This is a genomic window from Delftia acidovorans SPH-1, assembly GCF_000018665.1.
Lineage (GTDB): Bacteria > Pseudomonadota > Gammaproteobacteria > Burkholderiales > Burkholderiaceae_C > Comamonas > Comamonas acidovorans.
The window spans coordinates 4299812-4356193 of sequence record NC_010002.1 but is presented as its reverse complement, the minus strand read 5'-3'; the positions used below and the strand labels follow the sequence as shown (position 1 = coordinate 4356193).

At 64.8% G+C, this 56382-nt stretch carries 53 protein-coding genes (1 of these 53 running past the window's edge); 27 read left to right on the top strand and 26 right to left on the bottom strand.

Features of this window, described 5'->3' with window-relative positions; translation table 11 throughout:
- The 3 genes in view from DACI_RS19825 to DACI_RS19815 are tightly spaced (at most 2 nt apart) and all read right to left on the bottom strand, a layout consistent with a single transcriptional unit that may run on beyond the window.
- On the bottom strand, positions 1 to 1943 hold the 5' portion of the coding sequence (locus tag DACI_RS19825; protein ID WP_012205780.1) for an efflux RND transporter permease subunit. 1285 nt of this gene lie to the left of the window's left edge; the window shows 1943 of its 3228 coding nt (coding positions 1-1943); the start codon lies at positions 1941 to 1943; its stop codon lies beyond the left edge, outside the window.
- A gap of 2 nt (positions 1944 to 1945) precedes the next feature.
- Positions 1946 to 3187, bottom strand: a complete 1242-nt coding sequence (locus DACI_RS19820; RefSeq protein ID WP_012205779.1) for an efflux RND transporter periplasmic adaptor subunit — start codon at positions 3185 to 3187, stop codon at positions 1946 to 1948.
- Positions 3184 to 3882: a TetR/AcrR family transcriptional regulator gene (locus DACI_RS19815; RefSeq protein ID WP_012205778.1), complete on the bottom strand. Its 699-nt coding sequence runs from the start codon at positions 3880 to 3882 to the stop codon at positions 3184 to 3186. The genes DACI_RS19820 and DACI_RS19815 overlap by 4 nt, the downstream gene beginning before the upstream one ends.
- A gap of 146 nt (positions 3883 to 4028) precedes the next feature.
- On the opposite strand from DACI_RS19815, the gene msrA reads away from it, so the two are divergent.
- The 5 genes from msrA (at position 4029) to DACI_RS19790 (ending at position 8548) form a co-directional block, all read left to right on the top strand.
- On the top strand, positions 4029 to 4565 hold the full coding sequence (gene msrA, locus DACI_RS19810; RefSeq protein WP_012205777.1) for a peptide-methionine (S)-S-oxide reductase MsrA: 537 nt from the start codon (positions 4029 to 4031) through the stop codon (positions 4563 to 4565).
- Positions 4566 to 4679: 114 nt separating this feature from the next.
- Positions 4680 to 5177, top strand: a complete 498-nt coding sequence (locus tag DACI_RS19805) for a Fur family transcriptional regulator (RefSeq protein ID WP_012205776.1) — start codon at positions 4680 to 4682, stop codon at positions 5175 to 5177.
- Positions 5178 to 5228: 51 nt separating this feature from the next.
- Positions 5229 to 5537, top strand: a complete 309-nt coding sequence (locus DACI_RS19800; RefSeq protein WP_012205775.1) for a hypothetical protein — start codon at positions 5229 to 5231, stop codon at positions 5535 to 5537.
- A 122-nt stretch (positions 5538 to 5659) separates the two neighbouring features.
- The gene (locus tag DACI_RS19795; RefSeq protein ID WP_012205774.1) at positions 5660 to 6115 is read left to right on the top strand and encodes a hypothetical protein; all 456 of its coding nucleotides are present in this window, start codon (positions 5660 to 5662) and stop codon (positions 6113 to 6115) included.
- A 240-nt stretch (positions 6116 to 6355) separates the two neighbouring features.
- Positions 6356 to 8548 carry a TonB-dependent receptor domain-containing protein gene (locus DACI_RS19790; RefSeq protein WP_012205773.1) on the top strand — a complete coding sequence of 731 codons (2193 nt, stop codon included), beginning with the start codon at positions 6356 to 6358 and terminating at the stop codon, positions 8546 to 8548.
- Positions 8549 to 8582: 34 nt separating this feature from the next.
- On the opposite strand, the gene DACI_RS19785 is transcribed toward DACI_RS19790, so the two are convergent.
- Entirely contained in the window at positions 8583 to 9644 is a 1062-nt protein-coding gene (locus tag DACI_RS19785) for a tyrosine-type recombinase/integrase (RefSeq protein ID WP_012205772.1), read from the bottom strand.
- A gap of 282 nt (positions 9645 to 9926) precedes the next feature.
- Positions 9927 to 10796 (bottom strand): pirin family protein, encoded by an 870-nt coding sequence (locus tag DACI_RS19780; RefSeq protein WP_043782042.1) that lies wholly within the window; start codon positions 10794 to 10796, stop codon positions 9927 to 9929.
- Between the two features lie 283 nt (positions 10797 to 11079).
- On the opposite strand from DACI_RS19780, the gene DACI_RS19775 reads away from it, so the two are divergent.
- The gene (locus tag DACI_RS19775) at positions 11080 to 12033 is read left to right on the top strand and encodes an AEC family transporter (protein WP_043783543.1); all 954 of its coding nucleotides are present in this window, start codon (positions 11080 to 11082) and stop codon (positions 12031 to 12033) included.
- Positions 12034 to 12070: 37 nt separating this feature from the next.
- Here DACI_RS19775 and pdxH read toward each other — a convergent pair whose 3' ends face one another.
- Positions 12071 to 12718, bottom strand: coding sequence for a pyridoxamine 5'-phosphate oxidase (gene pdxH / locus DACI_RS19770; RefSeq protein ID WP_012205769.1), 648 nt, complete (start codon positions 12716 to 12718; stop codon positions 12071 to 12073).
- Positions 12719 to 12770: 52 nt separating this feature from the next.
- Between pdxH and DACI_RS19765 the strand changes: the two genes are divergently transcribed.
- Entirely contained in the window at positions 12771 to 13343 is a 573-nt protein-coding gene (locus DACI_RS19765) for a nucleotidyltransferase family protein (protein WP_012205768.1), read from the top strand.
- Between the two features lie 11 nt (positions 13344 to 13354).
- Here the strand turns inward: DACI_RS19765 and DACI_RS19760 are convergent, their stop codons facing one another.
- On the bottom strand, positions 13355 to 13993 hold the full coding sequence (locus tag DACI_RS19760) for a superoxide dismutase family protein (protein ID WP_012205767.1): 639 nt from the start codon (positions 13991 to 13993) through the stop codon (positions 13355 to 13357).
- 135 nt (positions 13994 to 14128) lie between these two features.
- Positions 14129 to 14755 (bottom strand): gamma-glutamylcyclotransferase, encoded by a 627-nt coding sequence (locus tag DACI_RS19755; protein ID WP_012205766.1) that lies wholly within the window; start codon positions 14753 to 14755, stop codon positions 14129 to 14131.
- Positions 14756 to 14994: 239 nt separating this feature from the next.
- Here DACI_RS19755 and DACI_RS19750 point away from each other — a divergent pair, with 239 nt between their 5' ends.
- Entirely contained in the window at positions 14995 to 15519 is a 525-nt protein-coding gene (locus DACI_RS19750; protein WP_012205765.1) for an OmpA family protein, read from the top strand.
- Between the two features lie 87 nt (positions 15520 to 15606).
- On the opposite strand, the gene gloA is transcribed toward DACI_RS19750, so the two are convergent.
- On the bottom strand, positions 15607 to 16056 hold the full coding sequence (gene gloA / locus DACI_RS19745; protein ID WP_043782039.1) for a lactoylglutathione lyase: 450 nt from the start codon (positions 16054 to 16056) through the stop codon (positions 15607 to 15609).
- Positions 16057 to 16389: 333 nt separating this feature from the next.
- Between gloA and DACI_RS19740 the strand changes: the two genes are divergently transcribed.
- The 3 genes from DACI_RS19740 to DACI_RS19730 all read left to right on the top strand — a co-directional run bounded on the left by DACI_RS19740 (position 16390) and on the right by DACI_RS19730 (position 20868).
- Entirely contained in the window at positions 16390 to 17046 is a 657-nt protein-coding gene (locus DACI_RS19740) for a response regulator transcription factor (RefSeq protein WP_012205763.1), read from the top strand.
- 132 nt (positions 17047 to 17178) lie between these two features.
- Positions 17179 to 20109 carry a sensor histidine kinase gene (locus DACI_RS19735; protein WP_012205762.1) on the top strand — a complete coding sequence of 977 codons (2931 nt, stop codon included), beginning with the start codon at positions 17179 to 17181 and terminating at the stop codon, positions 20107 to 20109.
- A 63-nt stretch (positions 20110 to 20172) separates the two neighbouring features.
- On the top strand, positions 20173 to 20868 hold the full coding sequence (locus DACI_RS19730) for a response regulator (protein ID WP_012205761.1): 696 nt from the start codon (positions 20173 to 20175) through the stop codon (positions 20866 to 20868).
- Between the two features lie 11 nt (positions 20869 to 20879).
- On the opposite strand, the gene DACI_RS19725 is transcribed toward DACI_RS19730, so the two are convergent.
- Complete coding sequence (locus tag DACI_RS19725; RefSeq protein WP_225970969.1) at positions 20880 to 21668, bottom strand: Hpt domain-containing protein; 789 nt, start codon at positions 21666 to 21668, stop codon at positions 20880 to 20882.
- A 259-nt stretch (positions 21669 to 21927) separates the two neighbouring features.
- The gene (locus DACI_RS19720; protein WP_012205759.1) at positions 21928 to 22203 is read right to left on the bottom strand and encodes an H-NS histone family protein; all 276 of its coding nucleotides are present in this window, start codon (positions 22201 to 22203) and stop codon (positions 21928 to 21930) included.
- 615 nt (positions 22204 to 22818) lie between these two features.
- On the opposite strand from DACI_RS19720, the gene DACI_RS32605 reads away from it, so the two are divergent.
- The 6 genes from DACI_RS32605 to DACI_RS19695 all read left to right on the top strand — a co-directional run bounded on the left by DACI_RS32605 (position 22819) and on the right by DACI_RS19695 (position 29054).
- Entirely contained in the window at positions 22819 to 22995 is a 177-nt protein-coding gene (locus tag DACI_RS32605) for a hypothetical protein (protein ID WP_225970968.1), read from the top strand.
- A 237-nt stretch (positions 22996 to 23232) separates the two neighbouring features.
- The gene (locus DACI_RS32175; RefSeq protein WP_157059687.1) at positions 23233 to 23442 is read left to right on the top strand and encodes a hypothetical protein; all 210 of its coding nucleotides are present in this window, start codon (positions 23233 to 23235) and stop codon (positions 23440 to 23442) included.
- A 180-nt stretch (positions 23443 to 23622) separates the two neighbouring features.
- A complete protein-coding gene (locus tag DACI_RS19710; protein ID WP_012205756.1) occupies positions 23623 to 24210 on the top strand; it encodes a (2Fe-2S)-binding protein in 588 nt (195 codons plus the stop codon).
- A complete protein-coding gene (locus DACI_RS19705) occupies positions 24207 to 26507 on the top strand; it encodes a xanthine dehydrogenase family protein molybdopterin-binding subunit (protein ID WP_012205755.1) in 2301 nt (766 codons plus the stop codon). The genes DACI_RS19710 and DACI_RS19705 overlap by 4 nt, the downstream gene beginning before the upstream one ends.
- 17 nt (positions 26508 to 26524) lie before the next feature.
- Positions 26525 to 27856, top strand: coding sequence for a c-type cytochrome (locus DACI_RS19700; RefSeq protein WP_012205754.1), 1332 nt, complete (start codon positions 26525 to 26527; stop codon positions 27854 to 27856).
- A gap of 82 nt (positions 27857 to 27938) precedes the next feature.
- Positions 27939 to 29054 (top strand): acyl-CoA dehydrogenase family protein, encoded by a 1116-nt coding sequence (locus tag DACI_RS19695; RefSeq protein WP_050771861.1) that lies wholly within the window; start codon positions 27939 to 27941, stop codon positions 29052 to 29054.
- 4 nt (positions 29055 to 29058) lie between these two features.
- Here DACI_RS19695 and DACI_RS19690 read toward each other — a convergent pair whose 3' ends face one another.
- The gene (locus DACI_RS19690) at positions 29059 to 29685 is read right to left on the bottom strand and encodes a TetR/AcrR family transcriptional regulator (RefSeq protein ID WP_012205752.1); all 627 of its coding nucleotides are present in this window, start codon (positions 29683 to 29685) and stop codon (positions 29059 to 29061) included.
- A 142-nt stretch (positions 29686 to 29827) separates the two neighbouring features.
- Here DACI_RS19690 and DACI_RS19685 point away from each other — a divergent pair, with 142 nt between their 5' ends.
- From DACI_RS19685 to DACI_RS19675, 3 genes are read left to right on the top strand one after another with little or no spacing between them, the layout of a single operon-like run.
- The gene (locus DACI_RS19685; RefSeq protein ID WP_012205751.1) at positions 29828 to 30883 is read left to right on the top strand and encodes a sugar phosphate isomerase/epimerase family protein; all 1056 of its coding nucleotides are present in this window, start codon (positions 29828 to 29830) and stop codon (positions 30881 to 30883) included.
- 39 nt (positions 30884 to 30922) lie between these two features.
- A complete protein-coding gene (locus DACI_RS19680; RefSeq protein ID WP_012205750.1) occupies positions 30923 to 31819 on the top strand; it encodes an alpha/beta fold hydrolase in 897 nt (298 codons plus the stop codon).
- A gap of 2 nt (positions 31820 to 31821) precedes the next feature.
- Positions 31822 to 32802, top strand: a complete 981-nt coding sequence (locus DACI_RS19675; protein ID WP_012205749.1) for an alpha/beta hydrolase — start codon at positions 31822 to 31824, stop codon at positions 32800 to 32802.
- A 17-nt stretch (positions 32803 to 32819) separates the two neighbouring features.
- Here the strand turns inward: DACI_RS19675 and DACI_RS19670 are convergent, their stop codons facing one another.
- From DACI_RS19670 to DACI_RS31555, 3 genes are all read right to left on the bottom strand, one after another.
- Positions 32820 to 33029, bottom strand: coding sequence for a DUF4287 domain-containing protein (locus DACI_RS19670; protein ID WP_012205748.1), 210 nt, complete (start codon positions 33027 to 33029; stop codon positions 32820 to 32822).
- 71 nt (positions 33030 to 33100) lie between these two features.
- Positions 33101 to 34012 carry a bestrophin family protein gene (locus DACI_RS19665; protein WP_012205747.1) on the bottom strand — a complete coding sequence of 304 codons (912 nt, stop codon included), beginning with the start codon at positions 34010 to 34012 and terminating at the stop codon, positions 33101 to 33103.
- A 152-nt stretch (positions 34013 to 34164) separates the two neighbouring features.
- Complete coding sequence (locus tag DACI_RS31555) at positions 34165 to 35067, bottom strand: nitroreductase (protein ID WP_012205746.1); 903 nt, start codon at positions 35065 to 35067, stop codon at positions 34165 to 34167.
- Positions 35068 to 35342: 275 nt separating this feature from the next.
- On the opposite strand from DACI_RS31555, the gene DACI_RS19655 reads away from it, so the two are divergent.
- The 4 genes from DACI_RS19655 to DACI_RS19640 all read left to right on the top strand — a co-directional run bounded on the left by DACI_RS19655 (position 35343) and on the right by DACI_RS19640 (position 41466).
- Positions 35343 to 35759, top strand: coding sequence for a hypothetical protein (locus DACI_RS19655; protein WP_012205745.1), 417 nt, complete (start codon positions 35343 to 35345; stop codon positions 35757 to 35759).
- Between the two features lie 102 nt (positions 35760 to 35861).
- Positions 35862 to 36983 carry an efflux RND transporter periplasmic adaptor subunit gene (locus DACI_RS19650; protein ID WP_012205744.1) on the top strand — a complete coding sequence of 374 codons (1122 nt, stop codon included), beginning with the start codon at positions 35862 to 35864 and terminating at the stop codon, positions 36981 to 36983.
- Positions 36983 to 40099, top strand: coding sequence for an efflux RND transporter permease subunit (locus tag DACI_RS19645; RefSeq protein ID WP_012205743.1), 3117 nt, complete (start codon positions 36983 to 36985; stop codon positions 40097 to 40099). The genes DACI_RS19650 and DACI_RS19645 overlap by 1 nt, the downstream gene beginning before the upstream one ends.
- Positions 40100 to 40188: 89 nt before the next feature.
- The gene (locus tag DACI_RS19640) at positions 40189 to 41466 is read left to right on the top strand and encodes a TolC family protein (RefSeq protein WP_043782024.1); all 1278 of its coding nucleotides are present in this window, start codon (positions 40189 to 40191) and stop codon (positions 41464 to 41466) included.
- Positions 41467 to 41495: 29 nt separating this feature from the next.
- On the opposite strand, the gene DACI_RS19635 is transcribed toward DACI_RS19640, so the two are convergent.
- Positions 41496 to 42398 (bottom strand): LysR family transcriptional regulator, encoded by a 903-nt coding sequence (locus DACI_RS19635; protein WP_012205741.1) that lies wholly within the window; start codon positions 42396 to 42398, stop codon positions 41496 to 41498.
- Between the two features lie 75 nt (positions 42399 to 42473).
- Between DACI_RS19635 and DACI_RS19630 the strand changes: the two genes are divergently transcribed.
- Positions 42474 to 43424, top strand: coding sequence for a DMT family transporter (locus DACI_RS19630; RefSeq protein ID WP_012205740.1), 951 nt, complete (start codon positions 42474 to 42476; stop codon positions 43422 to 43424).
- Positions 43425 to 43465: 41 nt separating this feature from the next.
- On the opposite strand, the gene DACI_RS19625 is transcribed toward DACI_RS19630, so the two are convergent.
- The 7 genes from DACI_RS19625 to DACI_RS19600 all read right to left on the bottom strand — a co-directional run bounded on the left by DACI_RS19625 (position 43466) and on the right by DACI_RS19600 (position 51252).
- Positions 43466 to 45061: a bifunctional aspartate transaminase/aspartate 4-decarboxylase gene (locus DACI_RS19625; protein WP_012205739.1), complete on the bottom strand. Its 1596-nt coding sequence runs from the start codon at positions 45059 to 45061 to the stop codon at positions 43466 to 43468.
- Between the two features lie 64 nt (positions 45062 to 45125).
- On the bottom strand, positions 45126 to 46817 hold the full coding sequence (aspT, locus tag DACI_RS19620) for an aspartate-alanine antiporter (RefSeq protein WP_192812294.1): 1692 nt from the start codon (positions 46815 to 46817) through the stop codon (positions 45126 to 45128).
- Between the two features lie 366 nt (positions 46818 to 47183).
- The gene (locus tag DACI_RS32600; protein ID WP_225970967.1) at positions 47184 to 47384 is read right to left on the bottom strand and encodes a hypothetical protein; all 201 of its coding nucleotides are present in this window, start codon (positions 47382 to 47384) and stop codon (positions 47184 to 47186) included.
- Between the two features lie 18 nt (positions 47385 to 47402).
- Entirely contained in the window at positions 47403 to 47567 is a 165-nt protein-coding gene (locus DACI_RS32595; protein ID WP_225970966.1) for a hypothetical protein, read from the bottom strand.
- An 84-nt stretch (positions 47568 to 47651) separates the two neighbouring features.
- The gene (gene araD, locus DACI_RS19610) at positions 47652 to 49379 is read right to left on the bottom strand and encodes an L-arabinonate dehydratase (RefSeq protein ID WP_012205737.1); all 1728 of its coding nucleotides are present in this window, start codon (positions 49377 to 49379) and stop codon (positions 47652 to 47654) included.
- On the bottom strand, positions 49376 to 50233 hold the full coding sequence (locus DACI_RS19605) for an HpcH/HpaI aldolase family protein (RefSeq protein ID WP_043782019.1): 858 nt from the start codon (positions 50231 to 50233) through the stop codon (positions 49376 to 49378). Before DACI_RS19605 ends, araD begins: the two co-directional genes overlap by 4 nt.
- Positions 50234 to 50253: 20 nt before the next feature.
- Positions 50254 to 51252, bottom strand: a complete 999-nt coding sequence (locus tag DACI_RS19600) for a Bug family tripartite tricarboxylate transporter substrate binding protein (RefSeq protein ID WP_012205735.1) — start codon at positions 51250 to 51252, stop codon at positions 50254 to 50256.
- A 169-nt stretch (positions 51253 to 51421) separates the two neighbouring features.
- Here DACI_RS19600 and DACI_RS19595 point away from each other — a divergent pair, with 169 nt between their 5' ends.
- A complete protein-coding gene (locus DACI_RS19595; protein WP_012205734.1) occupies positions 51422 to 52456 on the top strand; it encodes a LacI family DNA-binding transcriptional regulator in 1035 nt (344 codons plus the stop codon).
- 317 nt (positions 52457 to 52773) lie between these two features.
- Positions 52774 to 54216 carry an iron-containing redox enzyme family protein gene (locus DACI_RS19590; RefSeq protein WP_043782015.1) on the top strand — a complete coding sequence of 481 codons (1443 nt, stop codon included), beginning with the start codon at positions 52774 to 52776 and terminating at the stop codon, positions 54214 to 54216.
- Between the two features lie 41 nt (positions 54217 to 54257).
- On the opposite strand, the gene DACI_RS32170 is transcribed toward DACI_RS19590, so the two are convergent.
- The 3 genes from DACI_RS32170 to DACI_RS32590 all read right to left on the bottom strand — a co-directional run bounded on the left by DACI_RS32170 (position 54258) and on the right by DACI_RS32590 (position 56216).
- Positions 54258 to 54746, bottom strand: a complete 489-nt coding sequence (locus DACI_RS32170; RefSeq protein WP_157059686.1) for a hypothetical protein — start codon at positions 54744 to 54746, stop codon at positions 54258 to 54260.
- A gap of 133 nt (positions 54747 to 54879) precedes the next feature.
- Positions 54880 to 55371, bottom strand: a complete 492-nt coding sequence (locus DACI_RS32165; RefSeq protein WP_157059685.1) for a hypothetical protein — start codon at positions 55369 to 55371, stop codon at positions 54880 to 54882.
- 323 nt (positions 55372 to 55694) lie between these two features.
- Positions 55695 to 56216 carry a hypothetical protein gene (locus tag DACI_RS32590; RefSeq protein ID WP_225970965.1) on the bottom strand — a complete coding sequence of 174 codons (522 nt, stop codon included), beginning with the start codon at positions 56214 to 56216 and terminating at the stop codon, positions 55695 to 55697.
- Between the last annotated feature and the right edge of the window lie 166 nt (positions 56217 to 56382).

The following is a 56382-nucleotide window of genomic DNA, read 5'->3' as shown; positions in this document are numbered from 1 at the left end:
GACAGTTCATCGCCGCTGCGCTGGCGCAGGTGGCGGTCCAGCAGGCGGATGTAGATGCTGGCGTATATCTTGCCCTGGGCCGTGCCGGTGTTGATGGTGGCCAGCGTGTAGCGGACCTCGGGCAGGGCGCGGATGATGGCATCGACCTGGCGGGCCTTGGCCTCCGTGGCCTCGATGGACGAGCCCACGGGCGTGTTGAAGCTCACCGTGGTTTCCGAGAAGTCGGCCTTGGGCACGAATTCCGTGCCCAGCAGCGGCACCAGGAAGATGCTGGCCACGAAGATGGCCAGCGCCGCCGCCAGCGTGGTGATCTTGTGGCGCAGCGCCCAGCCCAGCACGTCCTGGTAGAAGTGGGACAGCGAGTCGGTGGCGCGCTCGAACCAGGCCGTGACCCGGCCCAGCGTGCGGTCGTAGAGGCTGCGGCCGCGCTGCTCGCCATGGGCGTGGATGGTCGGGTCATGCCAGACGCTGGAGAGCATGGGGTCCAGCGTGAAGCTCACGAACATGGAGATCATCACGGCCGCCACGATCGTGATGCCGAATTCGTGGAAGAACTTGCCGATGATGCCGCCCATGAAGCCGATGGGCAGGAACACCGCCACGATGGACAGCGTGGTGGCCAGCACGGCCAGGCCGATCTCCTGCGTGCCGTCCAGCGCGGCGGCATGCGCGTCCTTGCCCATCTGCACATGGCGCACGATGTTCTCGCGCACCACGATGGCGTCGTCGATCAGCAGGCCCACGCACAGCGACAGCGCCATCAGCGTGATCATGTTGATCGAGAAGCCGAACCAATACATGAACAAAAAGGTGCCGATCAGCGCAATCGGCAGCGTCAGCCCCGTGATCACCGTGGAGCGCCAGGAGTTCAGGAACAGGAAGACGATGAGCACCGTCAGTGCCGCGCCCTCGATCAGCGTCTGGCGCACGTTGTTGACGGCCACGCGGATGGGGCGGGCGCTGTCGGCAATCGGCTCCAGCCGCACGCCGGCCGGCACTTCGGCGGCGATCTCGCGCAGCGTGGCGTTCAGGCCGTCCACGACTTCGATGGTGTTCTCGTCCTGGGCCTTTTGCACGGACAGCAGCAGGGTGCGGCTGCTGTTGTACAGGGCCACGGTTTCCAGTTCGCCCGCGCCGTCCTGCACGCGCGCCAGCTGGCCCAGCCGCACGGGAGCGCCGCCGCGCTGGGCGACGATGATGCGCTCGAAGTCCTGCGGGCGCTTCATGCGTGCGTCGATCTGCACCACGCGCTCCTGCTCGCGCGAGCGGATGGCGCCCAGCGGCAGGTCCTGGTTCTCGCTGCGCACGGCGTTCACGATCTGGTCGGGCGTGATGGCATAGGCTTCCAGCGCCTCGGGCTGCAGGTAGATGTTGATCTCGCGCGGCGTGGCGCCCACCAGGTTGACGGCGCCCACGCCGCGCACATTCTCCAGCCGTTTCTTGAGGACCTGGTCGGCCCAGCTGGTCAGCGCGACGGCATCGGGCGCCTTGGCGCCGGCATCGGCCTGGGGCAGCACGGCCACGGACCAGATGGGCGAGCTGGCCGGATCGAAGCGCAGCACGCGCGGCTCCTTGACCTCGTCGCGCAGGGTGGGGCGCACCGAGGCCACCTTCTCGCGCACGTCTTCGGCAGCGCGGCGGCCATCGACATGCAATTGGAATTCGATGATGACGACGCTGGTGCTCTCATAGCTGCGCGAGGTCAGTGCGTTGATGCCGGCAATGGAGTTGACGCCTTCCTCGATCTTCTTGGTGACCTCGGACTCCACGATCTCGGGCGAGGCGCCCGGATAGTCCACCGTGACCACGACCACGGGGAAGTCCACATTCGGGAACTGGTCCACCTTGAGTCGCTGGTAGGAAAACACACCCAGCACCATGAGGGCCAGCATGAGCATGGTGGCGAACACAGGGTTGGCCAGGCTGACGCGCGTGAACCACATGGTCAGCGGGCTCCGGGGGCTGGCGCAGCCAGGGACTGCGGGGCCTGCTGCATTTGCTGCATCTGCACCGCCGTGCCTGCGCGCAGGCCGCCCACACTGCCGGCCAGCACCCGGTCACCGGCCTGCAGGCCGGTGGATACGGCAATCCAGGTGGCGCCATCCTGCGCGCTCTGGCTGCCCAGCGTGACCGGGCGGTGCTGCACGCGCAGCAGGCTCTTGTCCGCATCGGACTCGCCCGCAGGCTGCAGCAGCTGTACATAGGGCTGGGGCTGGTCGGTGCGCACGGCGGTCAGGGGCACGGCCAACTGTTCGGTCTGCCCCGTGACAATGCTGCCCTGCAGGTACAGGCCCGGGCGCACGATGGGGATGGATCTGCCGGCGGCGCCTGCGTTGACCGGTGCAGCCTGCACACGCAGATAGACGGCCACGCTGCGCGAACCTGCCTGGGCGCTGGGGTTGATGCGCACCACGCGCGCGGGCACGGCGGCCACATCGTCGCCCGCACCCTGAACCTGCAACAGTGCCTGCTGGCCGACCTGCACGCGCACCGAATCGGCGGGCGCCAGCTGGGCCACGACTTCGAGGTCGGACGGATCGACGATCTCCAGCACCCGCGTTTCCACGCCCACGCGCTCGCCGTCCTGCACCAGGCGCTGCGCGACCTGCCCGTCCATGGGACTGCGCAGCACGCTGTCGGTCACGCTCTTGCGGGCCACATCGGCGGCGGCCTGGGCAGCGGCCAGGTTGGCGCGTGCGGCATCGAGGTTGGATTGGGAGGTGGCCAGCGCCGTGGTCGAAATGAAGCCTTGCGTGACCAGGGCCTGGTTGTTGTCGTGCTGGCGCTGGGATAGCTGCAGCTGCGCCTGGGCCGCGTCGGCCTGCTGGCGGGTCTGGCGCCAGCGGGCCTCGACCTCGGTGGCGTCCACGCGGGCCAGTTCCTGGCCCTTGCGCACGCTGTCGCCCTCGCGCACCTGCAGGCCGCGCAGCTCGCCGGCCACATAGGCCTTGACCACGGCGCTGCGCACGGCCTGCACCACGCCGCTGACTGGCACGGTCAATTGCAGCTGGCGCGGCTGCAACTGCACCACTTCCTGCGGACCCACGCGCACCGGCATCTCGCGCGGCTGGGTGGCTGCGGCGATGGCGCTTTGCTTGCTGTGCCGGGTGGATGCGGCGCGCCATACGCTGGCGCCGATGGCGATCAATAAGGCCAGGCAGATCAGCCAGCCGGTGCGACGCTTCATGGTGTGGGCGGGGAGGAGGGTGGCGTGGTGGCTGCAAGGGGCTGGCACATGCCATGCAGCAGGTAGTCGATCTGGGATTCCAGAAACAGCTCGGGATCGAAGTCGCCATGGGGCAGGCAGCCGCCCAGCGAATGCTTCCAGATCATCAGAAACATCATCGGGGCGACCACGCAGTGCACGGACAGGTCCAGTTCCATGGGCCGGAACTCGCCGCGCTCGACGCCGCGCTGCAGGATGCGCCGGATCAGCTCATGGCCTGGAAGAACCACTTCCTGGTGGTAGAACTGAGACAGCTCGGGAAAATTGCCCGCCTCGCTGAGCATGAGCTTGGTGATGCCCGACGCCTTGGTGCTGCCGATGCGTTCCCACCAGGACTTGAAGCAGTAGCGCAGCAGATCGGTTGAAGGTGCGCAGTAGTTGTCGAGCTCTTCGCTCCACTCGCCGAAGCGGCCCGCGATGCTGTGGCGCACCACGGCCTTGAAAAGCTCCTGCTTGCTCGCGAAATAGAGGAACAGCGTGCCCTTGGAGACCCCGGCGCGGGCGGCGACTTCTTCGACGCGGGTGGCGGCGTAGCCCTTTTCCACGAAGAGGTCGAGTGCCGCTTCCAGCAACTCGCCGGGACGCTCCTGCTTGCGGCGGCTGCGCTTTCCGGAAGGCTCGGCGGGGGCGGGTGAAGAGGCGGGGGAGTCGGTCACGGAAAATTAATGACTGATGGGTTAGTTATCGTAACCGCAGAACCGTTCGTCGTCACCTGGCTTGTGCATGGGCTAACCTGTAGGTGCAACGGCCCGCATGCATTGCGTGTGGTCATTTTTTCGATTTCTTCACAGAAAAGGCGCATATGGCGACTGAAACCATTTATCTGGGCGGCGGCTGTTTCTGGTGCACCGAAGCCGTTTTCGACCGCGTGCGCGGCGTGAGCGACGTGCAAAGCGGCTACGCCAATGGCGATCTGGACGATCCCAGCTACGAAGACATATGCACCGGGCAGACCGGCCATGCCGAGGTCATCCGCGTGCAGTTCGATCCTGCCGTGATCCCGCTGCGCGACCTGCTCACCGTGTTCTTCGGCACGCACGACCCGACCACGCTCAACCGCCAGGGCAATGATGTGGGCACGCAGTATCGCAGCGGCATCTACACCACGAATGAGCAACAGGCCGAAGTGGCGCGCACGCTGATCTCCGAACTCACCCAGGCCGGTGCCTACGACGCGCCCATCGTCACCGAGGTGCAGCCCCTGGCGAGCTACTGGCCGGCAGAGGACTATCACCAGGACTACTTCCTCAACCATCCCAACCAGGGCTACTGCGCCTTTGTCGTGGGGCCCAAGGTGCAGAAGTTCCGGGGCGCCTTTGCGCGCTGGGTCAAGCCCTGAGCGGGTGGCGGCGCGTGATGTAAGCGGTTGTGATTCGCAGGCATAATGCAACCCGGTTGCGATAATGCCGCCTGGCTGCCCTGCCGTGTTCAGCGGCCTGACCTTTGATCACCCATGTCCTTGCCGACCCCCACTTCCCTGCCCATACCTGCCGGCATGCGTTCGACGCGTGCCACGCGGGCCGTGCTGGCGATGTGGGAGTCGCGGGCCGACGCACTCCTGAGCGAAGCCGATGTGGAAGCGGCCCTGCACGCCCAGGGCGTGGAGGTCAACCGCGTCACCGTCTACCGGCTGCTGGACCGCCTGGCGGCAGCCGGTGTGTTGCGCCGCAGCGTGGATGCTGCCCGCGTGGCCCGCTACGGCCGGTCCGTGCCGGGCGCAGGCAGGCAGGCCGATGCCGCTGCGCATTTCGAATGCGCGGACTGCCACAGCGCTTTTCGGCTGGGCGGCGAGGGCGGTGGGGGCGGCGAGCCGCTGCAGGCCGCTTTGCTGCAGCTGCACCAGGCGCTGGCCGCCAGTGGCCTGCAGGGCCGGGCCATCGATGTGGCGGTGACAGGGCTGTGCCAGGACTGCAGCAGTGCAGGGCCATCCCGAAATACCCCGTCCGCCTGAAGTGATCGCCTTGGCCCCTTTCTTCTCTTGCATAGTTCTTCAGGATTTCGCATGACCCTTGCACCGTTGCGCTCCGTTTCCTTGATCCTGGCCGCTGTCTTCCTGGCCGCAGCAGCCCAGGCACATGACCACGACCACGCGAAAGCCCAGCCCGACGCCAAGGCACAGGGCGCCTCGGCGCCGCTCGATGCCCATGCCCGGGCCGATATGGAACGCCATCGCGCCATGGCCAAGGCCCACGAAGCCGCCGCGCAGTGCCTGGCCGCCGGCCGCGACCATGAACAATGCCAAAAGCAACTGCAGGCCGATTGCAAGGGCCTGGCGCTGGGCAAGTTCTGCGGCATGCGCCATGCGCATTGAGTGTGGTCCTGCCCGCCGTGTGGCGCCGTGAGCAATCGCCAGTCTTTGTGACGGGATGGTGAAGCCTGCCCCGCAAATTGGCGCATACACTCTGCGCTGCCCATCCAGCCCCTGATCCCTCCATGCCCTTGCATTCCCCGGAACGTCACTTGCCAGCGCAGGCCTCAAGGCTTGCGTTGCGCGGCGCCGTGCCGGGTCGGGCCTGGCTGGTGGCCTGGCTGCTGGTCTGCTCCATTGCCCTGGCGCCGTTGCTGGGCCAGATGCACCGCGTGGTACACGCGGGCGGCCTGGCCGCAGCCACGCTCCATGTCCCGGTGGAGGTGGTTGCCACTTCCTGCAATGCATCCGTCGATTGGGTCCATGCGCTGTTCTCGAGCCACGGCCCGGCGGATTGCCAACTGCTGGACCAGTTGCACGAAGGCATGGCGGGGCCGCCATCCGCCGTGGTTTTGCCGCCTTTCTGGGGCGAGCAGGCCGAACCCGTCCAGCCGGTCATCGTGCGCGATGGCCGCATGCTGGCGGCCTTCTTCGATGCGCGGGGTCCCCCGCATTCCATCACTGTCTACCTGGCGGCTTGAATCTCCGGGACTGGCGCTGCATGCGCCTGCCCTGCACAGCCGTTTGGCCGCGCCTTGCTGCATTGATCGCAACAAGGCGCCGCGCCCAGGTCCGGCAGTTCCTTGAATGCATATCCGATCGGATGGCCGCATGCGCCTGCAGGGCGCGCCGTGGCCGTCCGCTTCCGACGCCATTTTTTGCAGCGCCCGGATTTCCACGCCCCGCAGGGACGTGGCCGGCCGCTGCCGGGAAGACCAGTGATGAGAGTGACAACAAAGCAATACCACCAGGACGCCAAGGCGCAGGGGGAGAGGACGAAACTGCGCCCGCTGCTGCAGCAACTGCTGCTGGCAGGCGTGCTGGGCCCGGCGACGGGCGGCCTGGCCATGGCGGCAGAGCCTGCCGACCCCGTACCCTCTGCAGGACCCGCAGCCGCAGCTAACGCTGGGGCGGGCGCGCCGCGCAGTGATGCCCCCGTGCTCAATGAGGTGACGGTCAAGGCCAGCGGCCTGGGCCTGACCTCGGCCGACATGTCCACGCCGGCCACGGTGCTGGAAGGCGACGTGCTCACGCTGCGCCAGGCCGCCACGCTGGGCGAGACGCTGGACGGCGAGCCCGGCATCCATGCCAGCCATTTCGGCGCAGGCGCAAGCCGGCCCATCATCCGCGGCATGGACGGCCCGCGCGTGCAAATCCTCAGCGATGGCTCCGAGCTGCACGATGCCTCCACCATCAGCCCTGACCATGCCGTGGCCAGCGAGCCCATGCTGGCCACGCAGATCGAGGTGCTGCGCGGCCCCTCTGCGCTGATCTACGGCGGCGGTGGCGCCATGGGCGGCGTGGTCAACATTCTGGACGACAAGATTCCCACGTCCATTCCCAGGAACGGCATCACGGGCTCGGCCCAGCTGCGCGGCAGCACGGGCGCGGGCGAGACGGCGGGCGCTTTCTCGCTGACGGGCGGCGCCGGCCAGCTGGCCATCCACGCCGAGGGCATGGCGCGCGATGCCGGCGACTACCGCGTGGGCAGCGGCTGGGCGCCCAACGGCCAGTCCCAGGGGCGCGTGGCGGGCAGCTTCAACCGCACGGACACGGGCAGCCTGGGCCTGTCCTGGATCGGCACGCAAGGCTACCTGGGCCTGGCCTACACGCGCCAGACCGCGCGCTATGGCCTGCCGGGCCACAACCACAGCTTCGAGGGCTGCCACACCCATGGCGACCATCTGCACTGCGGCGGACATGACCACGGCGACGAGGATGGACATGACCACGGCGGCGATGACCACGACCATGGCAGCGTGCCGGTGGTCGATCTCACCAGCGAGCGCTGGGATCTGCGCGGCGAATGGCGCAATCCGACGGCTGGCATCGCGGCGCTGCGCGTGCGCGGTGGCTGGACCGACTATCGCCATGATGAGATCGAAGGCGGCCAGGTCTCGACCACGTTCAAGAACCGCGCCCATGACCTGCGCGTGGAGGCAGACCTGGAGCCCATCGCCGGCTGGCGCGGCGTCATCGGCCTGCAGACCGTGCAGCGCAAGTTCAGCGCCGAGGGTGAGGAGGCCTATGTGCAGCCCACCGAAACCCGCCGCAACAGCATCTACCTGCTGGAGGAATACCGCTGGCAGGACTGGCGCTGGCAGGCTGCGCTGCGCCACGAGCGCCAGACCGTGGACGCCCAGCAAAGCGGCATCTCGCGCAGCCACAGCGGCACATCGTTCTCGCTGGGCTCGGTGTGGAAGTTCACCCCGGGCTACAGCCTCTCGGCTTCGCTGACGCAGGGCAACCGCCTGCCCACGGCCGAGGAGCTGTACGCCAACGGCCTGCACATGGCGACTTCCACCTACGAGCGCGGCAATGCCGACCTCAAGCGCGAACGCTCGCAGGCGCTGGACATCGGCCTGCGCAAGACGGCAGGCGACACCACGTTCAGCGTCAATGCCTTCCACCATCGCGTCAAGGGCTACATCTACGGCGCCACGCTGGACGAGCATGACGGCCTGCAACTGCTGCAGTACACCCAGGCCGATGCGCGCTTCACCGGCGTGGAGGGCCAGGTGCGCCAGAAGCTGTCGCGCCAGTGGGGCGTGACCCTGTTCGGTGACGCCGTGCGTGCGCGGCTGGAAGACGGCTCCGCCTTGCCGCGCATCCCCGCGGCGCGCGTGGGCCTGCGCGTGGACACCTTCTACAAGGGCTGGGATGCCCAGGCCGAATGGGTGCAGGTGCTGCGCCAGAACCGTGTCACCGCCTATGAGACCGAGACGGACGGCTACGGCATGCTCAACGTCTCTGCCAGCTACACGCTGCGCACCTCGGGTGGCATGCCCTGGCAGTTCTTCATCAAGGGCAACAACCTGACCAACCGCCTGGCCTTCGCCCACACATCGTTCATCAAGAACGCTGCGCCGCTGATGGGGCGCAACATCACGGTGGGCGTCAAGGTGTCGTTCTAAGGCGGATTGCCCGCTGCGCTCCCCGCGCCGTCTGCTACAGGTAATGCTGCAGATGGCGCAGGGCGCGCGCGCTGTCAACGCCTATCCACTGCACGACTTCGGTCTCGGCACGGCCCGCGCGCAGCCACTGCACGATGGCCGTGTTGCGCAGCACCTGCGGGCCGACGCGGTGCAGCGGCGCCTGCTGCGCCGAGGCAGGCTGCGCGGCATGGGCACGCTGTATCAGCTGTGAAGCCACATGGAACAGCACGCGCACCGACAGCGGCTGCCCTTCACGCGAATAAAAGACCGTGGCATCGGGTTGAACGGCCTGCGGCCCGCGCTGGCCGGCGCTGAAACCTTTCCAGTCCTGCAGCGCCTTCACCACCGTTTCCGACAGATCCAGCGTGCGCTGCTGCGCGGCGCGTGCGCCATCGATATGCAATTGACAGGGGAGGCCATCGCCTGGTCCTGCGCATTGCACATCGCGCCAGCACAGGCCGCGCACCTCCTCGGGCGCCAGCGCCAGTTCGTACAGCAGCAGCAAGATGGCGCGGTCGCGCGCCGACTGAAAGCCGTCGGCCATCGGTATGTGGCGGGGCAGGGCATTCCACAGCGGCGCGGGAAGGCAATGGCCCTGGCCGTCTTCGGCAGGTGGGCGTTCCTGCGGCGCCAGCCCTGCGGCGGGATTGGCGCTGACCCAGCCGTGGTCCAGCGCATGGTCGTAAATGCGTTCCAGCAATCGCCAGTAGCGCCTGCGCGTGACCTCGCTGATGCGGCGGCCGGGCTGGTGGCCCGACAACTGGCCTTCGCGCGGGCGCAGGAAATTCTGGACATCAACGGCGGTGGCCTGTTGCCAGGCGCGGGCCTTCGCCTTGACTTTGCCTTTCGGGGGGGCGGGGGAGGGGGGATCTTCTTTGGCTGACATGCCGACATCGCCCAGGCTGCGCAGCCAGGCACGCCATACCTTTTCGTAGCCGCTGTCGGGTGCCGTGTCCAGGGCATCCCAGCCCTTGGCGCCCTCGGTTTCCAGCCAATGCCGGAACAGGGCCAGTCCGTCGGGGACAGTGGACGGCGACTTGCCGGCAGCGGGTGCCTGAGATGGTGATGAGGTCATGGGCGTTGAGAACAAAACAAGTCAACCAATGGGGTTGTTTAATGTAACTTACATGAAGTCAAGCGGCAACCTTGTTATCGACTGATGAACACCAGTGGCGACAAGTCGCCAGAAAAAGGGCCGTTCGGCTTGGATTCGAGTCCTTGGCACGTCTCTAGAGTGTGTTGTGCACTTTCAAGCACCCGCGCCGGCTCTGCGCGCTGGTGATCGCAAGCGCTGGTCCAGGGGAAGCAAGGGGAGGGCAGAAGGCGGCCCCTGTCTTCAGGACAGGGGCCGCAGCGGTCAAGCTGCCATGCGCCCGAATCGGCCAGCGTTGAAGTCGGCAATGGCCTCGCGGATCTCGGCCTCGCTGTTCATCACGAACGGGCCGTGGCCCACCACGGGCTCCTCGATGGGCTCGCCCTCGAGCCACAGCACGGTGGCGTCGTTGTTGGCCTCCAGGCGCACCATGTCAGCCTCGCGATCGAAGTGCACCAGCTGGCCTTCGCGAACAACCTCGTCGTCGTTGACCAGCACCGTGCCATGCAGCACGACCAGGGCCAGCGTATGTCCAGGCTTGGCGCACAGTTCGGTGCTGCTGCCGGCTTTCAGGCGCAGGTCCCAGACATTGATGGGCGTGAAGGTGCGCGCCGGCCCCTGGCTGTTGCCAAAGGCTCCGGCAATCACCCGCACCCGGCCTGAGCCGCCTGGCAGTTCCACGGACGGGATCTGTCCATCCACCAGGGTCTGGTAGCCAGGCGCAACCGACTTGTCCCTGGCGGGCAGGTTCACCCACAGCTGCACCATCTCCAGCCGCCCGCCGCGTTCGGTGAACGCATGGGAATGGAATTCCTCATGCAGGATGCCCGCGCCAGCCGTCATCCACTGCACGTCGCCAGGGCCGATCAGCCCGCCAGCACCGGTCGAGTCCCGGTGCTCGACTTCGCCCTCATAGACGATGGTCACGGTCTCGAAGCCGCGGTGCGGATGCACGCCCACGCCGCGAGGCTGGGCAGCCGGCTCGAAGCTGGCGGGGCCTGCGTGGTCCAGCAGCAGAAAGGGGCTCAGAGCCGCACCATGGTTGCCATAGCTGAACAGCGAGCGCACGGGAAAGCCGTCGCCCACCCAATGGGCACGGGGAGCGCTGTAGACGCCGAGCATCTTCTTGAGCATTTGCTTCTCCTTGGGAATCGTGGCTGCCGCAGCGTTAGCGCCAGCCATTTTTTGCACATGGGAGAATCTTAGGATTTGAACGATGAATGCGGTAGATAGCAAAATTTGCCTTCATCGTCCTGAATAAAGAACAATGACCATGCTGCGTGTGCTGGCCGAAAGGGCGCAGTGCCTGGTTGCCAGCCCCGCGTTGCTGCAGGCGAATGAGGCAGGGCCTGGCCTGCGGCGCATAATCTGCGCGCGCCGCCAGCCTGCGCAGGCGCAGCTTCCCGATCCCGCTTCAGTGAACTCTCCCGTCTTTGCCTCCCTCATCCCCGTCATTCTTTGCATTGGCGCAGGCTTTCTCGCCGCCCGCCTGGGCTGGGTGCGGGCCGCCGCCATCAAGGATTTGTCCAACCTCGTTTTCCTGGTGCTCACGCCGGCGCTGCTGTTCCGCACCATGGGCGCGGTGCGCATGCAGGAGCTGGACTTTCAGCCCGTGGCGCTGTATTTCCTGGCGACTGCACTGATCTTCGGGGTGTCCATGGTCCTGGGCGGTTTTTCCACGCGTTCGGCCGCGCGGGGGCTGGCCAATATGTTCAGCAACACCGTCATGATCGGCGTGCCGCTGGTGGGGCTGGTCTACGGGGAGGGCGGTCTGGTGACGCTGTTCACCCTCGTTTCGCTGCACGCGCTGATTCTGCTCACGGCGGCCACCATCGTGTTCGAGCTGGCCGAGGCCCGCGAGCACCAGCGGTCGGGCCAGAGCGCGCCGCGCCCCATGTGGCGCACGGTGCTGCAGGCCGTGCGCAACGGCATCGTCCATCCTGTGCCGCTGCCCATACTCGCCGGCCTGCTGTTCGCACAGACCGGGCTGGCTCTTCCTGGGGTGGTGGATCGCTCCCTGCAGGTCTTGGGCCAGGCACTGGGACCCATGGCGCTGCTGCTGGTGGGGGTGACCCTGGCCTATACCAAGGTGGGCCAGAACCTGCGCGAGGCCGTGGGCATCGCGCTGGTCAAGAACCTGGTGCATCCGCTGCTGCTGCTTGCGCTGGCCTGGACCTTCGGCCTGGGCAGCCTGCCGGTGGCCGTGATGTTCACGGCGGCGGCACTGCCCGTGGGGGCCAACGTGTTCCTGTTCACACAGCGCTATGGCGTGATGCAGGAGGAGGTGTCCGCCAGCATTGCGGTATCCACGGCGCTGGCCCTGCTTACCGTGCCGCTGATGCTGTGGCTGGCCCAGCGTTTGCTGGGCTGACGGCTTTCAGCAGGAGCAGCGCCAGCAATCCAGGGGATCAGGGCGCCAGGCGCTGGCGCAGCCAGGTTCCAGCTTCCAGCTGGTAGCAAAGGCGGTCGTGCAGCCGGCTCTTGCGGCCTTGCCAGAATTCCCAGCGTTCGGGCACCAGCCTGAATCCACCCCAGTGCGGAGGGCGCGGCGGGTTCAGCAGGAATTGCGCGCCGTACTTGGCCGCATTGGCCACCAGGACGCTGCGGCCGCTGATGACCTGGCTTTGCGGACTGGCCCAGGCACCGATGCGCGAGTCCAGCGGGCGGCTGTTGAAGTAGGCGTCGCTCTCGGCATCGCTGACCTTTTCCACGCGGCCCTCGATGCGCACCACGCGCTCAAGCTCCACCCAGTGGAACTGCAGCGCTGCAAACGGATTGCCCGCCAGTTGCTGGCCCTTGCGGCTGTCGTAGTTGGTGTACCAGACCAGGCCGCGCTCGTCATAGCCCTTGATGAGCACGATGCGCGTGCTGGGCCGCAGGTCGCCGCCCACGGTGGCCAGCGTCATGGCATTGGGCTCGGGCACCTGGGCGCTCAGGGCTTCCTGCAGCCATTGGTCAAACTGCTGCAGCGGATCGGCCAGGGAGGCCGATTCGCTCAGTTCCGCGCGCTCGTAGCTTTTGCGCAGATCGGCGATCGAGGTGGAAATGCTGCTCATGGCCTGCATTGTGCCTGCGCCCAGCCTCTCATTTGCTGCGCTAGAGTTGCGCATGCTCACAGACTTCAAAGGCCGCCCCTGCGTGCTCATCCTTGCTTCGGGTCGTGGCGAGCGTTTCCGTGCCTCGGGCGGCACCATGCACAAGCTGTCCGCACCGCTGGGCGGCAGCACGGTGCTCGATCACACGCTGGCCGCCGTGCGCGCCAGCGGTCTGCCCTGGCACCTGGAGGATGCAGGCCACCCGGGCATGGGTGACTCGCTGGCCGCCGCCGTGCGCGCCACGGCAGATGCGCCAGGCTGGCTGGTCTTGCCAGCCGACCTGCCGCTGGTGAGCCCGCAGACGCTGCTGAAAGTGGCCGATGCGCTGCGCAGCGGAGCGCAGGCGGCGCAGCCCATCCATGCAGGCCAATGGGGGCATCCCGTGGGTTTTGGGGCGGCCTGCGGCGAGGCCCTCATGGCGTTGAGTGGCGAGAAGGGCGGTGCGCCTGTGCTGAAGGCGCTGCGCCAGGCCGGAGATGTGGTCCAGGTGGAGGTGGACGATGCCGGCGTGCTCACCGACATCGACACCCTGGACGATCTGGCGCGTGCAGAGTTGGTGCTGCAGGCGCGCCTGAAGTTGATCTGAGCCCTGCCCAATCAACCGCGCGTGATCACCGCACAGGCCAGGCGCGCGCCCGAATTGCCGGTGGGTTGCGTGGTGTAGTCGTCCGGGTCCTTGTGCACGATCAGGCCACGACCCACCACGCTGTTGGGGCCCTGGTCCAATGCCAGGCCGCGCGACACGAAGTCGATGCTTGCCATGCCTTGCGCATCGGATCGCAGGCTGGGCAGGTCGCCCGTGTGATGGGTCGACGAATCGAAGCGGCCATGGGCCTGGCCGGTCGGGTTGAAGTGGCCGCCCGCGCTCAGGCCGTCAGGGCTGGAGCAATCGCCTTTTTCATGGACGTGAAAGCCGTGCTCGCTATTCGGCGCCAGCCCCTGCACCGAGCCTTGCACGCGCACGCTGCCATCGGCCTGTGCCGTGAACTGCAGGCTGCCGCTGACCTTGCTGCCTTGCGTGGGCTGCAGCTGGGCCATGGCTACATTGCGGGAGGAGGGCGCTGTCGTTACGGCTGCCGGGGTCGATGCGGAGGCTGCGGCAGGAGGCTTGGGCTGGCTGCCACAGGCGCCCAGGGCCAGCACCATGCCGGCAGCCATCAACAGCTTCACGGCGGTGGACGGGGTGGAGGGCTGCGAAGTGGCGGCGTGGCTGGATTGGGAAGCGTTCAAAGGCATGGCAGCAATCTCCTGGTTGGAATGGGAACTGGAAAAGTCACGGGGGCGCACGGCGCGCAGCCGCCATCATGCAGCGTGCGATACGGCGGCCATGTCGGAGAGCACAGCGTTCTGCAGCCGTGCGCGGCGATGGCGTCAAACGGGGCCTTGCCGCGCGCCTGCGTCGGGCTGGCCCGCGTAGCTGAGCAGGCGCTGGAGCGCGCGGTCACGGATGCCCAGGCGCTTGAGCTCATCGAAGGTTGCGCGAGCATAGTCATGCGTGCTGCCGTAGATGCCCTTGGCCTCGCTGAAAATGCGGCGATAGTCCTCGGGCGCCAGCTCGCCCGTGTGATTGGGGCTTTGCCGGGACAGCGTGAACGCCAGCGCCTGCACCGTGCCCTGGCCGGTGCGGCAGGGCAGCCAGCGGGGGTCATAGACGGCATTGGCCATCTCGCGCTGCCACAGCTTTTTCATGACGTCGTGGCCGTGGTGCCGGGGAATGCGGAACACCATGCCCTGGCAGCTGCCACCGGACAGCATGCCAAAGACCAGACCAGGGTTCTGGGGGGTGCCTCGGTTGATGGTGCTCCACATCTTCAGCGCCCGGTGCCAGCCAAAGACACGCGCCGTGCGGCGTTCGCAGAAATCGAAATCCGGCCGCCAGATCAGCGAGCCGTAGCCAAAGATCCAGAGGTCATCGCTCCCACCCCATCGGTGCAGCGCCTCGTCCAGCATGGGCTGTGACTCTCGGCGGGCGAATGAAAATTCTGGCAGGGCGGACATGGGCGCGACAGCATGAAAGAACAATGACGTTTTAACGCCTGGACGCCCAAACGGTGCACAAGCGCGTGCTTTGCCCTTGCAGGGCTGGTCTTCTGTCTCCGCCGCACCACAGTTTTTGCCAGCCGTCAGCGCGGGGTTTGGGCGTGGCACGGGGCCCTCGACGGTGGCCCTCTACAATCCACCGGTTTTTCGCAGTCTTTCTGGTTTTCATCCAACAGCTCATTCACGGAGAGTGCTTCATGTCCTTCAGTCATTCCGACGACGACAGCCAACAACGTTTTGCCCTGGGTTTCCTGTTCGCGCTGATTGCGCTCGTCGTCTCCACGGTCGTCGGCGTCGTCGTCTACCAGCGCGGCATTGCGCATGGCCCGGCGAAGACAGCAGGCGGCGCTACCCCTGTGGCAGCAATGGTGCCCGTGGTCTTGGAGGAAGATGTGGCCCGCGTCGTTGTCGAAAACGGCGTGGTCAAGTTCTACTTCGCATCGGCCAAGGCCGAGCTGGCCGTGGGCGCCAATGAAGCGCTGGCCGACGTGGTCGCCGGTGTGAAGGGCGGCAAGCGCGCCGTGATCTCGGGCTACCACGACGCCACGGGCAGCGCAGAACTCAACGCCGAACTGGCCAAGAAGCGCGCCCTGGCAGTCCAGGCCGCCCTGTCCGCGCTGGGCGTGGCTGAGGAAAAGGTCGAACTCAAGAAGCCCGAGCAGCTGCAGGCTGACGGCAGCAACGCCGAAGCCCGCCGCGTGGAAGTGATCCTGGTGGACTGAGCCTCAGTCTTGCCGCTGTAAACGGCCAAAAAGAAAAGGCCCGGAGCGTCAATCGCTCCGGGCCTTTTGTTTTGATGGCTGCGTGGATCAGGAATTGCGCAGCGGGTCGAACTTCGCGTCGCCGTCAGGCTGGGTCCCGGCATGGGCTCGCGAATTCTCTTGTATGAGTTCGATCTTGTAGCCGTCCGGATCCGTCACAAAGGCAATCACCGTGGTGCCGCCCTTGACGGGGCCTGCCTCGCGCGTCACGTTGCCGCCGGACGCCTTGATCTTCTCGCAGGCGGCATACGCGTCCGGCACGCCAATGGCGATGTGACCGTAGGCCGAGCCCATGTCATAGGACTCGGTGCCCCAGTTGTAGGTCAGCTCGATCTCGGCCTGGGCCGGGTTGCCGCCCTCGAAGCCCAGGAAGGCCAGGGAGTATTTGTACTCCGGGTTCTCGGAGGTCCGCAGCAGCTGCATGCCAAGAACCTGCGTATAGAAATCGATGGAGCGCTGGAAGTTGCCAACGCGCAGCATGGTGTGGAGGATTCGCATCCCTCGATTGTGCCGGGATTCCGCCATCTCTTCAGCTGCCCGCCAAGCGCCGCAGTGATCCCATCGCGCACAGGTCTGGCGCCTTCCCGCAGATCGGGCACTTCGGGTTCCGACGGCATCTGGCCCGAATCCATTCAACCATTGATTCAACTGTCTGTTGAATTCTAGGAGTGGATCCTAGGACTGATGCCCGATTTTTAGCCATTAAATCTTGCAAATCAGACAAATCTTAGATTTTTGGATTGAAAAATCAGACAAATCCAATTAAATCCTAGTAGCCGGCTGCCTAGAATAGGAATGTTCTTCGTGCGAATTATCTAAATTTTTTGAGTCATGAAAAATTTCGTCTTGCGGATATTAATTGCCGATGACCATCCGGCAGTTCTGGCAGGCATAGAAAGTGTTTTGGAGGACAAGCATGAAATAGAGATTGTGGGTCGAGCAAAAAACTCCACGGAAATCATAAGCTTTCTGAAGAAAAACGAATGTGATGTGCTGGTGACTGATTACTCCATGCCCGGTGGAGCCTACGGTGATGGTCTGGTGATGCTGAATGTCATTCGTAAAAGATTTCCAAGTGTCAAGATCGTCATGCTCACAATGATAGAGAATATTGGAATCATCAAATCTCTTACCAACCAAGGAATCTACAGAATTGTCCATAAAACGGATTCTTTGGGAAGTCTGCTGCCCGCCATCTACGCTGCATACACGGATGGTCAATTCATATCTCCCAGTGCAAGCAAGCTGCTGGGAGGAGAATGGCTGGGCGCGGTGCGTACATCGATAGAGCTCTCAAAACGGGAAGAAGAGGTTCTGCTTCTTTTCATCTCTGGCATGACGGTGTCCGAGATAGCAAAAAAACTCTATCGCAGTATCAAGACGGTCAGCACGCACAAGGTGGCTGTCATGAACAAGCTGGGTATACGCAAGGACATTGATCTCATTCGCTATGGAATTGAGATGGGCTGGATTGACGTAAGAAAATAGGTGCAGAAATGCATCGTCATTGCCGCAGACGATCCGACCGAGTTCCATGCCATCCGCAGCTTTCTTGCAAAGATTCCATTTATTACATGAGGAGATTCACAGCCTGATTAACGGTTGTGTCTTGATGCGCAGATGGAAATATACAAAAAAGAGGCTGGAGAAAAGGAAGAGCTCCATCTTCTATCCAAATATAACAAGACACTGCTTTTTGGTGGTGGCCTGGTTTTCTCTCTTCTTGTCATTGCTGTGGCAATGCTTGCGACCCTGTTTGAGTTCAACGACTTCATAGAAGAAAGAAAAGCGGTATTTCAGAGCAAGAGAACCAGAGTGCTGGTGGAGGTGGAAACAAAGCAAGTCATCATGATGCGTGGGATAATTGCATCAGAGTTGCTTTGGGGGCAGCCGCATATATCTCATTCTGGTGTCTTTGGCGGGGCAGATGCTGTAATAGCAGGTGTAAGCCCTGTGGTATTGCTTGAGGACAAGATTGACAAGAATGTACACAAGCCTTACAGAGATATTTTGGTAGAGCTGGCATATTTGGCCAACTCCAGCTTTCTTCAAAATGGGAGAGCAATATCTGCCTATGTCTTCAGTCCGGACAAATCGTTCATAGGCGTCCTTGTTCCACAGAAATTAAACGAGCATGAGCGAGAAAACATGCTCTTGAAACTCAGGGACCAGATTTCGACCTTGCCTGAAGACAGCCGTCCCACCATTGCGTCGGCCAAGCTGCGCCATCCCATATGGTTGCCTCCCGGTAAAAGCATTCTGACTGGGGAGATGTCATTTCAGATTGTTGTCTCGGCTTTCCACGAAGGCAAGCCATTTCTCACGGTAGTGAGTGACATGCCTACTCAATATATTGAGAGCCTGATGCAACAGGGCGAAGACAAGCACTCTTTTTTTATTATTGATTCGCAAGGAAACATTGCGCTGGGTGGAGAAAAAACCGGCGATGCAATAGGTGATTTTCTTGATATAGAAGCGTCGAAGCTCAGCGGCGGTCTGATGAGTCGATATATTCTTGGAAAGTATGGCGCCGTCTATAGGAATGGATGCTTTTATTATTATTCGAGGATATCGAATACAAACATGGTATTTCTCCAGGTTTTCTCCTGGAGAGATGCCGTTTTTTTGAATGGGAAGTCTCTTGTATATTTGCTGCTTTCATTGATATTCATCATTCTTATATGGTGTTTTTTGATATATTTCTATGGCAGGGTATTTATTCCGGTATATGGAAAGGCCAAGGATGTATTCGACTCGGAGCATCTGAGTCGAACCATCATTGCCATGGCTCCTTATGGACTTGGTCTTCTTGACTTCAAGGAAAAGAAGATGCTGCTGGAAAACAGCATGATGTACAAGTACAAAGAAAGCCTGGTGTTGGATGATGAGTCCACTGGTGAGCGGTTGATTGAATATTTTCTCAGATTCTACGGTGAGAAATATCTGGATGGAAAAAAGCCTGAATATTCTCCGGTGGTCAGCGAAATCGTGGTCTCTTACAATGGAACAATTGCAGAGCTTTCAGTGATCATGGTGAAGGCCAGATATCAGGGGCGGCGTGTCCTGCTGTGTGGATTTGCCGATATCACGGCGCACAAGCAAGTGCAAAGAAATCTGGAAGATGCCAGAAAGGCGGCAGAAGAAGCAAACCAGGAGAAATCTTCTTTTCTAGCCGCCATGAGCCACGAGATACGTACGCCACTGAATGCAATATTGGGCAATCTGGAAATACTGGGAAGAAGCTCCATGTCAGAAGAGCAGCAAACCAGGCTCGCCACCATATCATCTTCATCCCATTCTCTTTTGACCCTGCTGAATGATGTCCTCGACTTCTCGAAGATCGAGTCTGGTCAGATGAGTGTGGAATTGACCAGCTTTGATCTCAAGTCCGTGATCCGGCAAGTGGCCGCCATTTACAAACCGCTGGCTGCTGAGTCGGGAATAGAATTTTCCTTGATTCTTGATGACTCGCTGAAGGATGGATATATAGGGGATGGCGAGAGAATAAAACAAATCCTGAACAATCTTCTCAGTAATTCCTTGAAATTCACCAAGGCAGGCAAGATTGACGTGTTTGCATCAGACAGGGCAGGTGAGCTGAAGATCAAAGTGTCGGATACCGGGATAGGCATTCACCCTTCACAGCACGCTTTCATCTTTGACGCATTCAAGCAGGCCGGCTCGGATATAGCAGCGGAATTTGGTGGTACGGGGCTGGGCCTGACGCTGTGTCAGCGTATGGCGCATCTCATGGGCGGGGAAATCCGGTTCTTCAGCGTGCCAGGAAAGGGCAGCATATTTGAATTGACCGTGCCTGCATACCACGCCCGGCCTGTTCCTGCTTCGGTGGGGCAGGACGATGACGATGCCATGCTTGCAGACGATGAAAGCGCGGGTGGTTGCGCGAGGGTTCTCATAGTCGATGATCACCCGGTCAACAGACTGCTGCTTCTGGATCAGCTGAAAATCCTCGGCTTCGAGGCAGAATCTGCAGAAGGCGGGGAATCCGCATTGCGAATGATGTCGCAGAATATCTATGACCTGGTTCTTACGGACCTGCAAATGCCTGGCATGAGCGGTTATGTACTTGCTCAGCGCATCAGGCAGAATTATCCGGGAATTCCTGTGGGAGCAATAACGGCACATGCAGGCAAGCAGGAAAAATTCAAATGTGCAAAATTTGGCATCGCAGATATTCTTGTCAAGCCGGCCTCCTTGAAAAACATCAAGGAATTCATTGGGAAAAATATAGGAAAGTCCGGCAAGGGTGCCGTTGAAGCTGCGGAAGTTCAGGGCAGCAGATTGCCTTATCGTGATGTATTGATTTCAGCAACCGAAAGCTCATTGGCTGCGTTGAGAAAGCATTTGCTGCAAGGTGATCTGATGGCTGTGCACCGTGAAATTCATGCCATGAAAGGGTCATTTGCGGTGGCTGGGCTGAAGGATAGAGTGGAAGATATGGACCGATTGTCATCACTTGTCAATATGCGGCACTTCCGTGCAGTGGATGATGCCCTGGCTGGCCTGCTGGAGAACCTGAGAGATATCTGATGAGCCGTAGTGCAATGATGCTGCACTGAACGATTGTGTTTATTCCGTTGATGGTGCCAAATCATGTTTTCCAATACGAATCATAGAAAAGATTTGAATATATCCGTACTGCTGGCCGATGATCATCCTGGAATCATCTCAGGCATCCGGCATGAGCTGTCTTCCGAGCTGGAAATCCTGTTGAAAGCCAGTGTTTCAAATTCAACCGATCTGGTAAAAAAATTGGATGAGGGTGGCTTTGACGTGCTTGTGTCGGATTACTCCATGCCTACAGGTCAATACGGAGATGGCTTGAATCTGTTTGGCTACATATCCAGAAGATTTCCGAACCTGGGTTTGGTGGTTCTGACCATGCTGGACAATTCGGCCATTCTCCAGGCGCTGGGCAAGGTATCGAACATCAGCATCGTTAGCAAGGCGGACCCGGTGCTGCATCTGGTTCCAGCCATTCATGCCGCCTATACAGGAGGGACATACTTCTCTCCCGCCATTTCCGAGCGACTGGAAAAAATGAATGCGGGTGTCATGGGCGGCGAAGGAAAATCACCGGGGGTGCTCAGTCCCAAGGAATCGGAGGTGGTAAGGCTTTATGCGGCCGGTTTGCGTATCGACGAGATCGCGGCCAAGCTGAACAGAAGCAAGAAAACCATCAGTACCCAGAAAGTCAAGGCCATGCACAAGCTTGGAATTGAACGGGACATTGATCTGATGAAGTATGCCCTTGAGTGCGGATGGGTGACCTCATCGAGATCTCAATGACGGCCGGTTTTTTATCTGTCGTTCGAGATCCGGATTTCTTCCAGGAGCTGGTCAAGCTGCGATGCCAGCGCCAGAAGCGAATGCGCATGGTGCATCAGTCCATCATGGTTGATGCCGTTTTCCAGCCCGGCGCAGCGTATTGAAAGCTCAGTCAGGTCAAAGAATCGCAGTGAACCGGAAAGATTGTGCAGCTCTCTTTGCACATCCTTGCGATTCTTGCTGGATTTGATGATCGCCAGCGACGAGCGTGCAGACTCCAGAAAGGCCGTTCTGATGGGGGCCGGGATCTGTTGAAAATGGGCGACGTCATCGGTTGAAGAAATGCGGCCGCTGTTGGCAGGCCGGGGCTGAACGGCCAGTTGCAGTGCATCAAAGAGGCCCTGCAGCGAACGCCAGGAGACTTCGATGATGCGGGCGTTGATCACCTTGGGTTGCAGGGGGTGATCAGCCTCGCATTCGATGATGCTTGCAGCTCCTGCCACCAGGCGGTTTTCATCCTTGGGATTCCAGGACGTTTTCGGTCCGCAAAGCACAACAACCTGGAACTTCTGGAGGCGATCCTGGCGAATGGCCGTGGGATGGTGGCAGGCCGTGGTCGCCAGGCCCCAACTTTTGAGGTGCGGGAGCAGATGGGCGTGCAGTTCATCGGATGACGAGATGAACAAAACCTGCTCGCCTGAAAATGACAAAGCGGAGGAGGGGGGCTCTTCTGTGGCGGTTATCGATTCGGCGGCAGTCGAGATCTTTTCAGAACGGTATGGTGTGGGTGCACTGTCCAAGGTGGATGTCTGTTTTTTCATGGGTGACCGAGTATCTGGAGCCGGCATCTGCAGTCAGTCACTCGCTGGAGGCTTCAGATCCGGCTGGAAGATTGGACCACGGCATCCATCCATGGTGCATGTTTAAGGACATGTCCATAGAGCATCCTTGTTTCACCTGCGTGGCGTCTGGCCTTGGAAGCCCAAGCCCGGGCATTCAGGTGTGGCAGCAAGTGCCGCCAGAATGAAAAAAGCCTGCAGAGAACTGCAGGCTGTTTTCATGGAGGCGTTTATCCAGGCTTCAGATGGCGAACTGGGCGCGATCCTTGTCCTTGATCCAGGCGGGGGGCTTGCCACGGCCGGTCCAGGTGTCACCGGTTTCGGGATTGCGGAACTTGGGGGCCACGGTAGAGGGGGCGCGGCGTGCCGTGAAGATGTCGTCGGCAGTCAGGCCGTAATCCTGAACCAGGCCGCGAATCTTGGCGATCACATCACTGACTTCTTGTTTGCGTGCTGCCTGGATCTGGGCCTCGAGTGCCTCGCGCTGTGCCAGAAGTTCTTTGTATGTGGTGTTCACGGTAGTTTGCCTTTCATGGATTGAAGCGCAAATATTAACGGTTTTTTAAGAACAAGTTTGCATGCTTTCGATCATTTTCTCCTATGACTGCCATTGGCTGTCCTGACCGTGTTCAAAATGATCGGTCCACGCCAGGTAAAGGCCATGTAAAGAGCCGGCAGTTATGGGGCGCTGTATGTTCCGGAGCCCTTCAAAATCCTGTATGCGCTCGCTTTCAGGTTTGAAGCGCCGTAGTTCACAGAGGTGAGTGATCGGCTGCGAAGGAGTTTGGCTTATTGAAGGGGATGTGAAAGGCGATGCCGTGATCAAACTGCACCGCACATTGGAAATTCTTGAAGTCCAGTCTGTACGCTGCTTTCCAACGGCTTTTTGCGTGTGCTTGGGGGGAGGGTGGCGAGCGGACTGCAAGCGAAAGATGAGGGTGTTGGTGGTCCCGTGACACCCTTCGCAAAAGAGACGTGGTCTTGCCTGCAAAACTGTTTATTCATACAGTATGATGCGGTCATGAGCATCGATCAGATCGCCTTCGCACTCCCCGCAGTCCTTGCCGTCTGGCTGTCGCAGTCCCGTTCCGTTGCCCTGCGGCGGTGGGCCTGCCTTCTCGGCCTGGGATGCATGCCTTACTGGATATATGTGGCCCTGTTGGCCGGGCAGTGGGGCATGTTGGCCTTGGCAGGCGCCTTTGCGCTGGGCTGGCTCAAGGGCCTTTGGGTGCACTGGCTGGCACCTCGTCGGCGTGAGGCCGTGGGCTCGGGCCTGGGCACCATCCAGATCACGCCGGGCACCCGTTGACGGCTGGGCCGCTGGTCCGCGCCTTGTGTTCATTGATGCTGCAGTCGGGCGCGTGTTTTGCGGGCGCTGTGCATGGCGTGCTCGGGAATTTCAAGCGTTCTCACTGGAATTTGATGCAGATAAAAGCCGAGTGTTTTGCTTGGTTGAAGTGATGGCCGTGCCGATGCGCCGGCTGCCAGGGGGCTTGCTGTCTTTATGCCCAGCCGTGCATGGCTGCAAGACTGGGCCGGGGCTGTGATGCAAGGATTTCTGCCCTTTGTGCACTGTGGTGGTGCACATCTTTCGGGTCTTGGTGCAGGTTTCCGGATCGGCTGGTATCGCTATGTTTTTGTGGATATTTCCGATCTGTATGGTGAGTTTTGTGAGCAAAAAGCCACGGAGTTTGCGGGTCTGTGCAGGTCCTTGGACGGACGCCAGCTGGCAGTGATGGGCAAGTCCGAGGCATAGAATCGTTTGCATACAACAGGCAGTCATCTATCAGAGTTGCCTCTAAAAACCACGTGAAAACAGCCCACCCCGCTGGCGGTGGGCTTTCTTTTTCGGGCTTGGCCGCGGCGAGCCCGTCGCCTGATTTTTCAGTGCGCACCTATGGTTTGCACCTGTTGTCAACCACAAGGTTTGCATACGATGAAATTCACTCTCAACCAACAAGAGGTCGAGATCCAGGGCGTCAGCCCGGAGACGCCGCTGCTTTATGTGCTGCGCAACGACATGCAGCTCAACGGCCCCAAGTTCGGCTGCGGCCTGGGCGAATGCGGCGCCTGCGCCGTGCTGATCGACGGCAAGGTGGCCCGCTCCTGCTCCGTTCCCGTGAGCGCGGTCCAGGGCATGAAGGTCACGACGCTGGAAGGCCTGTCCCAGGATGCGACCCAGGCCGAGCACGCCCGCGTGGCGCGTGACTGGGAAGCAGCCCATCCGGCCGCCGTGCCGGGGATGCCTGCCGGCAAGCCGGCAGCCGATGCACAGGGCAAGGCCGTCTACCGACTGCACCCTGTGCAGCAGGCTTTCATTGACGAGCAGGCCGCCCAGTGCGGCTACTGCACCAACGGCATGGTCATGGCCCTGGTGGCCTTGTTCGACCACAAGCCCACGGCCACCGACGAGGAAGTCACCCAGGCCCTGTCCGGCCACCTGTGCCGCTGCGGCACGCATGTGGAAATCATGCGGGCCGCCGCCCGCGCCCGCGTGCTGATCGCCCAGGGAGGTGCAGCATGAGTGCATCCAACCCCCTTCAACTGACGCGCCGCAACCTGCTCAAGCTGGGCGGCATGGTCATGGTCAGCTCGGTGGCGGCCGCTGGCCTGGTGGCTGAAAGCACGGGTACGGCGCCCGCCGTGGCCGGCGCCTTCCCCATTCCCCCGATCGACCGGGTGAGCAGCTTCATCGCCATTGGCGCGGACGGCAGCGTCACGGCCTACCACGGCCACGTGGACCTGGGCACGGGCATCCGTACCTCGCTGGCGCAGCTGGTGGCCGATGAGCTCGATGTGGAGTTCGAACGCATCACCATGGTGCTGGGCCACACGGGCCGCACGCCCAACCAGGGCCCGACCATTGCCAGCAACACCATCCAGGTGGATGCCATCCCCATGCGCAAGGCCGCCGCGCAGGTGCGCCAGCTGCTGCTGGGCCTGGCTGCCGAGAAGCTGCAGCAGCCCGTGTCCGCACTGACCACGTCCAAGGGCGCGGTGGTGGCCAAGGGCGGGCGACGCATCGGCTACGGCGAACTGGCCCAGGGCCAGGACCTGAACATTGCGCTGGACAAGGAAGTGCCGCTGCGCACCGGCGGTTTCAACTACATCGGCAAGTCCGTGCAGCGCGTGGACATTCCGGCCAAGGTGCTGGGCGCGCTGGCCTATGTGCACGATGTGCGCGTGCCCGGCATGCTGCACGGCCGCGTGGTGCGCCCGCCCTATGGCGGTGCTGATGCGTCGGCGCCTCTGGGCAGCAGCCTGATTTCGGTGAACGAACAGTCGGTCGCCCATCTGCCGGGCATCGTCAAGGTGGTGGTGCAGGGCGATTTCGTGGGCATCGTGGCCGAGCGCGAAGAGCAGGCCATTGCCGCCATGCGCCAGCTGGAGGTGAAGTGGAAGGACTGGGCCGGCGTGCCCGACCTGTCGCTGAACGCCATGCACGACACCCTGGTCAAGCACGAGAAGACCGACCGCATGCTGCGCGAGGACGCGGGCATTGACGAGGCCTTCTCGGGCGCCAAGAAGGTGATCGAGGCCGACTACGTCTGGCCCTACCACCTGCATGCCTCCATCGGCCCGTCCTGTGCCGTGGCGGAGGTGTCCGCCAGCCAGATCCAGGTCTGGACCGGATCGCAGAACCCGCACGACGTGCGCAAGGACATCGCCACGCTGACCGGCATGGCGGCCGACCAGATCAATGTGACGCGCCTGGAAGCCTCGGGCTGCTATGGCCGCAATTGCGCGGACGACGTGGCATCCGACGCCGTGCTGCTGTCGCAGGCCGTGGGCCGCCCGGTGCGCGTGCAGCTGATGCGCGAGCAGGAAGCCGCCTGGGAGCCCAAGGGCACGGGCCAATTGATCCGCGTGCGCGGCGGCCTGGACGAGAACCATGCCGTGCTGGGCTACGAACTCAAGACCTGCTACCCGTCCAACGATGCGGCGGCCCTGGCCCTGATCCTGACGGGCAAGGTGCCCAACAAGCCCAAGGTGCTGCAGATGGGCGACCGTACGGCCATCCCGCAGTACGAGTACCCCAAGATGCGCGTGGTCTCGCAGGATGCGGCGCCCATCGTGCGCGCTTCGTGGATGCGCGGCGTCTCGGCCCTGCCCAACGTCTTTGCCCATGAATGCTGGATTGACGAATGCGCCTACCTGGCCGGTGAAGACCCGCTGGCCTACCGCCTGCGCTACCTGAAGGACCCGCGCGCCGTGGCGCTGACGCACGCTGCGCACAAGCAGGCCGGCTGGCAGGATGGCCCGGCCCACCGCAACCCCGCGCCGGCCGACCAGCGCCTGGTCAAGGGCCGCGGCTTTGCCTATGCCCGCTACTACCACAGCAAGTTCCCTGGCTACGGCGCGGCCTGGGCCACCTGGATCTGCGACGTAACCGTGGACCGCGAGACCGGCGTGATCAAGGTGGACAAGGTCTTCGTGGCCCATGACTGCGGCGAGATGGTCAACCCGGCCGGCGTGCGCCACCAGGTGCACGGCAACATCATCCAGTCCACCAGCCGCGTGCTCAAGGAGTACGTGACCTTCGACAGCAAGGGCGTGACCTCGCTGGACTGGGGTGGCTACCCCATCCTGCGCTTTGACGAACTGCCCGAGATCGACGTGCAACTGGTCGAGCGCCCCGGCGAAGACCCCATGGGCGCGGGCGAATCTGCCTCCGTGCCCAGCGCCGCCGCTGTCTCCAACGCCGTGTTCGACGCCACCGGCGTGCGCCTGCGCGAAGTGCCGTTCACCCCGGCACGCGTGCTGGCCGCACTCAAGGCAAAGGCTGCCGATGCAGCCCCGGCCGACAAGGCACAGAACTGAGAGCGGAGGACCGGAACATGCACACACTCAAGAAAATCACCCTCGGCGTGGTCGGCCTGGCCGCCGTGGCCGGCGCCGCCTTCTGGCTGGCCACGGGCCGCAGCGAAATCGCGCCCCTGCAGCAGATCCCGGTGCAGGAATTCAGCCAGCAGCAGATCGACCAGGGGCGCCGCCTGGCCCACATGGGCGACTGCGCGGTCTGCCACACTGCCCCGGGCGGCCAGCGCAACGCAGGCGGCCTGGCCATGCCCAGCCCCTTCGGCACCATCTACTCGACCAACATCACGCCCGATGCCGAAACCGGCATCGGCCGCTGGTCGTACGAGGCCTTCGAGCGCGCCATGCGCCATGGTGTGGACCGCGAGGGCAACTACCTGTACCCCGCCTTCCCGTACACCGCGTTCACCCGCGTGACCGATGAGGACATGAAGGCGCTGTACGCCTTCCTGATGACCGAGCCGGCTGTCTCCAACGAGGCACCCAAGACCGCGCTGAACTTCCCGTTCAACGTGCGCCGCGGGCTGGCCCTGTGGAATGCGCTGTACCTGGAGCCGGGCGAGCAGCCCGCGCCCGCCAACCAGTCGGGCGAGTGGATTCGCGGCGCCTACCTGGTCGAAGGCCTGGGCCACTGCGCGGCCTGCCACTCGCCGCGCAACCAGTTCGGCGCCGAGAAAAAGGGTGCCGACCACCTGGCCGGCGCCTTCATCGACGGCTGGGATGCGCCCGCTCTCAACGACAAGGCCGTGGCTCCGCTGCCCTGGACGCGCGAGGACCTGGTCCGCTACATGCAGACCGGTTTCTCGGAGCGCCACGGCGTGGCCTCCGGCCCCATGGCGCCCGTGATCGAAGGCCTGTCCCACCAGTCGGCCGAGGACATCAACGCCATGGCCACCTACCTGATGTCGTACCGCAAGCCCGTGGCAGACGCCGCTGGCGCAGGGGACGCCCAGGCCCTGGTGAAGGAAAAGACAGAGGTTGCCAAGCTGCCGGTCGACGCCCAGGGCTACCGCCTGTACCAGGGCGCCTGCATGGCCTGCCACCGTGCCGATCCCAGCGGCGTGCTGGCCGGCAGCAGCTTCGGCGTGCGTCCCCAGCTGTCGCTGAACACCAACCTGTACAGCGACTCGCCGACCAACGCCATCCATGTGGTGCTCAACGGCATCACGCAACCGGCGCGCCCGCAGCTGGGCACCATGCCCGCCTTCCGCCACAACCTCAGCGACGATCAGATCGCCACGCTGCTCAACACCATGCGCAGCCAGTACGGCCTGCAGCCCTGGGCTGGCCTGAGCGACAAGGTCAAGGCCCTGCGCGAGGAAACACGCCCCGGCAAGGTGGCGGCGCACTGAGCCTGCGCTGCGTCATCTGCGCAGCCTGTGCGCTGCGCTAGGATGGCAAGGGACCGCTGTGCCCACAGCGGTCCCTTTTTTTATGGTGACCCGCAAGATGACAAGCCACATACCCGATTTCCCCCTGCTGACCGGCGCCGACCGCCAATGGCTGGATGCACGTGCCCAGGCGCTGGATGCCGGCAACGGCGAGGCCACGGCCGCCGTCGTGCCCTATCTGGCCGAAGCCGGGCTGCTGGGCCACGGCTTGGCCGATGCCTTGGGCGGGCAGGGCGGCAGCGCCGGCGATGCCATCGAGGCGATTGCCCAGGTGGCCACGCACTCCATGTCCGCCGCCTTTGCCTTCTGGGGCCAGCGTGTGCTGATCGAGATGCTGGCGAACACCGGCAATGCGGCCCTGCGCGAGCGCTGGCTGCCTGCGCTGCTGGCGGGCGAGGCGGCCGGTGCCTCGGGGCTGTCCAACATCATGAAATTCCTCAGCGGGCTGGAGGCACTCAATATCCGCGCCACGGCCCGGGAAGGCGGCGGCTGGCTGCTCAACGGCAGCGTGCCCTGGTGCACCAACCTGCGCGGCCCCCGCTTTCTGGCCGCCATTGCCGTGGCGCGTGACGACGGCGCGCCGCCCATGATCGTGGCCCTGCCGTCCGATCGTCCGGGCCTGGAGCGCTCGCCGGATCTGGAGTTGATTGCCCTGCGCGGCACCAACACCGCCGCCTTGCAACTCAAGGACGTGGCCATCACCGAAGGCGATTTGCTGGCCGAGCGCGCCGGCGGATTCCTGCCGCGTGTGCGGCCGGCCTTCCTGGGCATGCAATGCGGCCTGTCCATCGGCCTGGCGCGCGCGGCCTGTGCGCAGGCCGCCTCGCGCATGGGGCAGGGCGGGCATGTGCTGCAGCAGCCGCTGGACGATACCCGCAGCCATCTGGAGCAGGCGGTGGCGGCACTCAAGGCCGGTGTCGAGGCCGGCGATTTCGTGGAGGCGCCCGAGCGGCTTTTCGCGCTGCGCCTGGCCCTGCACGACTGCGTGCAGCAGGCCATGCAGCTGGAGCTGCAGACGGCCGGCGGCCGTGCCTACAGCCTGGACGCGGACGATGGCTTTGCCCGCCGCTGGCGTGAATCGGCCTTCATCCCCATCGTCACGCCCAGCGTGATCCAGTTGCGCGCCGAGCTGCAAAAACTGCAAAAGCTCGGCGCCTGACGGCTCAGCCCGCCTTGGCAGCGGGCTGCAGCGCCGGCTCCAGCGCCGTGTCCAGCAGCAGCAAGGCGGTTTGCACTGCAGCCAGCAGCCGCTGGCGCGGCACGCCATCGCGGGCCTGCACGGAGATGCCGTGCAGTTGCGTGGCATAGAAATCGCCCAGCGCCTGCACGTCGGTGCCGGCGCGCAACTCGCCCTCATCCAGCGCGCGCTGAAGGCGGTCGATCAGGGACTGCGTGCGCTGGCGGCGGTGTTCGGCCAGCCAGGCGGCGACTGCCTCGTTTTCCTCGGCGCAATTGGTGGCGGCGGTGACCACCATGCAGCCCAGCGGATGGGCATCGTCCGTATAGGTGGCCACGGCATCGCGCAGCACGCGCGCCAGGGCGTCGCGCACGCGCGGCTCCTGGGCCATGGCGCGGTCGGCAAAGCCGCCATCACCGGCCTCGTAGCGCTGCACGGCCTCGCGGAACAGGTCCTGCTTGCTGCCGAAGGCCGCATAGATGCGCGCTGACGCAATGCCCAGCGCCTGCACCAGGTCGGCCATGGACGTGCCCTCGTAGCCGCGCCGCCAGAACGCCAGCATGGCGCGCTCCAGCGCCTGGTCTCGGTCAAATTCCCTGGGTCTTCCGGCCATCTTCCTCATCCTTCTCAACAGTCAGGGCGGCATCTTAGCGGCGCCGTGATGCTGTCTTGCATCGGCTTCGCAAAAGCAGCCGCATTGGCGTGATACTATTCTTTGTCGATCAACAAACAATAGCTCAACGCAAGGAAATCACATGCAGACCATCAAGGGCCCAAGCCTTCATTTGGCGCAGTTCGCCGACAACAAGGCACCGTTCAATTCCCTGGAAGACATCGCACGCTGGGCAGCCGGCGTGGGCTTCAAGGGCCTGCAGATTCCCGCCTGGGACCAGCGCCTGTTCGACGTGGCCACGGCCGCCAGCAGCCAGACCTATTGCGACGATGTCAACGGCATGCTGGCCTCGCACGGCCTGGTGGCCAGCGAGCTGACCACGCACATCTTTGGCCAGCTCGTGGCCGTGCACCCGGCCTACGACGCCATGTGCGACAGCTTTGCGCCCGAGGCGCTGCGCGGCAATCCGGCCGCACGCACGGCCTGGGCGCTGGAGCAGCTCAAGCTGTCGGCCAGTGCATCGCGCCGCATGGGGCTGAGCGACATGGGCACGTTCTCGGGCTCGTTCGCCTGGCCCTATCTGTTCCCGTTCCCGCAGCGCCCGGCCGGCCTGATCGAAACCGCCTTCGAGGAGCTGGCGCGCCGCTGGCGCCCCATCCTCGACGCCTGCGATGAGCAGGGCGTGAACCTGTGCTACGAAATCCACCCCAGCGAAGACCTGCACGACGGCACCAGCTTCGAGCGCTTCCATGAGCTGGTGGGCCAGCACACGCGCTGCAAGATCCTGTTCGATCCCAGCCATTTCGTGCTGCAGCAGCTCAACTACCTCGACTACATCGACATCTACCGCGAGCACATCCGCATGTTCCATGTGAAGGATGCGGAGTTCCTGCCCAGCGGGCGCCAGGGCATCTACGGCGGCTATTCCTCGTGGCTGGAGCGGGCAGGGCGCTTCCGTTCGCTGGGCGACGGGCAGGTGGACTTCAAGGCCATCTTCTCCAAGTTCGCCCAGTACGACTACCAGGGCTGGGCCTCGCTGGAATGGGAGTGCTGCCTCAAGGACCAGGAAGACGGTGCGCGCGAGGGCGTGGACTTCATCAACCGCCACATCATCCGCGTGACCGACAAGATCTTTGACGACTTCGCCGGCGCCCCCGTGGACCAGCGCCAGATCAACGCCATGCTCGGCATCGCCTGAGCACGCCCGCAGCCAAAGAACCTCAAAAAGAAGCAAACAATGAACGCTTTCACATCGAACGCCCTGCGCAAGCAGGAAGACCAGGCCTGCGAGTTCTCGCACGACTACGTGCGCATCGACGGCCGCCGCATCCACTGCATCACGGCCGGGCAGGGCGCGCCCGTGCTGCTGATCCCGGGCTGGCCCCAGACCTGGTATGCCTGGCGCCACGTCATGCAGGCGCTGGCGGCGCAGGGCTTCCAGGCCATTGCCGTCGATCCGCCGGGCACGGGCTTTTCGGACCGGCCCGACACCGGCTACGACACGGGCTCCATTGCGCTGACCCTGCACCGCACCATGCTGGCGCTGGGCCATGAGCGCTACCAGGTCGCCGGCCACGACGTGGGCATGTGGGTGGCCTATGCGCTGGCCAGCGACCAGCCGCAGGCCGTGCAGTCCCTGGCGCTGACCGAGGCCGTGATCCCTGGCCTGGCGCCCGAGCCCAGCATCTTTGCGCCGCCAGAGCAGAACATCTTCCTGTGGCACTTCATGTTCAACCAGCTGGCCGACCTGCCCGAGACCCTGATCGCGGGGCGCGAGCGTGCCTACCTGGAGTTCATGTTCAACCGCTGGTCGCTGCGGCGCGACCGCGTGGCCGTCGACGTCTATGTCGATGCCTATGCGGCGCCCGGTGGCCTGCGCGGCGGCTTTGCCTACTACCGCGCCATTCCCGAAACCATCCGCCAGAACCGCGAGCGAGCGCTGCGCCCGCTGGCCATGCCCGTGCTGGCCATTGGCGCCGAGCACGCCACGGCCGATGCGCCGCTGGCCACGCTGCGCGGCCATGCCGATGACCTGTCGGGCGTGATCGTGCCGGGCTGCGGCCACTTCATCATGGAGGAAGCCGCCGAGCCCTTCATCGCCGAGCTGCTGCCCTTCCTGCAAAGGACGCTGTGAGCATGGGCCTGGACGCTGACATTGCGCGCTATCTCGCCGAGCTGGCGCAGGCAACCCAGGCCGTGGCCCCGCCCACGCCGCCCACGCTGGCAGCGCTGCGCGAGGCCACCGACGCCGGGCTGCGCGCCCTGCACGGCCCGGCCGAGGCCATGGCCCGCACCGAAGACTTCACGCTGCCCGCGCGCGACGGTGCGCCGCTGCGCGTGCGCATCTACCGGCCGCTGGCCTCGGACACACCCACGCCCCAGCCCGCCCTGGTCTTCGCCCACGGCGGCGGCTGGTGCCTGGGTTCGCTGGAGGTCTACGACAACCCCTGCCGCGCACTGGCCGCGGCAACGGGCGCCGTCGTGGTCTCGGTGGACTACCGGCTGGCGCCCGAGCACCGCTTTCCCGGGCCGCTGCATGACTTCTGCGATGCCATTGCCTGGACCTTTGAGCAGGCCGATGCGCTAGGGCTGGACAGCAGGCGCATCGGCGTGGCCGGAGACAGCGCGGGTGGCAACCTCGCGGCCGCTGCCTGCCTGCTGGCGCAGGAAAAGCAAGGCTGGGGAGCGGCGGACGCACCGGCCATCGCCCACCAGCTGCTGCTGTACCCGGCACTGGACGCGGCCATGGATTCGCCGTCGTTCCAGCAGTTCGGGGAGGGCCACTACCTCACGCGTGCGGCCATGGAGTACTGCTATGGAGCGTACCTGGGCGATGCGGCACCGGGGCGGCACGAACTTGTCTCTCCGCTGCGCGCCGAACACCTGGCAGGCCTGCCCCAAGCCACGGTGATCAGCTGCGAATACGACCCGCTGCGCGACGAGGCCGAAGCCTATGCGCAGCGGCTGGCGCAGGCCGGTGTGGCGGTGCAGGCCGTGCGCCTGCCCGGCATGGTGCACGCCTGCATGCACATGCTGGGGATGGCGCCGGCATCACGCCGCCTGTTTGACGAAGCGGGTGCCGCCGTGCGCCAGGCTTTGGGCACGGCCATCGGCTGAGGGTTGCTGGGTGCAGGTCAGGCCTGCGCCAGGAACACGGCCACCAGCGCATTCGCATGGCCGTGCCCCATCTGGTGCTGGGCCTTGAGCCAGCCCACCAGTTCCATGTGCTTGCGGGTGTCCTGCTGGTGCAGCAGGTCCATCCAGTGCGCAATCGGCTTGCCGTAGGTCTTCTCGATGGAAGGGAAATACGAGGCCGGTCCCTTGACCTTGCTTGTCTCCGTCATGGCGCTTGTCCTTTTTCTGTGATGCGGGTGGCAGATTGTGCCGCTGGCGCTGTCCGGGCCGGCAGGCAGGGTCAGGTCAGAAACAGCACATCCTTGTGCTGCGGCGCAGGCGGCAGCACCTCGCCGGTCAGCTCGCGCAGCGTGGCCTCGATCATCTGCGACATGGCGTCCAGCGCCAGATCGTTGGGCGCCGTGCCGAAGGGCTCCTCCAGCTCGGCGCCCAGGGCCTCCAGCGCGAAGAAGGTGTAGGCGATGAAGGCCACGATCACCGGCGTCATGAAGCCGATGGAATCCACCAGGCCGAAGGGCAGCAGCAGGCAGTACAGGTAGATGGTGCGATGGATGATCACCGCGTAGGTGAAGGGAATCGGCGTGCCCGCAATGCGTTCGCAGCCGCCCAGCGCCTCGCCCAGCTTGCACAGGGGCGCCTCCATGGCGGGCACCAGCACGGGCTGCAGGCTGCCGTCTTGGCGGCGCGCCTGCAGCCATTCGCCGGCCATGAGCAGCAGCACGGCAGGCTTGAAGCGCGCCGTGGCCAGGCGTTCGCAGTCGGCGGCGGGCAGCAGGCGGCGCATGTCGGCCGCGGCATCGGTGCCGCGCAACTGGTGGCGCAGCGCATGCACAAAGGCCGCCAGAACCATGGCCAGGGCCGGGGCGTGCTGCGGCACGTCCGTCAAGGTCCGGGCCTGGCGCACCAGGGAGCGCGTCTCGTTGAGCAGGGTGCCCCACAGCGTGCGCGCCTCCCAATAGCGCGCATAGCTGGTGCTGTTGCGAAAGCCCAGGAAGATGGCCAGCGTCAGCCCGATCAGCGAAAACGGCACGAAGTTCAGCGGCACCTTCCAGGCGAACAGCTGGCCGTGCAGGGCCGTGACCAGCACGGCGAACAGGGTGGCAGCCATCAGCTGGGGCAGGATGTCGGGCAGCACCGAGCCGCGCAGCACGAAGAGCATGCGCAGCCAGTGGGGGCGGGGCCGGATGATCATGAAAGCTTGTTCCGTGATGGAAAAGAGGGCGCAAGAGGGCGCAGCAGCCCCGCAACTCTAACCGCCCCGCGCGGTCAGTGCGCCACCTGCGCGCCACCTGCGCGCCACCTGATCGCCACTTGTGCGCCACCCTGCAAGCGCCGGCTGCGGCTTCAAAGATCGCTGCCGTGGCTGTCGTGGTTGCCGTCTGGCTGGAGAAGGGCATGTGCCGTGACCGCTGCTGCCTGCTCCGCCTGCCATGCCGTGCGCATGCAAGAGGGCGACACCGTTGCGCGCGGGGATGGCTGGCTGGTGATGGTGCCCAGGCTGATGAAGCCAGCCAGGTGCTCGCCCTCGCGCAAACCCAGCGCTGAATGCAGGGCCGGGTCAAAACAGCGCTCGCCACTGAGCACGATGGCACCAAAGCCCAAATGGTGGGCGGCATTGAGGAAGTTGCCCAGGGCCGCACCCGCGGCCAGCCATTGCTCACGTACCGGCACGCGCGAGCGCGGCCGGGGCGAGATGATGAAGGCGATCAGCGCCGGAGCGCGCGTTGCATGCTCGCGCGCACGTCGGATATCGTCGGCCGGGGCCAGCGGGTCGCGGCGCAGTTTTTCCTGCTCGAACAGGCAGGCCAAGGCCTCGCGCTGGTGGGCGGGAAACTCCAGAACCCGCCAGGGGTGCAAGGCACCGTGGTCCGGAGCGCATAGCGCCGCCTCGATGATCAGGTCCATGTCCCCGCTGTCCGGGCCCGGCATGGCCAGCCGCCTGGGCGAGACGGAGCGCCGCGCCAGCAGGGGCGCCAGGCCTGCCCGCTTGCGCGTGTCGGCAAAGCAGTGCTTGAGTGCATCCACCGCCTGGACGAACTGCCGGGCCCAGGCCAGCACCTGTTCGCCCTCCGGCGTGAACCCCTGGAAGGGCCGGCCCGCACGCACCAGCGCGTGGCCGAACTCCGCCTCGGCCGAGCGTATGGCCTGGGCCAGCGCGTTGTCGGAGATGCCGCAGGCCTGCGCTGCGCGCGCCCAGTCACGCTCGCGGTCCAGGGCCAGCAGATGGGGGATGTATTTTTGCGTCAAGTCGGTTCTCCAGCACAGCCCGGCGGACTCCGGCGGGCTCCGAGGGGGCGAAGTGCTCCATGAATGGCTTCGTTATATCCGAAAAAATACAATGAAATTCGTCACTCCAGCTTGAACCGAGGCCTGGTGCGGCTTGCGGGCCTGCCGCGATGGCGGGGGCTTGCTTTGGTATGTGACAGGTGAATGTGCCCTTGCCGAACTGCGGGATTGAACCGATTGCGCAGGCACCGGCACTACAATCCCCGGCCATGTTGCATGCCATCCGGAGCCTATCCATGCGGAGCGCCTTGCTGCTGCTCATCATGGTGGCGCAGCTGCTGATACCGCTGCTGCACAGCCATTTCGGCACTCCGAACCAGGCCGGCCTGCACATCCACGCGGCGCCGTCGCGGGTGGCCGACTCGCATTTCCACCTGTTCGTGGCCCACGGCTCCTTCACCGATGTGGATGAAGACCATGTCGAGCCTTTCGAGGTCGATGTGCAGGACGCTATACAGCCGCTGGACCTGCTGCCCATGCCTTTGCTGGCCGTGGTCGGCCTGGTCTTGCTCACCCTGGGCCTGCGTGCCGCGCGCATGCGCTGCATTGCGCCCCGGCCCGCCCTGCCGCTGCAGCCCATGCGCCTGAGTCCGCGCTGGCGCGGGCGCGTGATACGGCCTTCTCCCGCCCAGGCACCGCCCCTGGCTTCCTGACCTCCCCGGCCTGGTCCACAGGCCCGCCTCAGTCCTTCTTCGCCCGCGCGCCGCGAACCGCCTGCGCGTGGACGGCGTTCGTCTTTTTTCCCGGAGTCAGGAATGATGTTTTCCCCATGGCTGCTGGCCGGCGCACTTGCGCTGCCAGCCGTCGGCATGGCCGCCCAGGCCCAGGCCGCACCCGCAAGCCCGTCCAATCCCCCGTCCGCATCCGTTGCCTTGTCCGCCGAACAGGCACAGGCGCTGGGCGTGCGTTTCGAACCCATTCAGGCGGCACAGCGCATCGAGGTCTCGGCCCACGCGCGCGTCGTGCTGCGGCCCGATGCCCAGGCCGTGGTGGCTGCCCCCTATGCGGGCGCGGTGCCGCGCGTGCTCGTGGCCCTGGGCCAGACGGTGCGTACCGGCCAGCCCGTGGCGGTGTTCACCAGTCCGCAGCTGTATGAGGCGCGGCGCGCGCTGCTGGAGGCCGAGTCCCAGTCGCGCCTGGCACGCCAGGCCCTGACGCGCGACCAGGCGCTGCATGAGGACGGCATCATCGCCGCCAGCCGCTGGCAGGCCACGCAGGCCCGCGCCGCCGAGGCCGCGGCCATGGCGCAGGCGCGGCGCGCCGAACTGGCCGCCAGCGGCCTGCAGTTCGTGGGCAACGAGGTGCACCTGGTGGCGCCCCGCGCAGGCCTGGTGACCGAGGTGCTGGCGGTGCCGGGCGCGCGGGTGGAGGCCTCGGCGCCGCTGCTGCGCGTGGCCGACCCCAAGGCGCTGGAACTGGACCTGCTGCTGGGCCGCGAGGTGCCACTGCCCGGCGTGGGCGACCGCGTTCAGGTGGCGGCGCGCGGTGCGCAGGGCAAGGTGGCCGGCATGGCCCCGGTCGGTGACGGATCGGCCGGCATGCGGGTGCGCGTTGCGCTGGAACGCGCTGGCGACCTGCGCTTGGGCGAAAGCGTGACCGCGTCGCTGGCCCTGGCCGGTGCGGACGCCGGGCCTTCCGGCGGATCTGGCGGCGGCTCTGGCGGTGCACGCCTGCGCGTGCCCGCTGCGGCGCTGGCGCATTGGAACAACCGCACCGGCGTCTTTGTCGCCACCGGGCAGGGGGCGCGCTTCATGCCGCTGTCCGTGGAGGCCAGCGACGAGGCCACGGCCGTGGTGCGCGGCACGCTGCCGCCCAAGGCGCGCATTGCCGTGACGGGCATTGCCGCGCTCAAGGGCCTGCTGGGCGGGGGTGAGTGATGCTGGCGCGCCTCATCGATTTTTCGCTGCGCCAGCGCGCGCTGGTGCTGATGGCCGCCTGCGCGCTGGCCCTGGCCGGTGCCTGGGCCTATGTGCACCTGCCCATCGATGCCTTCCCCGACATCTCGCCCACCCAGGTCAAGGTGATCCTGAAGGTGCCCGGCATGACGCCCGAGGAGGTGGAGCAGCGCGTCTCCACGCCTGTCGAGCAGGAATTGCTGGGCCTGCCGCACAAGACCATGGTGCGCTCGGTGTCCAAGTACGGCATCAGCGACGTGACCGTGGATTTCAGCGAGGGCACGGACGTGTACTGGGCGCGCCAGCAGGTGTCCGAGCGGCTGGCCGGCCTGCAGCGCGAGCTGCCCGCCACGGCCGAAGGGGGGCTTGCCCCCATCACCACGCCGCTGGGCGAGATGTTCATGTTCACCATCGACGGTGAGCAATGGTCTCTGGCCGAGCGCCGCCATGTGCTGGACTGGGTGATTCGCCCTGCGCTGCGCACCGTGGCCGGGGTGGCCGACGTGAATGCCCTGGGCGGCATGGTGCGCGGCTACGAGGTGATCCCCGACCCCGCCCGGCTGCGGGCGCGCGGCGTGACGCTGGACCAGCTGCGCCAGGCGCTGGAGGCCAACAACCGCAACGACGGCGCAGGCCGGCTGGACCGCGGGGAAGAGCACTGGGTGGTGCGCGTGGAAGGCGGCGTGCGCGGGCTGGACGACCTGCGCGCCATTGTCGTGGCGCCCGCCCATGAGGGGCGCGTTGCCGCCACCGTGGGCGATGTGGCCACCGTGCGCCTGGGCGAAGCCACGCGCAACGGCGCCGTCAGCCGCGACGGACGTGGCGAAGCCGTGCAGGGCCTGGTGCTGGGACTGCGCGGGGTGGATGCGCGCAGCCTGGTGGACGCCGTGCAGGCGCGGCTGGACGAACTGGCTCCCCGGCTGCCCAAGGGCATGAGCACCCAGGTCTTCTACAACCGGGGCGACCTGGTCTCGCGCGCGGCGGGCACCGTGGTGCGCGCTCTGGTCGAGGCCAGCGTGCTGGTGCTGGTCACGCTCTACCTGTTCCTGGGCGGGCTGCGTGCGGCCCTGGTGGTGGCGGCCACGCTGCCGCTGTCCATGCTGGCCACCTTCCTGCTGATGCGCCATGCGGGCCTGACGGCCAACCTGATGAGCCTGGGCGGCCTGGCCATCGCCCTGGGCATGCTGGTGGATGCTGCGGTGGTGGTGGTGGAGAACATAGAGACCGCGCTGGCGAATGAGTCTGCGGGCGCAACGGCCATCGAAACGGCAGGCAGCTCCCCGCCGCAGGACCGGGCCGTGCTGATCCGCCAGGCGGTCTCGGCGGTCTCCGTGCCCATGTTGGCCGGCGTGTCCATCATCGCCATCGTGTTCCTGCCGCTGCTCACGCTGCAGGGGCTGGAGGGCAAGCTGTTCGCGCCGGTGGCGCTGACCATCGTGCTGGCGCTGGGAGCCTCGGTGCTCATCGCCTTCACCGTGGTGCCTGCGCTGGCCTCGCTGCTGCTGCGCTCGCATGGCGGCGATGAACCCTGGCTGATGCGGCGCGTGGCCCGGGGCTTCGAGCGCATGCAGCGCTGGAGCCTGGCCCACCGGCCTGCGGTCTTCGGCATTGCCGGGGCATCGCTGGCCGGGGCGGCCGTGCTCTACCTGTCCGTGGGCAAGATCTTCATGCCCACCATGGATGAGGGCGACATGATCGTGCAGCTGCAAAAGACGCCCTCCATCTCGCTGGCCGCTTCGCTGGACATGGACGGGCGCGTGCAGCGCGCGCTGCTGGAGCAGGTGCCCGAGATCCGCTCCATCGTCGCGCGCACGGGCTCGGACGATCTGGGCCTGGACCCCATGGGCCTGAACGAGACCGATACCTTCCTGGTGCTGCGCCCGCGCGACGAGTGGCGCGGCAGCAAGGAAGACATCGCCGAGGCCATACGCCAAGTCATGCAAGGCTTTCCGGGGCTCATCTACGGCTTCACCCAGCCCATAGAAATGCGCGTCTCCGAAATGCTGACCGGCACACGCGGCGACGTGGCCATCAAGATCTTCGATCCCGATCTGGCGCGGCTGGACACTGCCGCCCAGGCCGTGGCCGCGCGCATGCGCGCGGTGGCCGGGGCCTCCGAAGTCATCGCGCCCAGCAACAGCGGCGTGCAATACCTGCAGGTGGCGCTCAACCGCGCGGCGCTGGGCCAGTCCGGGCTCAGTGGCGATGGCCTGCAGGCGCAACTGCGCGCCCTGGTGGAAGGCGAGCGCATTGGCATCGTGCCCGAAGGCGTGGCGCGCACGCCGCTCATCCTGCGCGGCGGGGCGGCGCTGCGCCAGTCGCCCGAAGGCCTGGCCGGCCTGCTGGTGACGGCGGCGGACGGCAGCAGCTGGCCATTGACCTCCCTGGCCACGCTGGTGGCCCGCGACGGCCCCGTGCGCGTGGACCACGAAAACGGCGCACGCTTCGCCGTGGTGCAGGTCAACGTCGAAGGGCGCGACCTGGCCAGCTTTGTGCGAGATGCCCAGGCGGCCGTCGCCGGTGATGCCGGCCTCAAGGACATGCGCATCGTCTGGGGCGGCCAGTTCGAGAACCAGCAGCGCGCCGCCGCACGGCTGGCGCTGGTGGTGCCGCTGGCGCTGGGCGCCATCTTCGTGCTGCTGGTGCTGACCTTCCGCTCGCCCAGACAGGCGCTGCTGGTCATTGCCAACATCCCGTTCGCGCTGGTGGGCGGCATGGCGGCGCTGAGTGCGGCGGGCGAGTACCTGTCGGTGCCTGCCTCCGTGGGCTTCATCGCGCTGCTGGGCATTGCGGTGCTCAACGGCGTGGTGCTGGTATCGCACTTCAACAACCTGCTGGCTGCGGGCCAGCCCCTGTCCCAGGTGGTGCGGCACGGCGTGCGCGACCGGCTGCGGCCCGTGCTGATGACGGCCTGCATCACCGCGCTGGGCATGGTGCCGCTGCTGCTGGCCAGCGGGCCGGGCTCGGAGATCCAGCGGCCGCTGGCCATCGTGGTGGCGGGCGGGCTGGTCAGTTCCACGGCGCTGACCCTGCTTCTGCTGCCTTTGCTGTTCGAACGCTTCGGCCTGTCGCGGCGTGAGCGGGAGGCCCGGTCATGAGCACCACCCACACCACCACCCACACCACCACCTCCTCCCCCCACTGCAGGGCGCAAGGCCTTGCCGGACTCTCTTTCAGGAACATGCCCATGAAACCCCTGCTGCATGCCTGGGCCGCTGCCTTGCTGTGTGCCTGCGCTGTCCAGGCCCAGGCCCAAAGCCATCTGCCGCCCGAGGCCGCCGTGCGCGAAGCCGTGGCCCGCTCTCCTGTCGTGCAGGCTGCCGACGCCGCGCAACGCGGCGCTGCGGCGCGCGCCCAGGCCCTGCGCGCCGGCCCGCATGAAACCGTGGTGCGTGCCAGCGGCCAGCGCCGCTGGGTGCACGACGGCTCGGGCCAGCGCTTTGCCGAAGGGCAGATCGCCATCGAGCGCCCGCTGCGCCTGGGCGGCAAGGCCGAATCCGATGCGCAGCTTGCCGAAGCGACCCAGGCCGCATCGCGCGTGGCGGCCCAGGATGTGCGGCACGAAGCCGCACGCCAGTTGCTGGCGCTGTGGTTTGCCGCACAGCGCGCAGGCCAGGCCCAGCAGACCGCCCGGGACAATGCCGACGCTGCCGCCGAACTGGCCCGCGTCACCGAACGCCGGCTGCGCGCAGGCGATGCCGCCAGGCTGGACGCCGAACTGGCCGCAGCCGAGCACGCGCGCATGCAGGCCGCGCTGGCAACGGCCCAGGCCGCGCACCAGGCGGCCCAGGCCGACCTGCAGGCGCGCTTTCCGGGCCTGGAGGCTGCCCGGGCGAAGGAGGGGGAGGCTGCGCCACCGCTGCTGGATCTGCCACCGCTGCCCGATCTGCCACCGCTGCCGCAGCAGTCACCGGCCCAGCTGCGCCTGCGCTACATAGAGCACAGCCACGAATACCTGCTGGCCCAGGCCGAGGAAACCCTGGCCCTGCGCCAGGCCCGCCGTGCCGATCTGGAGCGCCGGCCCGACCCCACCGTGGGCGTGTTCGCCACCAGTGAGCGAGGGGGCAGCGAGCGCATCGCAGGCGTCAGTCTGTCCGTGCCCCTGGGCTCGGTGCACCGCCAGGCCCAGGCCGACCAGGCCCTGGCCGATGCCGACGCCGCGCTGTCCCGTCGCCTGGCGGCCGAGCGCCGCCTGGGCGCGGAGTTCGACGTTCTCTGGAGCCTGCTGGCCGGCAAGCGTGCCGCCGCCCAGGCCCAGGCCCGCGCCGCCACGCTGCAGCAGGGCGCCGCCGACCGCGCACTGCGCGCCTACCGTGCCGGTGAATCGGGCCTGACCGAACTGCTGGCCGTGCGCCGCACCCTGGCCGAAGCGCTGCTGGCCGAACGCCTGGCCCGCAGCGAGGCGCTGGAGGGCGATAGCCGCCTGCGGCTGGATCTGCATGAGCTGTGGGATTTTGATGACTGAGCGAGCGAGCAGAAGCCGCTGCGGATTTCTCAGGCAACTCCAGACTTGCTCTGCGCCTGGCCCAGCGTCGCAATCAACTGCCCGTACATGGCATCCACGGCCGCCGAGCCCTGCGAGGCCTTGCTGCGCAGGGCCGACACTTCCATGGACACCAGCGGCGGCAGCTCGAAGCCGGCCGGCAGGTTCTGCAGCACCTGCAGGTGCGGCGGCACGCTGCAGCGCGTGAACACGGCCACGGCCAGGCCGCTTTCCACGGCGGCCAGCTGGCCGGCAAGGCTGGAGCTGTGATAGACCACGCGGTGCGCGCGCCGCTGGGCCGCCAGGCTGGACAGCGCCGCCGTGCGCGCCAGGCTGGCGGCCTCGTAGACGGCAATCGGCAGGGGATTCTTCCTCCACACCTCGTGCTGCGGCGCGCCCACCCAGACCAGGGGCTCGTGGAACAGCAGGCGCCCGCGCTGGGGCCTGTCGCGTGAGACCAGGGCCAGGTCCAGCGTGCCGCGCACCACCTGCGGGATCAGCGCGGTGGACTGCTCGCAGGTCAGCTCGATCTCCACGCCCTGGTAGCGGCCTGCAAAGCTGCGCAGCACGGGCGTCAGATAGGTGGATGCGTAGTCGTCCGGCACGCCCAGCCGCACGCGCCCGGACAGGTCGGGGCCGAACAGGGCCGCCTGCGCCTGGGCCTGCAGCTCCAGCATGCGCCGCGCATAGCCCAGCAGCTCCGCGCCTGCGGGCGTGAGCTGCAGATGGCGCGGGCCGCGCAGCAACACGGGTTGGCCCAGGGCGGTCTCCAGCTTCTTGATCTGCATGCTCACGGCGGCCTGTGATCGGTGCAGCAGCGGCGCGGCAGCCGAGAGCGAGCCCGCATCCACCACGGCCACCAGGGCACGCAGCCAGTCGATCTGCAGGTCAGGGTGGTTCACGGCACGCTCCATGGATTCGAATATCGAATACTAAACCTGCAAACTATTTGCTTTACGAGAATTTACTGCCACGAGACGATCGCGGCCATGCAAGATAGAACCCATTCCTTACAGGCCGCATCCGTAGCCTCCACCGCGCCCGCTCCCACGCCCGCACAAGCCGCTCCCACAGCGCAGGAGACACGCGGCCAGTGGCTGATGATCGCGGGCGGCGTGCTGCTGGGCACGGTCGGCATATTTGTGGAAGAGGCCCGCCAGCACCCGTTGGTCACCGTGCTGTTTCGCTGCGCCTTCGGCGCGCTGGCGCTGCTGGCCTGGGGGCTGGCCACCGGCCGCGTGCGGGAGTTGCGCGTGCGCGGCAGGAGCTGGCCGGTGGTGGTGGCCACGGGCCTCCTCATGGTGCTGAACTGGGCGCTGTTCTTTGCGGCCATACCGCTGACCTCCATTGGCGTGGCCACCATCGTGTTCCACATCCAGCCGGTGTGGATCATGCTGTTCGGCACCCTGGTGCTGCGCGAGGCCGTGGCGCCACGGCAGGTGGCGGCCATGCTGGCGGCGTTGCTGGGACTGGTGTTGGCCACGGGGCTGCTGGGTGGCGATGCGGCGGCCTGGGGGCCGGACCATGTGTCCGGGCTGCTGATGTGCCTGGCCGGCTCGCTGTGCTATGCGGCCGTGACCATCCTGGCCAAGACCGAGAAAGTGGTCACGCCGTTTGCGCTGGCCTGGTGGCAGTGCGCGGTCGGCACTGTGCTGCTGCTGTGGGTGCCGCTGGTTCATGGCTGGCCGCAGGCGCCGTCGTCCTGGGCGTGGCTGGCCGGGCTGGGCGTGCTGCACACCGGCCTGGCCTACGCCATCCTTTTTGCAGGCATGGCGCGCCTCACGCTGGGCCGCATCGCCGTGCTGCAGTACGTCTATCCGTTGACGGCCATCGTGCTGGACTGGGCCGTCTACGGGCGTGCGCTGGGCGCGGTGCAACTGGCCGGTGTGGGCCTGATGGCCGGGGCACTGCTCGTGGTCAAGGCCCGACAGCTGCGATGAGCCGTGCGGGCGATGAGCCGTGCGGGCCTTGTGCGCAGGGCCTACTCCTTGCCCAGCGCCTTGTACTGCTCGTACAGCTCGTCGGCCAGCCGGCGCAGGGCGCGGCCTATGGCGGCGTACTCGTACTCGTTGAGGTTGGCCAGCGAGGCACGACCGGAAGGGCGGTCGGACCCGAAGCCCCGGCCCGGCAGCAGCACGATGCCGGTCTCGTCCGCCACGCGGAACAGCATGTCGCCCGTGGACGACTGCTGCACCGCCCATTGCGAGAAGGCCTCGCCGTAGAGCCGGCAGGTGACGTTCTGCAGGTCGATCAGCGTGTAGTAGTTGACCGAGTTGGGATTTTCCAGCGGGGGCATGCCCAGCTCGCGGTACAGCGTGGCCTCGCGGCGGCGGATCAGTTGCTTGAGGGCCTGCTTGTAGGCGTCCGCTTCATCCATGAGCGCAAACAGCGAGAACAGCACCATCTGCACCTGCTGCGGCGTGGACAGGCCGGCCGTGTGGTTCAGCGCCACCACGCGGCTGTCGGCCACCAGGCGGTCTATGAACTTGAGCGAGCGCACATCGGGCAGCAGCGAGCGGTAGCGGTGGTCCAGCGCCTTCTTGGCGGACTCGGGCAACTGCGCCAGCGCATGGTCGAACACGTTGTCCTTGTGTGCCGCGATCACGCCCAGGCGCCAGCCCGTGGCCCCGAAATACTTGGAGAACGAATACACCAGCAGCGTGTTCTGGGGGCAGACCGAGAACAGGGACTGGAATTCATCGGCAAAAGTGCCGTAGACATCGTCGGTGAGGATCAGCAGGTCGGGCCGCTGCTCGGCCACGATGGCGCGCACGCGGTCCAGGCTGCGCTGGTCCATCTTCACGGACGGCGGGTTGCTGGGGTTCACGCAGAAGAAGATCTTGACGTCCGGGTCCTTGAGCTTGTCCAGCTCGGCGTCGGAGTACTGCCAGCCATTGTCGGGGTCCGCGTGTATAGGCACTTCCTTGAGGTCGTACTGCGCCAGTTCGGGGATCTCGATATACGGCGTGAACACCGGCATGCCGATGGCCACCTTGTCGCCGGCCTTGAGCAGGCCGCTGATGCGCAGGCTCTCGAAGATATAGGCCATGGCCGCCGTGCCGCCCTCGACAGCGAACAGGTCCACCGACTCGGGTGGCACGGCGCCGCCTGCCATCTCGCGCACGATGTACTGGCGCACGACCTGCTCGCTCACGGTGAGCATGCGCGGCGGCACGGGGTAGTTGCAGCCCAGGATGCCGTCCACCATCTCATGCAGGAAGGCGGCGGGGTCCAGCCCCAGCTGGTCGCGCACATAGCTCAGCGACTTGCCCAGGAACTTCACGCCCTCCTGGTCGCGGTGCTCGGCGATGAAGCGCTCGAAGCGCCCCTCGATGCCGTCGAGCTTGGCCAGCCCGCCCACGCCCACCGTCATGTAGGAGTACGACAGCTCCGACTCCGCCGCCGCGAACAGACCCAGCCGGAAGAACGCCCGGCGCGGCGTGGTCGCCAGGAAGTTGGGATTGCCGCGCCCCGCATTGAGCATGAGGCGGTTGGCCTTGCCCGAGGCCACCTTGATCAGTTCGTCCTTGAGTTCGAACGGGCTCAAATTCGCCAGACTCCGATAATCCTTGCTCATTGCGCAGCTCCTTGTGATGGTCCTTGGTGGTCCTTGGGGATCGGTCAGGGGTGATCAGGGGTGATCAGGCAAAGGCGATGACCAGCGGCCCCAGCAATGTGAGGAACACATTGGCCAGCGCATAGGTGATCGCAAACGGTGCCGTGGGAATCGAGTTGCCGGCCTTGTCCAGAATCTCGCCAAACGCCGGGTTGGCGCTGCGCGCCCCGGACAGCGAGCCCGCGAACACGGCCACGTTGTCATAGCGCAGCACGTACTTGCCGAACAGCATGGCGATCAGCAGCGGCACGATGGTCACCACCACGCCCAGCAGGAACAGCGTCAGGCCCTGCTGCATCACCGTGGTCACGGCCTGCTGGCCCGACTGCAGGCCCACCATGGCCACGAAGCCGGCCAGGCCCAGGTCGCGCAGCAGCGTGGAGGCGGCCGTGGGCATGTTGCCGAAGGTGTGCTTGCGGCTGCGCCACCAGCCGAACAGCAGGCCCGCCAGCAGGGCGCCGCCGCCGCTGCCCAGCGTGATGGGAATGGAGCCCAGGCGCAGCACCAGCAGCCCGATCAGCAGGCCCACCGTGATGCCCAGGCCATGGAAGACAAAGTCCGTCTTGTCGCTGGGCACGATGATGGGGCCCACCGACTGCGCAGCCTTCTGCACATCCTGCGGCGTGCCGAACAGCGTCACCACATCGCCCGGCATGACCATGGTGGCCGGCGCAATCGGCACCGGCGTGCCCGCGCGCATCAGCGCCACCGCGTACACGCCGTGCTTGAACTCCTGCGACAGGCTGTCCAGGATGTCCTTCACGCTGCGGTTCAGGTACTGGTTGTTGGAGATGGCCACGTCGCGCCGCACCATCACCACGTCCATGCCCTCGGCGCCCTGCAGTTCCTCGCCCACCGAGGCGCCCAGCGCCACCACGGCCGCACGCCGGCCCACCAGCAAGATGATGTCGCCGGCCTCCAGAGCCAGGCTGCCGTCCACGCCCACCAGCGCGTTTTTGCGCTGTATGCGCTCCACCGTCACCGTGCCGCCGTTGGCGGTGGCGCTGGCCTCCAGCTCCGCTACGGTGCGGCCTGCCTGTCCCACGCGGAAAATGCGGCCCACCAGATCCGGCACGGCCGGTGACTCGCCGGTTCCGTACACGCGCACGCCCTTGAGCAGCTCCTGCTCGGCCTGGATCGCGTCCTCGCGGATATTGCGGCCCGTCAGCCACTGCAGCACGTTCACGCACATGATGATGGCGCCGAAGGAGCCGAAGATATAGGTCACCGCATAGCCGATGGCCACGTTGGCCTGCATGCGCTGCACCTCGTCGGGCGCCAGCCCCAGCTTCTCGATGGCCGAGCCCGCCGTGCCGATGATGGCCGACTGCGTCAGCCCGCCCGCCGCCAGCCCCGCCGCCAGCCCCTTGTCCAGATGGAACACCCGGGCGATCACCACCACCGTGACCAGCCCCGACACGGCCACCACCAGGGCCATCAGGATCTCCTTGACCGACTGCCGCCCCAGCGAGCGGAAGAACTGCGGCCCGCTCTCGAAGCCCACGGCATAGATGAACAGCGCGAACAGCACCGCCTTGATGCCCGAATCAATGGTCACCCCCACCTGGCTGATCAGCACCGCCGCCAGCAGCGACCCCGCCACGCCCCCCAGCTGGAACGACCCGAACCTGAACTTGCCCACCCAGTAACCGAGCGCCAAGGCCGCAAACAGCGCGATTTCCGGAGCCTGATGAAAGATGCTTCTGAGAAAGTCCACAGCCACCTCTGCTTCTGGGTTGAGGTCCACGGCGGCGCAAGGCAACGGAAGCTGCTGCCCCGGGAGGGCAGGGGGCATTGCGTGCGCGTGGACTGGGAAACGGCGAGTCGCTATTGGAAATAGCTATCGAAAATACTTCTGCACAAATGATTGTGACCAAGAAATATTCAATCGAATATGGCTATTTCATTGGCTTCTTTTGGTCAATCCTTGTTGAGAACAGAGCCACTATTCACGACAAAGACCAACGGCAATGTAGGACTGCGCCGTCAGCAAAAGCGGATACATATACAGGTCTGCCTTGCATGCAGGCCATGGGCGCCAGTTTTCGGATGAAATCTATTGGCGGCGAGATGAATTCATCAATTACGCATCTCGCGACCAGATGAGGTGGAGCTCTCCATCCACAAAACCGGCGCTCACCGCTTGCGACTGGCGCAGCCGAAGAGCTCCTGCCGCTTCCGAGGCCACGTAGGAGCCAAGCAGTTTCCTGGCAGCAGCAAGTCCCTTCTCCCACTCGCTTCCCACGACTTCGTGCGGCAACTCGAAGTGAGGGTCGTCGGACATGAATATGTCATCGCACGCTCAGTCCGGGTCCTGCGGGGCGTAGGTCGGGCAGCCCACAATCTGGAGCTCGTGCGATGTGGGCGAGTCATACAGATTGAAGTGAAATGCTGCGATTCCTTCTGGCAGATCGCCGGAAAGTGTTTCGTCGACCCATTGGGAAAATTGCTTTTCAATTGCTTTCATGGTTTCAATATTCTGATGCAATGTGGATCAAAAAATCTTTCCATCATATAGGGAAGTCTGAAAGAAAGAATTGATTTGCATGCTTCAAAAAATATCCGGCTCCGGCACAGCCCGCCCAAAGCCCGTCTCCAGAAAATCAAAATCGCATCCCTCATTGGCCTGCAGGATATGGCGGCCGAACAGCCAGCCATAGCCGCGCTCGTAGCGCGCGGGCGGGGGCGTCCATGCGGCGCGGCGGGTGGCGAGTTCTGAGTCGCTGACTTCCAGGTGGATGCGGCGGGCGGGCACGTCCACCGTGATGCGGTCGCCCGTGCGCACCAGGGCCAGCGGCCCGCCCACGGCGGATTCGGGTGAGCAATGCAGCAGGCAGCCGCCGTAGCTGGTGCCGCTCATGCGGGCGTCGGACAGGCGCAGCATGTCTTTCACGCCTTGCTTCAGCAGCCTGGTGGGAATGGGCAGCATGCCCCATTCGGGCATGCCCGCGCCCTTGGGGCCGGCGTTGCGCAGCACCAGGATGTCTTCGCCGTTCACATCGAGATGGGGGTCGTCCACGGCCTGCTTGAGGCTGGGGTAGTCGTCGAACACCAGGGCGCGCCCCGTATGGCGCAGCAGGTGCGGGGCGCAGGCGCTGGGCTTGATGACCACGCCGTCCGGCGCCAGGTTGCCGCGCAGCACGGCCAGCGCCCCTTCGGCGTAGATGGGGCGGGACAGGGGGCGGATCACGTCGTCCTGGTGGACCTGGCTGCCCGCAATGTTCTCGCCCAGGGTCTTGCCGTTGACCGTCATGGCCCCGGTGTCCAGATGCGGGCGGATACGTTCCAGCAGGGCGCGCAGGCCGCCTGCATAGAAGAAGTCCTCCATCAGATAGCGGTCGCCGCTGGGCCGGATGTTGGCGATCACGGGCACGCGGCGGCTGAAGGCGTCGAAGTCATCGAGGCTGACCGGATGGCCCGCGCGCCGCGACATGGCGATCAGGTGAATGATGGCGTTGGTGGAGCAGCCCATGGCCATGGCGCAGGCAATGCCGTTCTCGAAATGCGCACGCGTGAGCATGCGGGCGGGCGTGAGGTCTTCCCACACCATCTGCACGATGCGGCGGCCGCAGTCGGTGCTCATGCGGATGTGGTTGGCGTCGGCGGCCGGAATGGACGAAGCGCCCGGCAGCGCCAGGCCCACGGCCTCGGCAATGCCCATCATGGTGGCCGCCGTGCCCATGGTCATGCAGGTGCCGTGGCTGCGGGCAATGCCGGCTTCCATCTCGCGCCAGGCCTGCTCATCCAGCCGGCCGGCGCGGCGTTCGTCCCAGAACTTGAAGGCGTCCGAGCCCGAGCCCAGCACCTGCCCCTTCCAGTTGCCGCGCAGCATGGGGCCGGCCGGCAGGTAGATGAAGGGAAGGCCCATGGAGATCGCCCCCATGGTCAGCCCCGGCGTGGTCTTGTCGCAGCCGCCCATGAGCACGGCGCCATCCACCGGGTGGCTGCGCAGCAGCTCCTCCGTCTCCATGGCCAGGAAGTTGCGATAGACCATGGTCGTGGGCTTGACCATGCTTTCCGACAGCGAGATGGCTGGCAGCTCCAGCGGAAAGCCGCCCGCCTGCAGCACGCCGCGCTTGACGTCTTCCACGCGCTGCCTGAAGTGGGCATGGCATTGGTTGGCATCGCTCCAGGTGTTGACGATGGCGATCACGGGCTTGCCCATCCAGTCCTCGTAGCCATAGCCCATCTGCAGCACGCGCGAGCGGTGGCCGAAGGAGCGGAAATCATCGGGAGCAAACCAGCGTGCGCTGCGCAGGGATTCGGGGGAACGTGTCATGGTTGTGGGGCTCCTCGGTAGCTGCCGGCGGTGGATGCGGGCCCTGGTGGGTTCGCGGCCAGCGGCCCTTTCCTGAAGCGCGCCGCCGCCGCATCCAGCCCGTCGCGCAGCAAGAGCGTGTCCAGCGCCACGGCCACGAACTGCGCGCCCAGCTCCAGGCATTCGCGCGCCCGTGCCTCGTCCACCATCAGGATCCCCGGCGCCTTGCCGCAGGCGCGGATGCGGGCGATGGCCTGGTCGATGGCCCGGTTCACCACAGGGTGGCGCGCCTGGCCCGGATAGCCCAGGCTGGCCGACAGGTCGGCGGGGCCGATGAAGATGCCGTCCACGCCATCGACGGCCGCAATCGCCTCTATCTGCTCCAGCGCCTCGGCCGTCTCCACCTGCACCAGCAGGCACAGCTCGTCGGCCGCACGTGCCACATAGTCGGCCGTGCGCCCGAAGTTGGCTGCGCGAGTGGAACCGCCCATGCCGCGCATGCCCTGGGGTGCATAGCGCATGGCGCGCACGGCATCCCGCGCTTGCTGCGCGTTCTGCACAAAGGGCAGCAGCAGGGACTGGGCGCCCAGGTCCAGGTAGCGCTTGATCAGCACCGCATCGTTGCAGGCGGGCCGCACCACGGCATGCACGGGCAGGGCGCCCGGTGCGGGCAGGGCGGCGGCCACGGCCTGCAGCTGGCCCAGCATCAGCGGCACGTCGGTGGGCGTGTGCTCGGTATCGAGCAGCACCCAGTCGTAGCCCGCGCCGCCGATCATCTCGCAGACAAAGGGGGAGGGAATGGTGGACCACAGTCCGATCTGCGGGCGGGCTTCGCGCAGCGCGCGCTTGAACGTATTGGCGGGCAGCATGCTCATGGGGGCTCTCCTGAAGCTGTTCATTGGACCTGGATGTTTCCCTTGCGCACCACCTCGCTCCATCGCGCCACCTCGGCGGCGATGAAGCTGGCGGCCTGGCCGGGCAGGCCCGGCGTGGGCTCGTTGCTCATGGCGGCCAGGCGGGCCACCACCTCGGGTTCGGCCAGGAGGGACTGGCAGGCCTGGTTGAGCCGCTCCACCACATCGGCCGGCATGCCCGGCGGCCCCGCCAGGCTGGTCCATGAATAGTTGACGACCTGCGGCTGGCCGGCCTCGGCCATGGTGGGCACATCTGGCAGGGCCGCCAGGCGCCGCTCGCCTGCCACGGCCAGCGCACGCAGCTTGCCCGCCTGCGCAAAGCCCACGGCCGAGGTGGCGGGCACGAACAGCAGGTCTGCCTGGCCGCCCATCACATCGGTCATGGCGGGCACATCGCCCTTGTAGGGAACGTTGTTGAAGCTCACGCCGGCCGCCTGGCGCAGCAGCTCCGTCGTCACATGGCTGGACGAGCCAATGCCCGTCAGCGCCACATTCACCGTGCCGGGGCTGGCCTGGGCCAGGGCCACCACATCGGCCACCGAAGCGACCTTCAGCCTGGGCGAGGCCAGCAGCAGCATGGGCACGCGCCCCAGCATGGCAATGTGCGTGAAATCCCGCCGCGCGTCGTACTTCACGTTGGAATTGACCAGCTGGTTGATGGCATGCGTGCCCGGCCCGCCAATCACCAGCGTGTAGCCATCGGCCCGCGCCCGCGCCACGGCCTCGGAGGCCAGCGAGCCATTCACGCCGGGCCGGTTCTCCACCACCACGGGCTGGCCCAGGCGCTGCGACAGGCGCTCTCCCACCAGCCGGCCCACCACATCGGTCTGGCCACCGGGAGGGAAGGGAATCACCAGCGTGATCGGCCTGACCGGCCAGGCAGCCTGGGCGTGTGCCGGGGTCAGCATCGAGGCCGGAGCCAGGGCCGCAGCCAGCAGGCGCGCCATGGCGCTGCGGCGGTTGGAGAGCGAAGGGCGCATGGTGGTCTCCTCTTGAATGATTGCGCAATCATTTCAAGCAAAGGCAGCGCTCTCCATTCGGACGTACGAGGGGAAACAATCAGACCGTGCTGATGGACGTCATCGTTAACATGACCGCGCAATCATCCTCAAGCCGCCTCTCCATCGCCATTCCAGGCAAAGGCCTCGCATGACCCTCCGCACCCTGCGCAACGCCACTGCGCCCACGCTCAAGGACCTGGCCCGCATTGCCGGCGTGTCGCCCATCACCGCCTCGCGCGCGCTGCACCGGCCTGAACTGGTGGCCGAGGCCACGCGGCTGCGCGTGGCGCAGGCCGTGGAGCAATCAGGCTACGTGCCCAACTCCCTGGCGGGCGGGCTGACCTCGCGCCAGACGCGGCTGGTGGCGGCCATCGTGCCCTCGGTGGGGCACTCGCTGTTTTCCGACATGCTCGATGCGCTCATCCACACCCTGGCCGCGCAGCGCTATGAAACCACGCTGGGCATCTCCAGCTATGACCCGGAGCATGAGGAAACCTGGCTGGCCGCCATGCTCAGCCGCCGCCCGGACGGCATCGTGCTCACCGGCACCGAGCACACGGCCCGCACGCGGCGCCTGCTGGTCAATGCCGACGTGCCGGTGGTCGAACTCTGGGACTACCAGCCCCATCCGCTGGACATGGTGGTCGGCTTCTCGCAGGAAGACGCGGGCCGCGCAGCCTTCCGCCACCTGGCCGCCTGCGGCTACCGGCGCCCGGCCATCCTGCGCGCCGACGACAGCCGCGCCGCCCGCCGCGCCCTGGGCTTCACCCGCGCCGCCGCGGAAGCCGGTGCCCCGGTTCCTGCGCAAATCGTCTTCTCGGAAGCCATCCCCCAATCCGGCCGTGGCCGCGATGCCCTGAACGCCCTGCGCGCCCAAGCACCGGAGGCCGATGCCGTCTTCTGCAGCTCCGATGCGCTGGCGCAAGGCGTGCTCTCCCACGCCCACGCGCTGGGCCTGCGCATGCCAGAGGAATTCGGCGTGCTGGGCTTTGGCGACCAGGCCCTGGCGCTGGACGCCTGGCCCGCCCTGTCCACCGTGCGCGTGGACGGCGCCGCCATCGGCCGCCTGGGCGCAGAGGCGCTGATTGCGCGCATGGCCGGTGGCGTGGCGGCGGCCGCGCAGGATGTGGGGTTTGAGGTGGTGGGGAGGGGGAGTACGCGGGGGCACCAGGCTGCGCGCTGAGCGCCAGCGTGAGGCGATGGCCGGGCAGCGGCAGGAAGACCGGCTTTATCTCAGTATCAGCAAGGCGCCGCGCTAGTCCATAACCGGGCCCCAGCCCACGCCCAGCAGGCCGGCGCCCAGTACCAGCCAATGCTCGCCGGGAAGGCCGGGCCGGATCCTGTTCCCCTGCCATGAGCGCGGGCGCCAGGGCGACGGCGGTCCGGCCCGGGCGCCTGCGCCAAGGGTAGGCGTATTACGACGCACAGGAAGGCGTTGGCCCGATGGCTGTACCGAGGGCCACACCGCATCCTGAAGGCGTTACGGACCAAAGCCCCACCATGAACACAGAACTGCTGGACCCCCCACGTACCGAGCTGGCCGCTGGCGCAGGCACGCTTGAGCCTTCTTTCCTGCATGTGCCGCTCTACGAGCGCCTGGCCAACCATCTGCCCACCGAACAGGAGCGCGAGGCTGCTGCGGACTTCCTGCACGGCGTGATCGCCGAGACCTCTGCCGATGCCGATGGCCTGCCGGACAACCCGGAGCACCTGACCGACTGGATGCGTGCCAATGTCGAAAAAGTGCACGCCCAGTACCAGGCATACCTGGCAGAGCGCAAGGCGGGTGCGGCACGCCGCTATTTCGGCAACCGCGCCCATGCGCTGTACTTCCTGCGCAATGTGGCACCTACCAAGCTGGTGGACGGTTCCTGGCTCTACGGCCTGTGCGCTCACGCGGGCAACTCACGCATGTCGGACCTGGTCACCACCTATGTGGAAGAACTGGGCGACGGCATGGCCGACAAGAACCACGTCAAGCTCTACCGGGAGCTGCTGGCCAGGTATGGCCTTGATCCCGTGGAGGATCTGCCCGACGAACTGTACCGGCAGGGGCTGGTACAGCTGGCGCTGGGCTGGAATGCGCAGCAGTTCCTGCCCGAGATCGTGGGATTCAACCTGGGCTATGAGCAATTGCCGCTGCACCTGCTCATCACCGCCTACGAACTCAATGAGCTGGGAATAGATCCCTACTACTTCACGCTGCATGTCACCGTGGACAACGCCGACACCGGCCATGCCCGGCGCGCCTGCATTGCCGCCTGGGAGAACGCGCCGCGCATTGACGATGGCGGCGAATACTGGCGCCGCGTACGCGCGGGCGCCCGGCTGGCAGACACAGGCACCAGCACGCTGGACGTGATCAGGTCCTTCGACATCGAAGCTGAGGTGGTGCGCATCCTGGCGCGCAAATCGCCTTCCGGGCATGGCGCGCACTCGGACTTCTGCAAGGTGGCCGGCCGCAGCGTCAATGACTGGCTGTCCCGTCCGCAGGACATGCCTGCCTTCCTGGGCGCGCTGGAGCAGGCACGCTGGATACAACGCAACCGGCCTGCGGAGGAAAGCCGCTTCTGGCAGCTGCTGCAGGGCGAGCGGGCAGAGATGTTCGGTGTTTTCTCTCCCTATGAGCTGCAAGTCATTCATGACTGGCTGCGTGGGCCGGCCAGTGCGGATGGCGCCTCCTTCGAATCCGTGGCCGAGCCCGGCAAACCGGCGCGGCGCATGAGCTTTCGCGTGGCCGAGCGCCTGCGCACATCCCGTGGCGCGCGGCCGGACCCGGGCCGCAGCGCGCAGGAACTGGACACCGACCTGATGCTCTTCGAGCAGCGCTACCCCACGCTCGATCCAGCGGCCCAGCATGAGTTGCTGGTACAGGCCATGTCACCGGGCCTGCACTGGACGCCCCTGGGCCTGCGCGCCACCCGCCTGTTCCTGGGCCGGTAGGCTATTCGACCCTCTTTACCTACCCGGGAAAAATCATCTGGTCATTGGGCAAGACGGGCTTGCTCCTTGACCCATTCCCGGCTTTTGCCGCGCACACACCATTCTGAGTTTTTGACCCAGTCCATAGAATCTTTATTTGGGTGACCTTCTAGAATATTACAGTGTGTATATCCGAGTTGGGGCATGGCGTAGTACTGCAAAGGTAGTATTGCAAAAAATCCGACAGCGGCAAAAAATATATTGACGCAAGTGGAAGAGAGGAGAATGCATTCCACCTTTTTAAGTGTTTGCTTTCTGAAAGGAATTGCGTTGGCAATAACTGCCACTATCAATGTCAATGGGATTGCCCAGAAGGAGCCTATCATTGGAGATAGCGGTGTTATTCTAACGACTGGTGAAAGATTAAAGAGATCTAGAGTCTCCGGTATAACAATTTCACGGATAAGGTACAAATCGACAATAAGCAGCGCTATGGCAAAAGGAATAACCCAAATAGCATTTTTTCTGTTCTGCTTGACGCGATATTGCATTGTGTACTCCTGGTTGCTAATTTTTGCTGCTGTTTCTGCGCGGCAAGACTGCTTGGTCGTCGATCAATAAAATTGAGCCAATTTCAGTAAATATAGTAACTGCAGCCGTTGCGTTCAAAAGAGTACGGCTGCCTTATTTCCCCAAACGAGCTTGCTCATTGACCCATTCCCGGCTTTTGCCACGCACACACCAATCCGGATTCTTTACCCAGTCCGTGAAATATATGGTGGGATGATCTTCCAGAATGTTGCAGCGGGTATAGCCCAGTTTTGGCATGGAATAGTATTGAAAAGGCGTAATTGCAAAAATACAAAAAAACATAATAAAAACTCCAACGGCTATGGCGGATAAAAAAATACGCGTTGGGATTTTCATGGCGTCTTCTGTACAAGGGACTGATTTTTGTATTGCAATGATAATTCCTGTGATTGAAATTATTGGCACACACAACGCAATTGGATCAAATGGTGTGATTCTTACTGATGGTGCGAGTTTATTCAAATCATTTACGGTTTCGCATAGGGAATAGAAAATACTCCAAATTGACATTGCTAGAAGCAGCAGAAAAAGTGGAATACTCCATATTAGTGATTTTCTGATTTCGGTTAGATTTCTTTTGTCCATTTTAAGACTCATCAATTTTTGCGATTGATAGGGGATGGAATATTGTTAGGAAATAAAATTTTTTATTACCCAATGTTTATCGATTCTATTTAAATCTACCTCGGTAGAGGGAGCCATTAAGGCAATGGCTGCGCGTTTCGGGTCCAGTACCCGCTTCATGCCACCGCTATTCGCTGCCCCCACCGCTGCTAAAGACTGGGCCTAGCGTTTGCGTGGAAGCGTAGTGATTTCTGGGGAGCCGCGAGGAGTTGTTCTGACACACATGCAACCACACTACGCGGATAGGTCAGAAAGATGTAGGCCTTGTGATCTGCACTTTTTGTTTATGGATTTAGCTCGGTGCTACCGCCTAGAAGGGCTTGCTCATTAACCCACTCCCTGCTTTTGCCGCGTACGCACCAGTCAGGGTTTTTCACCCAGTCTGAAAAATAAATATTTGGATGGCCTTCTAATATATTGCAGCGTGTATATCCTAATCTTGGCATGGCGTAATACTGAAAAGGTGTAACAACAAGAAGGCAGAAGAGCATGATTCCTCCGCCTGTGATGACAGAAATCGCAAGAATGCGCTCTGAGATTATTTGAGTGCCTGCTCTGCAGGGGATTGCTTTTTGTATCACCGATACAAGTATCGCAAGTCCCATTATCGGGAAATATACCCCTACCAAATCACCAGGTGTGATTCTTACCGAGGGCGCTGAATTCTTTAAATCGGCGATTGTTTTTAGAAATGAATGTTCTGTATTCCAAATTGAGAAAACCAAAACAAATAGAATTGATGGAATTCCATATATCAATGATTTTCTGACATCGACTAGGTTGTTTGTTTCCATTTCGATATCCATCAATCTCTCCGGCTGATAGGGAGTGCCAGATTGTCTGGTTACATCCAAAGATTAGATTTTGCTATTTATTCTTTCATGGGTGTCGCCTAATTAATCGAGGCAATGACGGTGGCACTGGTTTCCCATAGGCACCAAGGCAATCGGCTTTAAAATGAAAACACCTTGA

Coding starts and splice junctions, on each gene's coding strand:
- DACI_RS19820 (WP_012205779.1), bottom strand. CDS start 3,187: ATGAAGCGTCGCACCGGCTGGCTGATCTGCCTGGCCTTATTGATCGCC.
- msrA (WP_012205777.1), top strand. CDS start 4,029: ATGGCGACTGAAACCATTTATCTGGGCGGCGGCTGTTTCTGGTGCACC.
- DACI_RS19805 (WP_012205776.1), top strand. CDS start 4,680: ATGTCCTTGCCGACCCCCACTTCCCTGCCCATACCTGCCGGCATGCGT.
- DACI_RS19800 (WP_012205775.1), top strand. CDS start 5,229: ATGACCCTTGCACCGTTGCGCTCCGTTTCCTTGATCCTGGCCGCTGTC.
- DACI_RS19795 (WP_012205774.1), top strand. CDS start 5,660: ATGCCCTTGCATTCCCCGGAACGTCACTTGCCAGCGCAGGCCTCAAGG.
- DACI_RS19790 (WP_012205773.1), top strand. CDS start 6,356: ATGAGAGTGACAACAAAGCAATACCACCAGGACGCCAAGGCGCAGGGG.
- DACI_RS19785 (WP_012205772.1), bottom strand. CDS start 9,644: ATGACCTCATCACCATCTCAGGCACCCGCTGCCGGCAAGTCGCCGTCC.
- DACI_RS19780 (WP_043782042.1), bottom strand. CDS start 10,796: ATGCTCAAGAAGATGCTCGGCGTCTACAGCGCTCCCCGTGCCCATTGG.
- pdxH (WP_012205769.1), bottom strand. CDS start 12,718: ATGAGCAGCATTTCCACCTCGATCGCCGATCTGCGCAAAAGCTACGAG.
- DACI_RS19765 (WP_012205768.1), top strand. CDS start 12,771: ATGCTCACAGACTTCAAAGGCCGCCCCTGCGTGCTCATCCTTGCTTCG.
- DACI_RS19760 (WP_012205767.1), bottom strand. CDS start 13,993: ATGCCTTTGAACGCTTCCCAATCCAGCCACGCCGCCACTTCGCAGCCC.
- DACI_RS19755 (WP_012205766.1), bottom strand. CDS start 14,755: ATGTCCGCCCTGCCAGAATTTTCATTCGCCCGCCGAGAGTCACAGCCC.
- DACI_RS19750 (WP_012205765.1), top strand. CDS start 14,995: ATGTCCTTCAGTCATTCCGACGACGACAGCCAACAACGTTTTGCCCTG.
- gloA (WP_043782039.1), bottom strand. CDS start 16,056: ATGCGAATCCTCCACACCATGCTGCGCGTTGGCAACTTCCAGCGCTCC.
- DACI_RS19740 (WP_012205763.1), top strand. CDS start 16,390: ATGAAAAATTTCGTCTTGCGGATATTAATTGCCGATGACCATCCGGCA.
- DACI_RS19735 (WP_012205762.1), top strand. CDS start 17,179: ATGGAAATATACAAAAAAGAGGCTGGAGAAAAGGAAGAGCTCCATCTT.
- DACI_RS19730 (WP_012205761.1), top strand. CDS start 20,173: ATGTTTTCCAATACGAATCATAGAAAAGATTTGAATATATCCGTACTG.
- DACI_RS19725 (WP_225970969.1), bottom strand. CDS start 21,668: ATGAAAAAACAGACATCCACCTTGGACAGTGCACCCACACCATACCGT.
- DACI_RS32605 (WP_225970968.1), top strand. CDS start 22,819: ATGCCTTACTGGATATATGTGGCCCTGTTGGCCGGGCAGTGGGGCATG.
- DACI_RS32175 (WP_157059687.1), top strand. CDS start 23,233: ATGCAAGGATTTCTGCCCTTTGTGCACTGTGGTGGTGCACATCTTTCG.
- DACI_RS19710 (WP_012205756.1), top strand. CDS start 23,623: ATGAAATTCACTCTCAACCAACAAGAGGTCGAGATCCAGGGCGTCAGC.
- DACI_RS19705 (WP_012205755.1), top strand. CDS start 24,207: ATGAGTGCATCCAACCCCCTTCAACTGACGCGCCGCAACCTGCTCAAG.
- DACI_RS19700 (WP_012205754.1), top strand. CDS start 26,525: ATGCACACACTCAAGAAAATCACCCTCGGCGTGGTCGGCCTGGCCGCC.
- DACI_RS19695 (WP_050771861.1), top strand. CDS start 27,939: ATGGTGACCCGCAAGATGACAAGCCACATACCCGATTTCCCCCTGCTG.
- DACI_RS19690 (WP_012205752.1), bottom strand. CDS start 29,685: ATGGCCGGAAGACCCAGGGAATTTGACCGAGACCAGGCGCTGGAGCGC.
- DACI_RS19685 (WP_012205751.1), top strand. CDS start 29,828: ATGCAGACCATCAAGGGCCCAAGCCTTCATTTGGCGCAGTTCGCCGAC.
- DACI_RS19680 (WP_012205750.1), top strand. CDS start 30,923: ATGAACGCTTTCACATCGAACGCCCTGCGCAAGCAGGAAGACCAGGCC.
- DACI_RS19675 (WP_012205749.1), top strand. CDS start 31,822: ATGGGCCTGGACGCTGACATTGCGCGCTATCTCGCCGAGCTGGCGCAG.
- DACI_RS19670 (WP_012205748.1), bottom strand. CDS start 33,029: ATGACGGAGACAAGCAAGGTCAAGGGACCGGCCTCGTATTTCCCTTCC.
- DACI_RS19665 (WP_012205747.1), bottom strand. CDS start 34,012: ATGATCATCCGGCCCCGCCCCCACTGGCTGCGCATGCTCTTCGTGCTG.
- DACI_RS19655 (WP_012205745.1), top strand. CDS start 35,343: ATGCGGAGCGCCTTGCTGCTGCTCATCATGGTGGCGCAGCTGCTGATA.
- DACI_RS19650 (WP_012205744.1), top strand. CDS start 35,862: ATGATGTTTTCCCCATGGCTGCTGGCCGGCGCACTTGCGCTGCCAGCC.
- DACI_RS19645 (WP_012205743.1), top strand. CDS start 36,983: ATGCTGGCGCGCCTCATCGATTTTTCGCTGCGCCAGCGCGCGCTGGTG.
- DACI_RS19640 (WP_043782024.1), top strand. CDS start 40,189: ATGAAACCCCTGCTGCATGCCTGGGCCGCTGCCTTGCTGTGTGCCTGC.
- DACI_RS19635 (WP_012205741.1), bottom strand. CDS start 42,398: ATGGAGCGTGCCGTGAACCACCCTGACCTGCAGATCGACTGGCTGCGT.
- DACI_RS19630 (WP_012205740.1), top strand. CDS start 42,474: ATGCAAGATAGAACCCATTCCTTACAGGCCGCATCCGTAGCCTCCACC.
- DACI_RS19625 (WP_012205739.1), bottom strand. CDS start 45,061: ATGAGCAAGGATTATCGGAGTCTGGCGAATTTGAGCCCGTTCGAACTC.
- DACI_RS32600 (WP_225970967.1), bottom strand. CDS start 47,384: ATGTCCGACGACCCTCACTTCGAGTTGCCGCACGAAGTCGTGGGAAGC.
- DACI_RS32595 (WP_225970966.1), bottom strand. CDS start 47,567: ATGAAAGCAATTGAAAAGCAATTTTCCCAATGGGTCGACGAAACACTT.
- araD (WP_012205737.1), bottom strand. CDS start 49,379: ATGACACGTTCCCCCGAATCCCTGCGCAGCGCACGCTGGTTTGCTCCC.
- DACI_RS19605 (WP_043782019.1), bottom strand. CDS start 50,233: ATGAGCATGCTGCCCGCCAATACGTTCAAGCGCGCGCTGCGCGAAGCC.
- DACI_RS19600 (WP_012205735.1), bottom strand. CDS start 51,252: ATGCGCCCTTCGCTCTCCAACCGCCGCAGCGCCATGGCGCGCCTGCTG.
- DACI_RS19595 (WP_012205734.1), top strand. CDS start 51,422: ATGACCCTCCGCACCCTGCGCAACGCCACTGCGCCCACGCTCAAGGAC.
- DACI_RS19590 (WP_043782015.1), top strand. CDS start 52,774: ATGAACACAGAACTGCTGGACCCCCCACGTACCGAGCTGGCCGCTGGC.
- DACI_RS32170 (WP_157059686.1), bottom strand. CDS start 54,746: ATGCAATATCGCGTCAAGCAGAACAGAAAAAATGCTATTTGGGTTATT.
- DACI_RS32165 (WP_157059685.1), bottom strand. CDS start 55,371: ATGGACAAAAGAAATCTAACCGAAATCAGAAAATCACTAATATGGAGT.
- DACI_RS32590 (WP_225970965.1), bottom strand. CDS start 56,216: ATGGATATCGAAATGGAAACAAACAACCTAGTCGATGTCAGAAAATCA.